This is a genomic window from Acidilobus saccharovorans 345-15, assembly GCF_000144915.1.
GTDB lineage: Archaea > Thermoproteota > Thermoprotei_A > Sulfolobales > Acidilobaceae > Acidilobus > Acidilobus saccharovorans.
In genome coordinates this window covers 115,344-170,924 of sequence record NC_014374.1, presented here as the reverse complement: position 1 = coordinate 170,924, position 55,581 = coordinate 115,344, and the positions used below count along the sequence as shown (strand labels likewise).

The 55,581-nt window shown below is 59.4% G+C and carries 62 protein-coding genes, 1 tRNA gene and 1 pseudogene (2 of these 64 running past the window's edge); 33 read left to right on the top strand and 31 right to left on the bottom strand.

Annotated features, from left to right (window positions below; genetic code table 11):
• The 3 genes in view from ASAC_RS00830 to ASAC_RS00820 are tightly spaced (at most 2 nt apart) and all read left to right on the top strand, a layout consistent with a single transcriptional unit that may run on beyond the window.
• On the top strand, positions 1-13 hold the 3' end of the coding sequence (locus ASAC_RS00830) for a hypothetical protein (protein ID WP_013266085.1). The gene continues 986 nt to the left of window position 1, outside the view; the window shows 13 of its 999 coding nt (coding positions 987-999); the start codon falls outside the window, past its left edge; it ends in the stop codon at positions 11-13.
• Positions 13-1,218: an aconitase X gene (locus tag ASAC_RS00825; protein ID WP_013266084.1), complete on the top strand. Its 1,206-nt coding sequence runs from the start codon at positions 13-15 to the stop codon at positions 1,216-1,218. Before ASAC_RS00830 ends, ASAC_RS00825 begins: the two co-directional genes overlap by 1 nt.
• Positions 1,219-1,220: 2 nt before the next feature.
• Entirely contained in the window at positions 1,221-1,607 is a 387-nt protein-coding gene (locus ASAC_RS00820; protein ID WP_048812697.1) for an aconitase X swivel domain-containing protein, read from the top strand.
• Here the strand turns inward: ASAC_RS00820 and ASAC_RS00815 are convergent.
• The gene (locus ASAC_RS00815) at positions 1,588-2,325 is read right to left on the bottom strand and encodes a nucleotidyltransferase family protein (RefSeq protein ID WP_202965455.1); all 738 of its coding nucleotides are present in this window, start codon (positions 2,323-2,325) and stop codon (positions 1,588-1,590) included. The two genes, ASAC_RS00820 and ASAC_RS00815, sit on opposite strands and share 20 nt — an antisense overlap.
• A gap of 153 nt (positions 2,326-2,478) precedes the next feature.
• Here ASAC_RS00815 and ASAC_RS00810 point away from each other — a divergent pair, with 153 nt between their 5' ends.
• Positions 2,479-3,690, top strand: coding sequence for an MFS transporter (locus ASAC_RS00810; RefSeq protein WP_013266081.1), 1,212 nt, complete (start codon positions 2,479-2,481; stop codon positions 3,688-3,690).
• Here the strand turns inward: ASAC_RS00810 and ASAC_RS00805 are convergent.
• The 3 genes from ASAC_RS00805 to ASAC_RS00795 form a co-directional block, all read right to left on the bottom strand.
• The gene (locus ASAC_RS00805) at positions 3,662-4,090 is read right to left on the bottom strand and encodes a universal stress protein (protein ID WP_148217076.1); all 429 of its coding nucleotides are present in this window, start codon (positions 4,088-4,090) and stop codon (positions 3,662-3,664) included. The genes ASAC_RS00810 and ASAC_RS00805 overlap by 29 nt on opposite strands.
• Before the next feature lie 197 nt (positions 4,091-4,287).
• Positions 4,288-4,875, bottom strand: a complete 588-nt coding sequence (locus ASAC_RS00800; RefSeq protein ID WP_013266079.1) for a MarC family protein — start codon at positions 4,873-4,875, stop codon at positions 4,288-4,290.
• A complete protein-coding gene (locus tag ASAC_RS00795; protein WP_238523633.1) occupies positions 4,875-5,336 on the bottom strand; it encodes a DUF2286 domain-containing protein in 462 nt (153 codons plus the stop codon). The genes ASAC_RS00800 and ASAC_RS00795 overlap by 1 nt, the downstream gene beginning before the upstream one ends.
• Positions 5,337-5,416: 80 nt before the next feature.
• Here ASAC_RS00795 and ASAC_RS00790 point away from each other — a divergent pair, with 80 nt between their 5' ends.
• Positions 5,417-6,259: a DMT family transporter gene (locus ASAC_RS00790; protein WP_013266077.1), complete on the top strand. Its 843-nt coding sequence runs from the start codon at positions 5,417-5,419 to the stop codon at positions 6,257-6,259.
• Positions 6,260-6,322: 63 nt separating this feature from the next.
• Here ASAC_RS00790 and ASAC_RS00785 read toward each other — a convergent pair whose 3' ends face one another.
• Positions 6,323-8,080: an APC family permease gene (locus ASAC_RS00785; protein WP_048812696.1), complete on the bottom strand. Its 1,758-nt coding sequence runs from the start codon at positions 8,078-8,080 to the stop codon at positions 6,323-6,325.
• Positions 8,081-8,395: 315 nt separating this feature from the next.
• Here ASAC_RS00785 and ASAC_RS00780 point away from each other — a divergent pair, with 315 nt between their 5' ends.
• Positions 8,396-9,595, top strand: a complete 1,200-nt coding sequence (locus tag ASAC_RS00780) for an acyl-CoA dehydrogenase family protein (protein ID WP_013266075.1) — start codon at positions 8,396-8,398, stop codon at positions 9,593-9,595.
• Here the strand turns inward: ASAC_RS00780 and ASAC_RS00775 are convergent.
• A pseudogene (locus ASAC_RS00775) lies at positions 9,596-10,309 on the bottom strand (DUF2192 domain-containing protein); the annotation flags it as partial.
• A 121-nt stretch (positions 10,310-10,430) separates the two neighbouring features.
• On the opposite strand from ASAC_RS00775, the gene ASAC_RS00770 reads away from it, so the two are divergent.
• The 5 genes from ASAC_RS00770 to ribC are packed head-to-tail and all read left to right on the top strand — an operon-like array spanning position 10,431 to position 13,063.
• Positions 10,431-10,616, top strand: coding sequence for a hypothetical protein (locus tag ASAC_RS00770; RefSeq protein ID WP_048812695.1), 186 nt, complete (start codon positions 10,431-10,433; stop codon positions 10,614-10,616).
• The gene (locus ASAC_RS00765; RefSeq protein WP_013266073.1) at positions 10,603-11,226 is read left to right on the top strand and encodes a stage II sporulation protein M; all 624 of its coding nucleotides are present in this window, start codon (positions 10,603-10,605) and stop codon (positions 11,224-11,226) included. The genes ASAC_RS00770 and ASAC_RS00765 overlap by 14 nt, the downstream gene beginning before the upstream one ends.
• Positions 11,223-11,951, top strand: a complete 729-nt coding sequence (locus tag ASAC_RS00760; protein ID WP_048812694.1) for a hypothetical protein — start codon at positions 11,223-11,225, stop codon at positions 11,949-11,951. Before ASAC_RS00765 ends, ASAC_RS00760 begins: the two co-directional genes overlap by 4 nt.
• Positions 11,938-12,624: a 3,4-dihydroxy-2-butanone-4-phosphate synthase gene (locus tag ASAC_RS00755; RefSeq protein ID WP_013266071.1), complete on the top strand. Its 687-nt coding sequence runs from the start codon at positions 11,938-11,940 to the stop codon at positions 12,622-12,624. Before ASAC_RS00760 ends, ASAC_RS00755 begins: the two co-directional genes overlap by 14 nt.
• A gap of 22 nt (positions 12,625-12,646) precedes the next feature.
• Positions 12,647-13,063 carry a riboflavin synthase gene (gene ribC / locus ASAC_RS00750; RefSeq protein ID WP_048812929.1) on the top strand — a complete coding sequence of 139 codons (417 nt, stop codon included), beginning with the start codon at positions 12,647-12,649 and terminating at the stop codon, positions 13,061-13,063.
• On the opposite strand, the gene ASAC_RS00745 is transcribed toward ribC, so the two are convergent.
• Positions 13,058-13,675, bottom strand: coding sequence for a DUF2250 domain-containing protein (locus tag ASAC_RS00745; RefSeq protein ID WP_013266069.1), 618 nt, complete (start codon positions 13,673-13,675; stop codon positions 13,058-13,060). The two genes, ribC and ASAC_RS00745, sit on opposite strands and share 6 nt — an antisense overlap.
• 99 nt (positions 13,676-13,774) lie before the next feature.
• Between ASAC_RS00745 and ASAC_RS00740 the strand changes: the two genes are divergently transcribed.
• Positions 13,775-14,485: a DUF72 domain-containing protein gene (locus ASAC_RS00740; protein WP_013266068.1), complete on the top strand. Its 711-nt coding sequence runs from the start codon at positions 13,775-13,777 to the stop codon at positions 14,483-14,485.
• Here ASAC_RS00740 and ASAC_RS00735 read toward each other — a convergent pair.
• The 8 genes from ASAC_RS00735 to yciH form a co-directional block, all read right to left on the bottom strand.
• Positions 14,465-15,487, bottom strand: a complete 1,023-nt coding sequence (locus ASAC_RS00735; protein ID WP_013266067.1) for an asparagine synthase C-terminal domain-containing protein — start codon at positions 15,485-15,487, stop codon at positions 14,465-14,467. The two genes, ASAC_RS00740 and ASAC_RS00735, sit on opposite strands and share 21 nt — an antisense overlap.
• 19 nt (positions 15,488-15,506) lie before the next feature.
• Positions 15,507-16,448, bottom strand: coding sequence for a cobalamin biosynthesis protein (locus tag ASAC_RS00730; protein ID WP_013266066.1), 942 nt, complete (start codon positions 16,446-16,448; stop codon positions 15,507-15,509).
• Positions 16,448-17,170, bottom strand: coding sequence for an adenosylcobinamide-GDP ribazoletransferase (cobS, locus tag ASAC_RS00725; protein ID WP_013266065.1), 723 nt, complete (start codon positions 17,168-17,170; stop codon positions 16,448-16,450). Before cobS ends, ASAC_RS00730 begins: the two co-directional genes overlap by 1 nt.
• Positions 17,161-18,237 carry a pyridoxal phosphate-dependent aminotransferase gene (locus ASAC_RS00720; protein WP_013266064.1) on the bottom strand — a complete coding sequence of 359 codons (1,077 nt, stop codon included), beginning with the start codon at positions 18,235-18,237 and terminating at the stop codon, positions 17,161-17,163. The genes cobS and ASAC_RS00720 overlap by 10 nt, the downstream gene beginning before the upstream one ends.
• Positions 18,209-18,724 carry an NTP transferase domain-containing protein gene (locus ASAC_RS00715; RefSeq protein ID WP_013266063.1) on the bottom strand — a complete coding sequence of 172 codons (516 nt, stop codon included), beginning with the start codon at positions 18,722-18,724 and terminating at the stop codon, positions 18,209-18,211. The genes ASAC_RS00720 and ASAC_RS00715 overlap by 29 nt, the downstream gene beginning before the upstream one ends.
• Positions 18,717-19,799 (bottom strand): bifunctional adenosylcobinamide hydrolase/alpha-ribazole phosphatase CbiS, encoded by a 1,083-nt coding sequence (cbiS, locus tag ASAC_RS00710; protein WP_013266062.1) that lies wholly within the window; start codon positions 19,797-19,799, stop codon positions 18,717-18,719. The genes ASAC_RS00715 and cbiS overlap by 8 nt, the downstream gene beginning before the upstream one ends.
• Positions 19,786-20,802, bottom strand: coding sequence for a nicotinate mononucleotide-dependent phosphoribosyltransferase CobT (cobT, locus tag ASAC_RS00705; RefSeq protein ID WP_148217074.1), 1,017 nt, complete (start codon positions 20,800-20,802; stop codon positions 19,786-19,788). The genes cbiS and cobT overlap by 14 nt, the downstream gene beginning before the upstream one ends.
• 73 nt (positions 20,803-20,875) lie before the next feature.
• Complete coding sequence (gene yciH / locus ASAC_RS00700; protein WP_013266060.1) at positions 20,876-21,181, bottom strand: translation initiation factor; 306 nt, start codon at positions 21,179-21,181, stop codon at positions 20,876-20,878.
• Positions 21,182-21,273: 92 nt separating this feature from the next.
• Between yciH and ASAC_RS00695 the strand changes: the two genes are divergently transcribed.
• The gene (locus tag ASAC_RS00695; protein WP_013266059.1) at positions 21,274-21,516 is read left to right on the top strand and encodes a TFIIB-type zinc ribbon-containing protein; all 243 of its coding nucleotides are present in this window, start codon (positions 21,274-21,276) and stop codon (positions 21,514-21,516) included.
• Here ASAC_RS00695 and speB read toward each other — a convergent pair.
• Positions 21,509-22,423: an agmatinase gene (speB, locus tag ASAC_RS00690; RefSeq protein WP_013266058.1), complete on the bottom strand. Its 915-nt coding sequence runs from the start codon at positions 22,421-22,423 to the stop codon at positions 21,509-21,511. The two genes, ASAC_RS00695 and speB, sit on opposite strands and share 8 nt — an antisense overlap.
• Positions 22,424-22,497: 74 nt before the next feature.
• Between speB and glyS the strand changes: the two genes are divergently transcribed.
• Genes glyS through ASAC_RS00675 form a run of 3 tightly spaced genes read left to right on the top strand, consistent with a single transcriptional unit; the run spans position 22,498 to position 25,051 of the window.
• Positions 22,498-24,249, top strand: a complete 1,752-nt coding sequence (glyS, locus tag ASAC_RS00685; RefSeq protein WP_013266057.1) for a glycine--tRNA ligase — start codon at positions 22,498-22,500, stop codon at positions 24,247-24,249.
• Positions 24,250-24,254: 5 nt separating this feature from the next.
• Positions 24,255-24,602 carry a hypothetical protein gene (locus ASAC_RS00680; RefSeq protein ID WP_013266056.1) on the top strand — a complete coding sequence of 116 codons (348 nt, stop codon included), beginning with the start codon at positions 24,255-24,257 and terminating at the stop codon, positions 24,600-24,602.
• On the top strand, positions 24,599-25,051 hold the full coding sequence (locus ASAC_RS00675) for a hypothetical protein (RefSeq protein ID WP_013266055.1): 453 nt from the start codon (positions 24,599-24,601) through the stop codon (positions 25,049-25,051). Before ASAC_RS00680 ends, ASAC_RS00675 begins: the two co-directional genes overlap by 4 nt.
• On the opposite strand, the gene ASAC_RS00670 is transcribed toward ASAC_RS00675, so the two are convergent.
• A complete protein-coding gene (locus tag ASAC_RS00670) occupies positions 25,048-25,269 on the bottom strand; it encodes a DUF2283 domain-containing protein (protein WP_013266054.1) in 222 nt (73 codons plus the stop codon). The genes ASAC_RS00675 and ASAC_RS00670 overlap by 4 nt on opposite strands.
• Before the next feature lie 170 nt (positions 25,270-25,439).
• Here ASAC_RS00670 and ASAC_RS00665 point away from each other — a divergent pair, with 170 nt between their 5' ends.
• The 3 genes from ASAC_RS00665 to ASAC_RS00655 all read left to right on the top strand — a co-directional run bounded on the left by ASAC_RS00665 (position 25,440) and on the right by ASAC_RS00655 (position 27,858).
• Positions 25,440-25,658, top strand: a complete 219-nt coding sequence (locus ASAC_RS00665; RefSeq protein WP_048812927.1) for a DUF3311 domain-containing protein — start codon at positions 25,440-25,442, stop codon at positions 25,656-25,658.
• 6 nt (positions 25,659-25,664) lie between these two features.
• On the top strand, positions 25,665-27,173 hold the full coding sequence (locus ASAC_RS00660) for a sodium:solute symporter family protein (protein WP_013266052.1): 1,509 nt from the start codon (positions 25,665-25,667) through the stop codon (positions 27,171-27,173).
• A gap of 166 nt (positions 27,174-27,339) precedes the next feature.
• Positions 27,340-27,858, top strand: coding sequence for a hypothetical protein (locus ASAC_RS00655; protein WP_013266051.1), 519 nt, complete (start codon positions 27,340-27,342; stop codon positions 27,856-27,858).
• Between the two features lie 199 nt (positions 27,859-28,057).
• Here ASAC_RS00655 and ASAC_RS00650 read toward each other — a convergent pair whose 3' ends face one another.
• Together ASAC_RS00650 and ASAC_RS00645 are read right to left on the bottom strand one after the other, a co-directional pair.
• Positions 28,058-30,985 (bottom strand): DNA-directed DNA polymerase I, encoded by a 2,928-nt coding sequence (locus ASAC_RS00650; protein WP_013266050.1) that lies wholly within the window; start codon positions 30,983-30,985, stop codon positions 28,058-28,060.
• Positions 30,986-31,249: 264 nt separating this feature from the next.
• On the bottom strand, positions 31,250-32,467 hold the full coding sequence (locus tag ASAC_RS00645) for a M48 family metalloprotease (protein WP_148217231.1): 1,218 nt from the start codon (positions 32,465-32,467) through the stop codon (positions 31,250-31,252).
• Between the two features lie 218 nt (positions 32,468-32,685).
• On the opposite strand from ASAC_RS00645, the gene albA reads away from it, so the two are divergent.
• The gene (gene albA, locus ASAC_RS00640; protein WP_013266048.1) at positions 32,686-32,985 is read left to right on the top strand and encodes a DNA-binding protein Alba; all 300 of its coding nucleotides are present in this window, start codon (positions 32,686-32,688) and stop codon (positions 32,983-32,985) included.
• 19 nt (positions 32,986-33,004) lie between these two features.
• Here albA and cmk read toward each other — a convergent pair whose 3' ends face one another.
• A complete protein-coding gene (gene cmk, locus ASAC_RS00635) occupies positions 33,005-33,562 on the bottom strand; it encodes a (d)CMP kinase (protein WP_013266047.1) in 558 nt (185 codons plus the stop codon).
• An 87-nt stretch (positions 33,563-33,649) separates the two neighbouring features.
• Here cmk and ASAC_RS00630 point away from each other — a divergent pair, with 87 nt between their 5' ends.
• Positions 33,650-34,324, top strand: coding sequence for a hypothetical protein (locus ASAC_RS00630; RefSeq protein ID WP_013266046.1), 675 nt, complete (start codon positions 33,650-33,652; stop codon positions 34,322-34,324).
• On the opposite strand, the gene ASAC_RS00625 is transcribed toward ASAC_RS00630, so the two are convergent.
• Positions 34,290-35,315 (bottom strand): AbrB/MazE/SpoVT family DNA-binding domain-containing protein, encoded by a 1,026-nt coding sequence (locus ASAC_RS00625; RefSeq protein ID WP_013266045.1) that lies wholly within the window; start codon positions 35,313-35,315, stop codon positions 34,290-34,292. The genes ASAC_RS00630 and ASAC_RS00625 overlap by 35 nt on opposite strands.
• 185 nt (positions 35,316-35,500) lie before the next feature.
• On the opposite strand from ASAC_RS00625, the gene glnA reads away from it, so the two are divergent.
• Positions 35,501-36,850 (top strand): type I glutamate--ammonia ligase, encoded by a 1,350-nt coding sequence (glnA, locus tag ASAC_RS00620; RefSeq protein WP_013266044.1) that lies wholly within the window; start codon positions 35,501-35,503, stop codon positions 36,848-36,850.
• A 51-nt stretch (positions 36,851-36,901) separates the two neighbouring features.
• Here glnA and ASAC_RS00615 read toward each other — a convergent pair whose 3' ends face one another.
• On the bottom strand, positions 36,902-37,141 hold the full coding sequence (locus ASAC_RS00615; protein WP_013266043.1) for a ferredoxin: 240 nt from the start codon (positions 37,139-37,141) through the stop codon (positions 36,902-36,904).
• 283 nt (positions 37,142-37,424) lie between these two features.
• On the opposite strand from ASAC_RS00615, the gene ASAC_RS00610 reads away from it, so the two are divergent.
• Both ASAC_RS00610 and ASAC_RS00605 read left to right on the top strand, forming a co-directional pair.
• Positions 37,425-38,201, top strand: coding sequence for a proteasome assembly chaperone family protein (locus tag ASAC_RS00610; protein ID WP_013266042.1), 777 nt, complete (start codon positions 37,425-37,427; stop codon positions 38,199-38,201).
• A 13-nt stretch (positions 38,202-38,214) separates the two neighbouring features.
• Complete coding sequence (locus ASAC_RS00605) at positions 38,215-38,688, top strand: Hsp20/alpha crystallin family protein (protein WP_013266041.1); 474 nt, start codon at positions 38,215-38,217, stop codon at positions 38,686-38,688.
• On the opposite strand, the gene ASAC_RS00600 is transcribed toward ASAC_RS00605, so the two are convergent.
• A complete protein-coding gene (locus ASAC_RS00600; protein ID WP_013266040.1) occupies positions 38,683-40,767 on the bottom strand; it encodes a (Fe-S)-binding protein in 2,085 nt (694 codons plus the stop codon). The two genes, ASAC_RS00605 and ASAC_RS00600, sit on opposite strands and share 6 nt — an antisense overlap.
• A 146-nt stretch (positions 40,768-40,913) precedes the next feature.
• Between ASAC_RS00600 and gyaR the strand changes: the two genes are divergently transcribed.
• The 6 genes from gyaR to ASAC_RS00570 all read left to right on the top strand — a co-directional run bounded on the left by gyaR (position 40,914) and on the right by ASAC_RS00570 (position 45,727).
• On the top strand, positions 40,914-41,921 hold the full coding sequence (gene gyaR, locus ASAC_RS00595) for a glyoxylate reductase (protein ID WP_013266039.1): 1,008 nt from the start codon (positions 40,914-40,916) through the stop codon (positions 41,919-41,921).
• 379 nt (positions 41,922-42,300) lie between these two features.
• The gene (locus ASAC_RS00590) at positions 42,301-43,239 is read left to right on the top strand and encodes a carbon-nitrogen hydrolase family protein (RefSeq protein WP_013266038.1); all 939 of its coding nucleotides are present in this window, start codon (positions 42,301-42,303) and stop codon (positions 43,237-43,239) included.
• A gap of 35 nt (positions 43,240-43,274) precedes the next feature.
• Positions 43,275-44,120 carry a uridine phosphorylase gene (udp, locus tag ASAC_RS00585; RefSeq protein WP_013266037.1) on the top strand — a complete coding sequence of 282 codons (846 nt, stop codon included), beginning with the start codon at positions 43,275-43,277 and terminating at the stop codon, positions 44,118-44,120.
• Between the two features lie 69 nt (positions 44,121-44,189).
• Entirely contained in the window at positions 44,190-45,074 is an 885-nt protein-coding gene (locus ASAC_RS00580; RefSeq protein ID WP_013266036.1) for a dimethylarginine dimethylaminohydrolase family protein, read from the top strand.
• 91 nt (positions 45,075-45,165) lie between these two features.
• A tRNA-Arg gene (locus tag ASAC_RS00575) sits at positions 45,166-45,243 on the top strand.
• Between the two features lie 163 nt (positions 45,244-45,406).
• On the top strand, positions 45,407-45,727 hold the full coding sequence (locus ASAC_RS00570) for a hypothetical protein (protein ID WP_013266035.1): 321 nt from the start codon (positions 45,407-45,409) through the stop codon (positions 45,725-45,727).
• On the opposite strand, the gene ASAC_RS00565 is transcribed toward ASAC_RS00570, so the two are convergent.
• The 7 genes from ASAC_RS00565 to ASAC_RS00535 form a co-directional block, all read right to left on the bottom strand.
• A complete protein-coding gene (locus tag ASAC_RS00565) occupies positions 45,724-46,395 on the bottom strand; it encodes a precorrin-2 dehydrogenase/sirohydrochlorin ferrochelatase family protein (protein ID WP_013266034.1) in 672 nt (223 codons plus the stop codon). The two genes, ASAC_RS00570 and ASAC_RS00565, sit on opposite strands and share 4 nt — an antisense overlap.
• Positions 46,392-47,564: a radical SAM/SPASM domain-containing protein gene (locus ASAC_RS00560; RefSeq protein WP_013266033.1), complete on the bottom strand. Its 1,173-nt coding sequence runs from the start codon at positions 47,562-47,564 to the stop codon at positions 46,392-46,394. The genes ASAC_RS00565 and ASAC_RS00560 overlap by 4 nt, the downstream gene beginning before the upstream one ends.
• Entirely contained in the window at positions 47,561-48,532 is a 972-nt protein-coding gene (locus ASAC_RS00555) for an Lrp/AsnC family transcriptional regulator (RefSeq protein ID WP_013266032.1), read from the bottom strand. The genes ASAC_RS00560 and ASAC_RS00555 overlap by 4 nt, the downstream gene beginning before the upstream one ends.
• Positions 48,529-49,692 (bottom strand): TIGR04053 family radical SAM/SPASM domain-containing protein, encoded by a 1,164-nt coding sequence (locus ASAC_RS00550; protein ID WP_013266031.1) that lies wholly within the window; start codon positions 49,690-49,692, stop codon positions 48,529-48,531. The genes ASAC_RS00555 and ASAC_RS00550 overlap by 4 nt, the downstream gene beginning before the upstream one ends.
• 65 nt (positions 49,693-49,757) lie before the next feature.
• Positions 49,758-50,048: a signal recognition particle subunit SRP19/SEC65 family protein gene (locus tag ASAC_RS00545; protein WP_013266030.1), complete on the bottom strand. Its 291-nt coding sequence runs from the start codon at positions 50,046-50,048 to the stop codon at positions 49,758-49,760.
• An 11-nt stretch (positions 50,049-50,059) separates the two neighbouring features.
• Positions 50,060-50,467, bottom strand: coding sequence for a helix-turn-helix transcriptional regulator (locus ASAC_RS00540; RefSeq protein ID WP_048812924.1), 408 nt, complete (start codon positions 50,465-50,467; stop codon positions 50,060-50,062).
• A 101-nt stretch (positions 50,468-50,568) separates the two neighbouring features.
• Positions 50,569-51,072: a YbhB/YbcL family Raf kinase inhibitor-like protein gene (locus tag ASAC_RS00535; protein WP_238523614.1), complete on the bottom strand. Its 504-nt coding sequence runs from the start codon at positions 51,070-51,072 to the stop codon at positions 50,569-50,571.
• 217 nt (positions 51,073-51,289) lie between these two features.
• Between ASAC_RS00535 and glmS the strand changes: the two genes are divergently transcribed.
• The 3 genes from glmS to ASAC_RS00520 are packed head-to-tail and all read left to right on the top strand — an operon-like array spanning position 51,290 to position 55,440.
• Complete coding sequence (glmS, locus tag ASAC_RS00530) at positions 51,290-53,134, top strand: glutamine--fructose-6-phosphate transaminase (isomerizing) (protein ID WP_013266027.1); 1,845 nt, start codon at positions 51,290-51,292, stop codon at positions 53,132-53,134.
• Positions 53,134-54,297 carry a nucleotidyltransferase family protein gene (locus ASAC_RS00525; protein ID WP_013266026.1) on the top strand — a complete coding sequence of 388 codons (1,164 nt, stop codon included), beginning with the start codon at positions 53,134-53,136 and terminating at the stop codon, positions 54,295-54,297. The genes glmS and ASAC_RS00525 overlap by 1 nt, the downstream gene beginning before the upstream one ends.
• A gap of 39 nt (positions 54,298-54,336) precedes the next feature.
• On the top strand, positions 54,337-55,440 hold the full coding sequence (locus tag ASAC_RS00520) for an MFS transporter (RefSeq protein ID WP_013266025.1): 1,104 nt from the start codon (positions 54,337-54,339) through the stop codon (positions 55,438-55,440).
• Here the strand turns inward: ASAC_RS00520 and hemB are convergent, their stop codons facing one another.
• Positions 55,441-55,581, bottom strand: partial view of a porphobilinogen synthase gene (gene hemB / locus ASAC_RS00515; protein WP_013266024.1) — the end only. 876 nt of this gene lie beyond the right edge of the window; only the last 141 of its 1,017 coding nucleotides appear in the window; the start codon falls outside the window, past its right edge; the stop codon is at positions 55,441-55,443. It lies immediately after the preceding gene.

Here is a 55,581-nt window from a genome sequence, read left to right as displayed (position 1 = left end):
GTGGTGGTACTGATGTACCTGACGGCCGAGGAGGAGAGGGTGCTGAGGGGCGAGGAGGGGGAGGCCAGGGCCAAAGCGCTGGAGGTCATAGTTAAGGTTGGCGAGGCCCTGGGAGCCGAGAGGCTCCAGCCCATAGTCCACGCCCACGTCTCGGGCGTCTCCTACAACAACATAGGCGAGCCCGGCAGGAAGTTCATAGAGGACCTGGCTAACATGGGCGCCAGGTTCTCGGTGCCCACGACCGTTAACCCCATAGGCTTTGACCTGGAGGCCCCCGAGGCCTTCGACCTCATATCGGCCGACAGGGAGGTCCTTGAGGGGCAGAGGGCCATAGTGAGCGCACTTCACAGGATGGGCGCGTCGCTGACGCTCACCTGCACCCCATACTACATACCATCCGTCAGGGGGCTGAGGCCGGGCCAGAGCGTGGCCTGGGGCGAGTCAAACGCGGTGGTCTACGCCAACAGCGTGCTCGGCCTGAGGACCAACAGGGAGGGAGGGCCTGTGGCCCTGATGGCGGCCATAGCAGGCAGGACCTACTACTACGGGATGCACGTGCCCGAGTTCAGGAGGCCGAGGGCGGCCTACAGGCTTGAGGCCCCCGGAGGCTACAGGCTTGACTACGCCAGGGCTGCAGTGCTCGGCAGGGTGCTTGTCAGGCTCCACCGCGGCGAGGGGCCGCCGCTGCTCGACGCCAGCGTGGACAGGGAGACGTTCAAGGAGCTCGGGGCGGCCGTGGGCGCTGAGGGCGACATAGCAATGGTCTTCGTCCCTGGCCTGACGCCCGAGGAGCCCCCCAGCAGGTTTGAGGAGGTGGTGACGATAGACTACAGGGACGTGGAGGCGGAGCTCGAGTCGATGAGGCTTGACGACGTGGACCTGGTGTACGTGGGGTGCCCTCACGCCTCAGCGGAGGAGGTGGAGGCCCTGGCCAGGGAGCTCTCAAGGCTTAAGCCGAAGGGAAACAGGCCCCAGCTGCTCATAACGACGTCAAGGGACGAGGAGAGGCGCATAAGCCCTGAGGCCATGGCTGTGCTCAGGGAGTACGGGGCCGTCGTGCTCAGGGACACGTGCCTCATAGTGTCGAAGCTGCGGAGGGAGGGCCTCAGGGTGGCGACCTACAGCTACAAGGCCATGTTCTACCTCTCGAGGCATGGCCTCAGGGTGGGCCTCGAGTCCATGGAGGAGCTGGCCAGGAGGCTGGGCTCGGAGGCGTGACCATGGAGCTCAGGGGAAGGCAGCTGGTGCCCGGCAGGGCGGCCGGCCAGGCCGTAGTAATGGATGCGCTGAGCTTCTACGGGGACGTGGACCCCCACACCGGCAGGACGCCTGACGGCAGGAGCGTCGCCTCGAGGGTCATAGTGGCTAGGAGGCCCAGGGGGAGCACCGTAGGCAGCTACGTAATTTACGCCCTTAAGGCCAACGGGGCGGCCCCGGCCGCCATAGTGATGTCGAGGGTCGACCCCATAATAGTGGCTGGGTGCGTGCTGGCTGGCATACCCCTGGTCGACTCCATACCGGAGGACCAGCTCTCCAAGGTTAGGGACGGGGACCTGGTGGAGCTTGACGGGAGCGGGGTCGTGAGGGTCAGGAGGGCAGCTCCGTGACCTTCCTGAGGAGGTCCTCGTCTATCTTCTTGTACCTCTCGAGGCTCCCAACGTCAACCCATGGGCCGTCGTATATGTAGGCCTTGACCTTCCTGCCCGAGCTTATCATGGCCGGTATCAGGTCCCCCATTATGTCAAAGGAGGTGCCCAGTTGCCCCTCGTACTCCTCAAGCAGGCCAGGCCTTATGGTGAGGACGCCTATGGTGACCTTCATGTCGACCCATGGCTTCTCCTTGAGGCTGACCACGTCATTCTTTTCGTTGACCTCGGCCACGCCCACCGGGACCTGGTAGCTGTTGGCAACCACCAAAAGCGCGTCGACGCCCTGCCTGACGTGTTCTTTGACCAGCCCGCTGGCGTTTATGGGAGCCAGTATGTCGCCGTACCACACAACTATGGGGTCGCTGTCGAGCAGGTGGTGCTTGTAGGCCTTGAGCAGCGAGCCCCCGGTGTTCTTGTACTTGTCGTCGTCTATGCTGTAGTCTATCTTTATGCCGAACCTGTCGCCGTAGCCGAAGTAGTTCCTCACGTACTTCCACTTGTAGTTGACGAGGAAGACTATGTGGCTCACGCCACCCTTTATCAGGACATTAACTATGTGGTCCGCTACGGGCTTCTCATCGGGGCCCAGCGGTATCATGGGCTTCGGTATGAGGTCCGTGTATGGCCTAAACCTCGTGCCCTCCCCTCCTGCCAGGATAGCTGCCGTGAGGGACAAGCGGTTCCCCCACGTCTCTGTGGTTAACTCCATTCTTTATAATTTCTTAGGCGGTCCTGGCCCTGGGTTTCAAATCTTGAATGCCCCAGAACTTCGCTAATTATTAGATAAATATTTATCTGTAGCTTGCCTCGGGCCCGTGAGGGGACCTGCATGAATATCAGGACCAGGTCGCTGCTGTTCACGTCCGTAGCCCACTTCTTAAATGACAGCTTTCTGGTCACGGTGTCGATACTGATAACTTACTATATAGACATGCACGTGTCGCCGGCCTTCCTGGGCGGCATGGCTGCCCTGGTCAACGTGCTCTCGGGCCTTGCCAGCCCCCTGATCAGCAACAGGGCCGACAGGGCGGGAAGCCACGTCACGCTCATGACGGTAGGCTTCATACTCATAGGGGCCTCCATGGCCTCCTTCGCTGGAACCTTCGTGTACGGGGGAGTTGCAAGGCTCGCGCTGATAGGACTTGGGTCTGTGCTGCTGGGCCTCGGGCTCTCCTTCTACCACCCGCTGGGGGGCTCAATACTTCAGTACTCATACGAGGGCCAGGCCGGGAGGGCCCTGGGCATAAACGGCTCCGCCGGCAGTGTGGGCAGGGCAATATTTCCCACTGTGATGACCATAGCCATAGCTTACCTTGGGGGCAGCGAGGCCCTGGCGATAATAGCCGCGTACGTCTTCATACTGACAGCCATCATAAGCCTGGGCCTTCACGGCCTCAGGATGCCGGCGACCAAGGAGAGCGCGGCCAGGTCGTTTTCAAGGCTCTCCCAGTACAGCTACCTTCTTGTGCCCCTGACGGCCATAGTGTTCATCAGGGCCATATTCATGACTGGGGTAATGACGTACGTGCCGACCTACGTTGAGCACCTCGTGAGGTCAAGGATACTCATGGGCGTAATAGTCACCACGTCATATGCTACAGCCATAGTCGGCCAGCCGCTGTTTGGGTGGATGGTCAGCAGGTACGGGGGCAGGAGCGTCATTATATTGACAACCCTGGCCTCCACGGCCCTCTACATAGCGTTCCTGTTCACGCGCGGCCCGATAATGATAACAACGCTGCTCGGCCTCTACAGCTTCTTCGCCATGAGCGGCTTCCCCGTGCTGCTGGGCTACGTCTCCGAGGTAGTGGACAGGAGCGTGAGGGCTCAGGCGAACTCGATAGTCTGGGGCATAGGCAACACGGTGGGAGGCTCCGTGGGCGCCCTGCTGGGAGGCTTCATACTTCAGGGGGATGGGCTCCTCGGGATGACTCCTCTTGAGGCGACCATGTGGGCCTTCGCGGCCTTCGCAGTCGCATCATCAATAATGCTTGTGATGCTGCCGAGGGGGCCTAAGGCACAACAAGCACGTCAGCCTTAGTTGACTTGCCCGCGACCTTGTGGGTCACGCTGCCGAGGACCAGCCTCTCAAGCTTCGAGAGCCTCCTCCTGCCGAGGACTATCAGGTCACAGCCATTGACCTCAGCATAGCTAACTATGGTGTCGCCTGGGTCGCCTGTAAGCACCTCAAACCTCACCTTGTAGCCCTCAGCTGAGAGCTTGGCGGCGAGGTCCGAGAGCCTCTTCCTGGAGGACTCTATTATGAGCGAGAGGTTGACAGCGTCTGGAACCACAATCTCTCCAAAGGCCATGGAGCTTGGAGGTATAACCGTCAGGAGGCAGAGCTCGCTGTTGAAGCTCTTGGCAAGCTCAAGCGCCCTGCTGAGCGCCTTCTCGCCGCCCTCGCTACCGTCATAGCCAACGAGTATCTTCTTATACACCTGGCCCACCACGTGCTTGTTATTGAAGTTTAGATTTTATAAACGTTAGGAGGCAAAGTGTCAGAGCGGCCCGATGAAGAGCGCTGCAAGCGTGACTACCGATGATCAAGGCCTGTGTTGCAGAGGGCCTTGGGCTTAACGCCGATGAGGAGGTCGATAGGCCTGAGCTGGTGAGGACGCTGTCCCCGGCTGAGGCGCTAAATTGAGGCCCTTATGAGGCTCACGGCGAAGCCTGCCAGTATGAGGCTCATGAACTTGTCTATGAGCAGGGCGCCGTGCTTTCCAAGGAGCCTCATGAGCCTCTCGCCAAAGTAAAGTATGACGTAGGCGAGGGCCGCGTTTATCAGCACGCTGGCTATGGCCACCGGGTAGCCGTAGATGTACCTGAAGTAGAGCGCCGTAGATATGCTTCCTGGCCCTGCCAGGAGGGGGGTGGCCAGGGGCACTATGGCCTGCTTCTCTATGGACTCGGGGCTGCTCGGGGCGCCTATCTCTATGTCGAAGAGGCTTGATATGGCGTACACGAGCAGTATTATGCCGGCGGCTATCCTGAAGTCGTTCAGCGTCACCCCCAGGAGCTCAAGCATGTAGACGCCAATTATTATGAACGCCAGCAACATGAAAATGGCCGAGTATATCAGCGTCCTGAGGAAGCCTCCCCTCTTCTCAGGGGGGAGCTTCTCGACAGTGCTCACGTAGAAGGGCACCACAGAGAACGGGTCGAGGACTATGAAGAGAGTTACGACCGCCTCGCCCAGGCCGAAGAGCTCCCTGCCGAGGCTCATCAACCTTCCTTCTCCCCTTCTTCTCCTTCGCCCTCCTCCTCTATGCCCTCGGGCCCCTGCTTCTCGGTAGTTATGTCTTGGGCCTCCGCCTCAAGCTCAGTTCTAACGTCCTCATTTATGTAGGGGGCCAGGAGGTAGATCTTGTACTCAACATACTTGTCCTCGCTCACCATGTGGTTCTCGAAGCTTATGGTGTACACCGGGAAGTGGGCCACAGCCTTGTCCTTGGTCCTCCCAAGGCCTCCAAGCTCGCCGAGGTCCCTGAAGAGGTCCACTATCTCAGGCTTAAGTGGCAGGGGGAACTCAAGCTCCCTATCGTCCTTAAGCACTATGAAGTCACTGGTGGCTGGGTCCCACTCATTCATGGCCTCGAGGGCCTTCCTCTTCACGACCTCCTTTAGGTCACCGTCAACTATCTCGCTCCGGACCACCTTGCCTCTCTCGGCCCTTATTGAAAGCACCTTCAATCCTTTCAGCCCACGGGTCTGGCTGCAGCGCTGCTTAAAAGCAAAGCTGGGGTGCCTAAGCCGAGGATATCCGCTTGGGCCCGAGGGCCTCAAGGAGGCTGGGCTACGCCTCACTGGCGGTGACAGTGGCGGTCTGGGGCACGGCCTACCCAATAATAGATGTGGCCGAGAGGTACGTCTCCCCGGTTGCCCTGGCAGCCCTCAGGACCCTGGTAGGGGGCGCCGTGCTGGCGGCCATATCAAGAAGGCTGGTCGCCAACAGGAGGACCTTGGTCGCCGGCTTCATAAACATAGGGGCCTTCCTGGTCCTCCTTAACCTCTCAATAGTCCTCTCCCCAAACCCATCCTTGGCGGCAGTTATGATCTACGCCCAGCCGCTCTTCACAGCTATAGCGACACCTTACGTTCTGCACAGGAAGATCAGCGGCCTTCAGTACGCAGGGGTTCTCATAGGCATGACCGGGATAGGGGTTCTGACAGCTGTTGATTCGCGGGGCCTAAACACGGGCTTACTTCTGGGCCTGCTGGGGGCAGTCCTTTGGTCGGCGGGCACCATGTACTTTGAGAAGTACGTTGCGGGCGACGCCATAGATCTGGTAGGGGCCACCGCCTTCATGTCGTTGGCCTCGACCCCCCTCGTGCTGGCCTTCTGGCCCCTGGGAATGTACATTAAATTGACGCTGGAGTCCATAGTGATGATCATTTACATAACCTTGGTTATTCAGGCCGTGGGCTGGCTCACCTGGTTCTACGGGGTCAGGAGCCTGGGAGGCGTCAGGGCTGGCGCTTTCTCAATGGTGACGCCAGTGATAGCCATAGCCTCAACGGCCCTCCTCCTCGGAAAGGTCCTCGCGCCCACAGAGGTGGCGGCCTCAGCGGCAGTGATATTAGGCGCCACCCTGGTTCAGCTGGCTTAGCGATAAAGGGGGAGGAAAGAAAGAAGGTGGGGCTTCGTTAACTCGTTGACACAAAGTTGGGGCTCACTCGATGGGTAGTCCCCTCTCCTTAACCTGCTTGAGGTCTTTGGTTTCGTAGGCAGTGTAGACCCCTATGAAGTAGACGGCCAGCGAGACCAGAGCCGCCAGGAGGTAGTCCCACGGGTAGGGCACTATGGGCTCCGGCAGGGGTCCCAGCGACCCTATAAATGATATTATACCCATCGCTATGTTGAATATCACTAGCCAGACTGCGCCCTTTATATCTGGGTGTCCCCTGCTGGCAGTCCACAGCGCCGCCAAGGAGCCCACCTGGATGAGCGAGATCACGGTCCAGTAGATCGCAAAGCCCACGAGCCCCATGTTATTAAGCTTCAAGTAATAGGCTGCTATTGCGGCGGCTGAAGAGGCCCAGACGACGCCCGCGAAGGACCACGCGAAGCTCCTTGAGAGCCTTAGCTCGCTCCTGTAGGGGCCCAGCACCAGCAGCGGAAGGCCCACTACCACGAGCTCTATGATGACGTTAACCAGGCTCCAGCCCGACCAGTAGACGAACATGGCGGCCACTATGAACGACGCCGGGTACACTATGTACCAGAGCGGCGGCCTGTAGGACCTCTTCAGGTCAGGGGCGAGCCTCCTCAGGGCGTGGTTGGTGACGCCAACAGTGAGGTAGTTATAGACCGTGGCCAGGGCCGAGACTGACATTATTTCATACCACGTGGGGAACGGAAGCAGGAAGACCACGGCTATTATGGTAGAGACTATCAGGGCTATCCAGGGAGTCCTGAAGCCCCTGTGTATGTCTGCGAAGAACTTGGGTATGTAGCCAACCCTTGACATGCCGTAGAGGTTCCTGCCGCTGGTGCCCACGTAGGCCGCCAGGGTGCCGGCTGGCGACACCACCGCGTCTATCAGCAGGAGCACGGAAAAGCCAACCAGTATTGGAACTCCCGTGGCCACCAGCTCAGAGTAGAAGGGGTGCGGCCCCCAGCTGCTCTGGCTTAAGGCCGTCCAGTTTCCAAAGGGCACGCCTGCCGCGGACCAGTTTATGCCGCCCAGGAAGGCCAGCTGCAGCAGCACATAGATTGCTATGGTAACCACGAGGGCCAGCAGCGTCCCGAGAGGCACGTCCCTCTGCGGGTTCTTGGCCTCGCCGGCGTACTCAAGGCCCTGCCTGAAGCCCTCGTAGGCGTAGACTATGCCAGTAGTTATCATGCCGCTGAACACAGCTGCAGTGCCGAAGGGGAAGAACCCCTTAGGCGCGCTGACTACGTTGGACGGGTGGAAGTAAAGGGCCAGGAGGAGCAGGAAGGTCAGCGTCGGTATTATGAGCTTCCACGCTGTAATCACCCTGTTAAACCAGCCGAAGACGTGGACACCGACAAGCTGAAGGGCGAAGAACAGGAGTATGAGGGCCGCGGCCAGCGCCACTCCTGCAGGCGTTAGCAGCCCTAGCTTAGAGTTCCAGGCCCATGGCATGTAATAGCTTCCATATTCCACCACGGCAACGGCCTCTGATGATACCGTGGTAACAGCGCCGACAAAGTAGGCCCACGCCAGCATGTAATTACTGATGGTGCCGTGGGTGTAGTGGTTGTACCTGGCCAGCGAGCCGCTGAAGGGGAAGAGGCCCCCGAGCTCGGCAAACCCAAACACCATGAGCGCAAAGAAGAGCCCGGCCAAAATCCATGAGAGCAGCGACGCGGGACCCATGACGCCAGAGGCGCCCAGGACGCTGAAGAGCCATGACGAGCCTATCATGCCCGTGATGCCTAACATGAAGATGTCCAGGAGGGTCAAGGACCTCCTGAGGGTGGGCTGGGCTACATCCTTTCCCTCAGGGCTTCCACCAGCGCTACTTCCTCCGCCTGACGCAAGCTACCACCACTTTTATAGCCAGCCCTCTGAGGTGTGAGAATTAAAAGGTTTCGAGGTTAGCGTACAGATTTTAAACAATAATATAGAAGTAATGTAGTGGGATTTAAGATACAGGCCTCCTGTCAAGGTCTAGAACTGTCGTAGGGCGGCTTAATAAGCTGTCCAGCTGAAGCCGTCAGAAGCCTGCACGGCATTCCGCATATTATTTTCCTTGGACCCCCTAGAATGGGACCCAGTATGGTGTTTCCATTCAAGAGCGTTGAAGACTTTAAGATAGGCCTGACCGAGGAGCACGAGCTCTTCAGGAAGTCCGTGAGGGAGTTCGTGGAGAGGGAAGTGATGCCAAGGTGGAGGGAGATAGAGGAGAGCAACAGGATACAGCCAGAGATATTCAAGGCAATGGCGGAGCAGGGCCTGACGGGCGTTGGCATACCTGAGGAGTACGGCGGCCAGGGCGGCGGCCAGCTGATGACAGCAATAGCCATGGAGGAGATAGCGAGGGCCGTGCCGAGCTTAGCGGTAGCTATTGGAGTCAACCACCTCTTCGCTGTCCCAGTGCTGGAGTTCGGCACGGAGGAGCTGAAGAAGAAGTACGTGACCCCCATTGCAAGGGGCGAGAGGAGGGGGGCCCACGCCAACACCGAGCCCAGCGGGGGCAGCGACGTGGCGGGCATACAGTCGAGGGCGGTTAAGGAGAATGACCACTACATAATAAACGGCAGGAAGGTCTTCATAAGCGCCGCTGGCGAGGCTGACTACCTCCTCGTGTCCGCCAGGACAAGCCCGCCGCAGGAGGGCAAGAGGTGGTGGGGCATAACCACTTTTGTGGTTGAGAGGGACTGGCCTGGGGTCAAGATAGGGCAGCAGTTCAGGGTAATAGGCATGAGGGGCGAGCAGCCCTATGAGGTGGTCCTAGATAACGTCAAGGTACCAGCGGAGAACGTAGTTGGTAAGGAGAACGAGGGCTTCAAGGTAGTGGTCACAACCTACGACCACACAAGGATAGGCATAGCCGCCCAGGCCGTCGGCATAGCCCAGGCGGCGTTTGAGAAGGCCGTCAACTACGCCCTCCAGAGGGAGCTGTTTGGGCAGAGGATAGTCAACTTTGAGATGATAGTTGAGAAGTTGGCAGACATGTACATAAGGCTCGAGGCCTCAAGGCTCCTGACCTACTGGGCAGCTAGCCTGGCCGACCAGGGGAGGCCTGAGTACACGATAGCGGCGAGCCTGGCCAAGACCTTTGCCTCGGAGTCCGCCGAGTGGATAGCCAGGCAGGCAGTGCAGATACACGGAGGCTACGGCGTCGACTTTGAGACAGGCCTCGAGAGGTACCTGCGCGATGCCATAATAACTACCATCTACGAGGGCACAAACGAGGTCCAGAGGCTGACCATAGTGAAGGAGATGCTGAGGCAGGCCTTCGGGCTGAGGATATGACTAGGGCCTCCCCGTCCCCTCCTTGATGCCCCCGAAGATCTGCCTCAGCACCTTCCCAGGCACCTTGAAAACCTCCGAGGCTATCTTCACTATGTACCTGTCGCTGGGCACCGCCTCCCTGCCCCTGCCCAGCTGTATTGCAACGGCCTCCTTGAGGGCCTCCTTCGTGAGCCTGTCCCTCACGGAGCCCTGCTCTATGGCCAGGGCTACCTTGAAGGCGGAGTAGAACTTGAGGAACCTGTTAACGTCATCAGCTCTCTCGGGGAACGCGGCCGATATGGCGTCGCTCAGCTGCTTCATGTGGGAGTCGTCAGCAAAGCCGAAGTAGACCTTGGTCAGGCCTATCCTGAGAATCCTTGCAACGGTGTTGCCGTCTACAGTGCCAAGCAACATGAGCACCTTATCCTTCGCGTTCACCCCCTCAGCGATCAGCATGGAAGCGGCCTGCTCCAACTTGATCTCAAGGTTGAAGAGGGAGTCGAACTGCTCGGGGTACTGCTCGTCAAGTCCCATGCCATATTTACCCATTACGTAGAGGCTGGTAAGCTCCTTGTCGTAGAGGTCAGACGGGTCAGCCGAGCCCTTGATGGGCGTGATCTTGAGGCTCTCGTACTCCCTTCGGAGCAGCTCTATAGCGCCCTGCCTGTCGACCTGCTGGCCTGAGTCCCACACGCTTATTATGTTGTTCCACACGTTCATCAAGGCCTCTGACCTAACCTTGTTGGTTCTGCCTTTCGTGGCCCATCACCGCCGGCGTTATCCTAGAACCCTGTGTTTGCTGAAAGCTATATTCATTTAACTTTTCACGGCCAGTCGCTCACTAGGCCGGGTCAGCTTGAGCGAAGCGCCTGAGTTTAAAGTGAACTTCGTTAGGTGCGGCAGCCCCGAGGAGTGCCTGAGGGCCTGCGAGAGCGTCCGCCTTATTGAGACGACCCCGGAGGTGCTTCTGAAGATAGCCGACAGGATAGCCAGGGACTGCGCCGTCCTGGTCGCATGGGGTGAGGGGGATGGGCCTGCTTGACGACGCGCTAGATGAGCTTGCCGGTGACAGCACCTACAGGAGGGCCTGGTACCTGTTCATTATCGCTTTTGGTGTAGTAGCCATCTTGGTGGCCACGTTTTACAAGGAGATAGTAAGCAGCTACGTAGGCCAGTACCTGCTGAACCAGACGCAGAGCATAAGGAGCATAGTAAGCTTTGTAAATACATCGTCGCCTTACTTTTACGCCGCCCTGCCTGGCATAATATTTGCCAAGAACTCCTTGACGGACATAATGGACTTCGTCCTCATGATAACCATGGTTTTTCCGATATTTGTGGTAGTGCTCAACGGGGGCCTCGTCGGTTTCGTCAGCGTCTACACGCTACCGATTCACGGCAGCTCGCTCGCAATATTCTACTTCCTGGCGCCGCACGGCGTTATAGAGATACCGGCGTTCTCGCTGGTGGCCTCCTCCATGGTTCTCATCTTTAAGCGGGGCCTAAGCAAGGCCTACTCCGTGGCGTTCTCCATGTTGGTGCTCTCAGTGCTCCTGCTGGTGGTCGCGGCACTAATGGAGTCAAGCGTAACAATATTGACAGGTTCCTTCGTGCAGGCCCTCACTAACGCCACCGTCGGTGCGATGCCTTGAGCTGGTGCCAGACGCTCCCGGCACTACTCCTGCTGACCATGTTGATACTGATAGGCAACAGCTCTGTAGCCGTTCAGAACTCCACGATAACGCTTGCATCGCCTCAGCTGGCAGCTCTAAGGGTTAACGGCGTTGACGTCACATATGTTAGCCTTCCAGCCGGCAGCTCCAAGATAACGACTTATTACCAGGCCAGAGGCCTAGTTCTCATAACCATCTCTAACGCGTCCCTCAAGCTCATCAACGTGAGCCCCACGTACGTTCAATCGCTTGGAGGCTGGACCGCTGATGTAACGCTATGCGTGAACAGCAGCAACGCCTCCCTGGCGGGGATCTGGCAGGGCAGCTCCTATGTAAATGCCAGCGGGATCCCTGGCCTTGAAAGCATTATAAATGGGTCTGAGGCGAGCTGCGGCCACATAGTTGAGTTTGAGGGTAACCTGCCGGAGTTTCAGCTCGTAACATACTTCACTAACTCAACGTGGCTCTCAGTACTACTGAGGGGCGACGGCTGGTATGCCAATATAGTGTTGGGAGGCTTAACGAACGGTCCTTCCGCTCATCATACACAGCCTCAGGGCCTGCCGCCGCCCATATATGTAAGTCCAGGCAGCGGAGGCGGGGAGGCCCTGGGCAAGGACCTGTTGGAGGGACCCTACGTTCTGCTAATAATCTCCCTACTGGCCCTAACTACCTCGTTGGTGGTTGAGCGTGGGCGTAGATGATGCCATAAAGGCCTTCAAGGACGGCAGGCCAGTGTTGATATACGACTCGGACTCCAGGGAGTCAGAGGTGGACCTTGTATATCACGCGTCCTCGGTGACGCCGGACGCCATATACACCTTAAGGACCATGGCCGGGGGCCTCATATGCTTTGCCACCAGGTGGTCAATAGCCAGTTACCTCGGGGTGCCCTGGGGCGACGACCTTATAGCCTCAGTTCCAGCCCTGAGGCCCCTGACCGAGAGGAAGCTGTTCTACGGCGACAGGCCGGCCTTCACCATATGGGTGAACCACATGTCAGTGAGGACGGGCATAAGCGACGTGGACAGGTCAAGGACCGTGAGGGAGCTCTACGAGGTCGTCAAGATGTTCGTCTCGGGCGACAGGGAGGGGGCGAGGAGGAAGTTCCTGGGCGAGTTCCAGGCCCCCGGGCATGTTCCGCTCCTCGCGTCCAGGGGGCTCAGGAGCAGGAGGGGGCACACGGAGCTCAGCATAGCGTTAGCGACGCTGGCAGGCCTTGAGCCCGCCACCACCTTTGCCGAGATGCTTGACCGCGGCCCCTCCCTGAGCCTTGAAAAGGCCAGGGCTATCGCTGAGAGGGAGGGCCTGGCGCTGGTGAGCGGCAGGGAGGTGATGGAGGCCTGTGAAGGGGTCGAACTGTGTTGGAGTGATTGACACGACGTTCTCAAGGGTCGACATGGGCTCCGTAGCCGAGGAGGTGCTGAGGGAGGAGCTCCCAGACTACAGGGTAGTGAGGTACACAGTGCCAGGCATAAAGGACCTCCCCGGGGCCGCCCGCAGGCTCATAGACATGGGGTGCGACGGCATTATAACTCTTGGCTGGGTCGGCGCCTCCCAGGTGGACAAGTACAGCTACATAGCCATGAGCGTCGGCCTCGTTATGCTCTCAGTGCTCACGGGGAAGGTCATAGTCGACGTGACGGTCCACGAGGACGAGTCGCAGGACCCAAGGGAGCTCAAGGAGATAGCTATAAACAGGGCGAGGGCCCACGCGGAGAACCTGGTGAAGCTCCTGACGGGAGGCCTTGACGCGCTCAGGCCGTGGGCCGGCCAGGGGGTTAGGCAGGGAAGGCCAAGCGTCGGCCCCTTATGAGGCCCTCCTGAGGCCGCTGTACCTTATGAGCATCTTCGTCAGCTCGCTCACCTTGTAATAGACGTGGTGTGTCCTCGTCTCAGGCTTTGGCTTCGCCTTCCTGTGGGAGGCCTTTATGACCTTCTCCTTTACCTTGGTCACGAGGCCCAGGGTCTCAAGCCTGTCCAGCAGGTCCACGGTGTTGCACGGGGTGTCGCCGACCACCTTGGCCAGCGTGCCCGCGTGCTCGTTCTCAACCTCAAAGAGGAAGAGGAGAAGCTTGAGCACGTTCTTGTGACCTGTCAGGTACTCAAAGTACTTGCAGAGCTCCTGGGGGTCGCGCATTAGGCTCCTCACCAGGCCCTCCCCCTCCCTGCTCAGCTCGTAGTAGACGTGGTGCTTGTGAACCTCGTCGGACAGCTTGAACCTTGCCTCGCTGCGCTTTATTGACGAGCCCCCCACCCTCCTCTGTATCAGGCCGGCCGCCTCAAGCCTGTCAAGCTCATCAACGACCTTATCTATCGGGACCTCTATTACCTTGGATATGGACCCCGCGTAGTCAACGTTGGCCTTCTTCAGGTGGAACAGTATGTAGAGCGAGAGGGGGCTCAGCGACATCAGCTTGCTCCCCACTTCATCGCCCTTGTTGGCGTCCCCCTGCGCGGCCCCGCACCTCCACGCGGTTAGATAGCAGGCCTAAGGGCCTTTAAGCTAGCTGACGGGGATAACATTGTGGAGGCTCAGGGCTTGGAGGTCTACGTCGGGACCTCTGGCTGGCTCTACGACTGGAACGAGGACGGCAGCCTTGACTGGTACGTGAGCAAAAGCGGCCTCAACGCCGTGGAGCTCAACGCCTCGTTCTACAGGTTCCCATTCCCATCGCAGGTCAAGGGCTGGGCCAGGAGGGGCTCAGGCCTCAGGTGGTCCATCAAGGTGAGCAGGCTGATAACCCACGTGCACAGGCTCAACGAGAGGGCCCAGGAGCTCTGGCTTAAGTTCAGGCAGCTCTTCTCTCCAATGGATAACGTAATAGACTTCTACCTCTTTCAGCTGCCCCCGAACTTCTCCTTTAACGAGCAGAACCTGGGGAGGCTGAGGGACTTCCTGGCCAGGGCAGGGCTCGGCCCGAGGGCAGCCCTTGAGTTCAGGCACAGCTCCTGGCTCAGCGAGGAAGCCATTGAGGAGGCCAGGGGGCTGGGGGCCACGTTCGTGTCGCTGGACTCGCCGCTCGGGGTGATAATAAGGAGCTTCAATGACATCGTCTACCTCAGGATGCACGGGAGGAGCGCCTGGTACGCTTACAACTACAGCGAGAGGGAGCTCATGGAGGACGTCAGCGCCATAAGGTCCCTCAGCCCAAGGAAGGTCTACGTCTTCTTTAACAACGACCACTGGATGTTGGGCAACGCCAGGTTCATGCTCTCAGCCCTTAGGGCCCTTTGAGAGGAGCCTGGAGGCCCCAGATATGTTGGACGCGTCGTCGGAGTAGACGGAGAGGCTCCCTGCCTCGTCGATGTAGGCGCCGCAGAACCTGCAGAAGCCGTCCCTAAGCTCGGACCCGCATATGGGACAGAGGTTCCTCGTCGCCTTGCCAGGCATAGGGAGCCTGAGGGACAGCCTCCTGCCCAGCAGGTAGGCGTGAGGCCTTGAGGGCACCAGCACGCCCGTAAGCGAGGTCAGACTCCTGACCTCTTCATCTCCCACCAGGGACGACATGAGGCCCAGCAGCCGCTCTGAGCCGCTGCCCCTGGTTATGGGGTCCTTCCTCCTCCAGGCCACCAGGCTGAGGCCCTTGAGCTCCAGGACCCTCCTCATGAGGTACTTGCCGTAGGTGGTTCCGTTAACATCCCTGACGTCGCACCCCTCATTAAAGGCCTCCCGCGAGATTGCCTTGGCATCATCGCTGTAGAGGGGCAGGAGCACGGTGACGCCGAGCTGGGCTGATATGGGAACTGAGTTGAAGAAGGCGCTGCTGGCCACCCTGCTGAGCCAGCCATCAAGGTAATTCCTGTCCCTGCCGAACAGGAAGTCATAGCCAATGAATAGCTCGTCCCCTCCGTCGCCGGTTGCCACGCACCTGCAGCCGAGCTCCCTGGCCTTCCTGAGCCCGAGACACACCGCGCTTCCCGAGACAGCCTCAATGGGGTCTATGGTAACCATCGACCTTAGGGCGACGTCGATGCACTCAAGGGCCTCCTCGGGGGTCGGCCTCACTTTAATTAGGTCAAGCCCAAGCACCTTGGAGACGTACTCAGCGTATGGCTCATCGGCGGACCCCTGAAAGAGGACTGTGATCAGCTTAGGCCTCAGGCCGGCCTCCACGGCTGCGAGGGTGACAAAGCTGGTGTCTATGCCGCCGCTGAAAAGCACGCAGTCGCAGGAGCTCCTCCTGAGCAGGTCGCCCACACGGCTAAGGAGCCTGAGGCCCAGGGCCTCGCAGCTCAAGCTGGCTTCACTTCCGCGATCAGGCGCGCAGCAGGGCTAAAATAATAGCCTCAAGGCCCACCATAAGCGACGCCGCCGCTAAGGCGACCCTGACAGACCCCCTTATGTCCTGAGCTCCTGGGAGCCTGCCGAACTCAGGGCAGAGGGTGTAGGAGCCCCTCTTCTCCAGGGTCACTCCAAGGCTTCCCGCCATGGCCGACATCGGTGCGCCGGCGTTCAGGCTCTCTGTCAGCCCTGAACACGAGGCCCACGCGGCTGCCGCCCTCCTGGCGGACCTCGCGGAGGCTATGACTATCAGCGCGGCCGTGAGCCTCGCGGGTATGTAGTTAACTATGGTATCAGCCCGGGCGCTCGCCCACCCCACCTTCAGGTGCTCGGGGTCCTTGAATCCCAGCGCCCCGTCCAACGTGTTGACGAGCCTCTGGGCCAGGGCCCCCAGGGGTCCAAGGACTGCATACCAGAAGAGGGGGGAGACGAAGCCGTCATTGAGGCTCTCGGCCAGGGACTCTATGGCCGCTGATGCCACGTGGCCCGCGTCCTCCACGCTTAGGTCCCTCCTCACGAGGCCCTGGGCTAGGGCCCTGGCCCTGCCCAGGTCGCCCTCCTCAAGCGCCCTGCCCGCGCCGTTGACCTCGTCTATGAGCAGCCTCAGGGAGGCCGACGTCTTAGTTATGTAGCCCGCCACAATAATCCACGCGATGGGGCTGAGCCTGTAGGCCAGGTAGAGCGCCGCTGCGTAAGCCACCAGGTGAGACGACATGACCGCAGCCCATATCATAGCTCCGCGGGCACGCGACGAGAACGGCCTGTAGAGCCTGAGCGCCATGAAGTAGGATGTGTGGACGGGGTGTACCATCAGCATGAAGCCGCTGTGGTAGGGGTAGACTATGTCAAGGACGAGCGCGAGGGCCAGGGCTGAGAGGAGCTCCAAGGGACCTGGGTAAAGGAAGCTGGGCAGCATCAAGCCAGGGCACCCAGGACCAGGGCCACCACTCCGCCGACCTCTATGGAAGCGCCCATCACGTCACCGTTGACGAAACCAAGCCTTGAGTTCGCGTCGGCCGCGAGCAGGAAGCCCGCCAGCAGCGCCGCTGCACCTATGAGGCTGAGCGGCCTTAAGACAGCTATAGCTGTCATTATTGCTATGTAGGTCAGCGCGTTTAGCAGCAGCTGTCGGCCGTCCCTGGCAGCCCTCTCGAAGCGGGAGGCCATGCCCTCGTAGGGCTCCTGGACACCTGCCCTGGCGGCCACAAAGGAGGCCTCCAGGGACGACGCGTACGCGGCAACTATGATTGCTGGGCACCTGTAGAGGTAGTAGAACGCCGAGAGCCTGGCCACCAGGGCCACCACGACTGCCATGATAGCGAACGAGCCCTTCCTGGGATCCTTGAGGACCCTAACTGCCTCCTCACCCCTGAGGCCTGAGCCCAGGACGTCGCTGTAGTCGGCCAGCCCGTCCAGGTGAAGCCCGCCGGTCACGGCAACGTGAGCTATTAGCATCAGCGCCGCTGCTAGCATAGGCGCTGGCTTAACAGCTGAAACCGCGAAGCCCACGAGCGACACTATGACGCCCTCCGCCAGGCCCACTATGGGCACCATGTAGAAGCTCGAGGCGGCCGCCTCCAGGTCCCCAGACCCCACGGGGAGCCTTGTGAACAGGGCCAGGAGGTCCCTCAGGCCCAACCCATGACCACCTCGAGGGCCTTTAAGATGGCGTCGTTCTCCGCAGGCGACCTTATCGATATCCTTGAGTAATGGCTGTCAAGGGAGTAGAACGTGGAGGCGTCCCTGACGTAAAAGCCGTGAGCCAGCAGGGACCTCTGGAACTGAGGGTTTGGCAGCGTATGTCTTACCAAAACATATGGGGCCGAGGAGTCAAAGGCCTTGAGCCCCATGGACCTCAGGGCCGATGTAACCCTGGGCAGCTCCTGCCTAACTATCTCCTTCCCCCGTTCCACGTGAAGCGCCGTTGACTTAAGGGCAAGGACCTTGGAGAGCGAGCAGGCCGTTATAGAGTCCACGGGCCAGGCCTGCATGGAGCCCGCTATAGCCTCAAGGGCCCTCCTGTCTGCGGTCACCATGACCCCCAGCCTGAGGCCCGGCGACGCGAGGCTCTTAGTAAAGGACCTGAGCACTACTATGTCGTCGCGATCACCTAGGCTGCGGCAGCTGGGGCAGAGGTCCACGAAGGCCTCATCAACGACCATCCAGGCGTGCCTGGGCAGGGATGATGCTATGCGATCTATGGCCTTCTCATCAACAGTAAGGCCCGTGGGGTTGTTAGGCCTGGAGAGCACCAGCACGGCAGGCCCCCTCGCAGCCTTAGCGGCTCTGATGACGCCGTCTTCGTCTAGGGAGAAGGCGTTGTCCGAGGGCCTCATCACGACCCTGACCAGCTCCAGGGACGTCGCCCTCGCAAGGAGCTCGTGGTCGCCGAAGTTGGGCTCCACCACTATAAGGCTCCTGGCCCTGAGCGAGAGCGGTATTAGGGACAGCAGCTCGGCCGAGCCGTTGGAGAGCACTATGTGGTCCTCGTCAACGTCCAGGAACTCGGAGACCGCTCCCAGGAGGTTCAAGTAGTCACTTGGGGAGGGGTACCTGAGGTAGGAGCCCAGGGCGGCGCACTCGCTGACGGCCTCCCTCAGCCCAGGCGGAGGCCCCAGGGGGTTCGCTGGGGCGCTGAAGTCCAGGGCCCCAGGGGGAGCCGCTCCCCCATGGGCTCTATTTACACCTGCCGCGGGCCTCCTCAAGCGACTCACCGTCGTTAACATTTATCACGTCCATGTCAATATCTACGTCAGCCCACTCATCGTAGCTGTAGCCCTTGAAGATGGAAATGCCGACGTACTCTCCGCGCGCCCTCACAGTCACCACGGGCTCCGCGACCCTAAGGCTCACGCGGCAGGCCTCCTCCAGGTCCCTGGCCCTCAGGCCATAAAGGTCCGCCGGAAGCACCAGCAGGGGCCTCGGCCTCACGACGTTAAGCAGCCTTCCAAGGTCATAGCCGTAGCCGCTGCCATCCAGCATAAGTTCAGCGAAGCTGGGCGGCAGCGAGAGCCCCCTCAGGTAGCTCGAGGACGCGGGTGAAGTCACTATTAGCGCGAGCCTTGACACTGGCGAGACGGCATCAATAACGTAGCTTATGAGGGGCCTCCCGCAGACGTTAACCGTGGGCTTCCAGGGGCCTCCAAGCCTTGACCCAAGGCCTCCGGCCATTATGGCCGCCACCTCAATCATGGCCCTCGCCCAGGAGCCTGTCGTAGACCCTCGAGAGGGCTGAGGCCGCCAGGGACGCAGCTATGTCGTCCTCGAACATCGGCAGCGAGGCCAGTTTAAGGCCGAGCCTGTCCTTCATGGCGTCAGCCCAGTACGTGGCGGTCAGAGCCTTGAAGCCGTTTATGTAGAGGCTGAGCGCTGTGGCCAGCAGCTCATCGGCTATAACCTTCTTGGTGTCGGCTGCGAACTCATCGGAACCGAGGCCAGGCAGCAGGCCCTCCTGTCCCCTGATGTCGTTCTCCCTGGCGGCCACTATGAAGGCCCAGACGTTCGGGTCCTGAAGTATTCGGCTGAGCTCTCGTGCGACCATTTCTTTAACCTTGCCCTCAGCCACGCCGGGCACTGGGGCTGACCTGTAGAGCTTCATGGCGTCATCGACTAGCTCCTCGAGGCTGAGGCCCAGCGCCCACGAGAGCACCTGCTCGCGGGAGGGCTTCTCTGACACGAGAGCCCTGTAGACAAGGGACGCCACCTTGGAGCCTACAGTGGTTGCCTGCCCAGCCCACAGGGCTCCTGAGGGATCTAGGGTGGCGGCCACAGCTATGGCGTCGCTCACGGTGCCCGTGGCCCTCCCGCCGTCGCACCTGAGCATCAGGTCCGCCGAGGCTGCAGCCTTCGTCTCCGCCACGACCCTGAGGAGGTCTACCATGGCTGACGCCGTCAGCCTGTCGGGCACCCAGGCAACTATGTTTATAGTTGATGGCATAAGGGGGACGTACGTCGACCTCATGTCGTGGCATGAGGGGTGAGAGAGGCCCACTGTGGCAACGACCCCATAGTTGCCCTCGACGGCGCTCCTATACTTGCTAACGTCGGCCGCGGTGAGCATCACCGGGTCGCTCCCGCCGAGGCCCAGGGCCCTCCTGACCTCCTCCTTGAACCTCTCAGGCCTTGAAAGGTCGTCGGAGTCTGTTACCTGGTAAATTGCAACCTTCGAGGCCATCACCAGGCCTTCGGGGTGGGCCGTGGTAAGTATGTGCCTGGGGGCGCCGAAGTTCACTATAAGGTACCTGTCGCCCAGCTCAAGCGCTGCCAAGGTTCCTTAGCCTCTTGTACTCGGAGTATATGGCCGACTTGACGCTGTTCGCGTCAAATCCCATCTTGGCGGCCAAAACCATGGTGCCCCCAGCGCCGACGCCCTCCTTAACGAAGCCCCTCTCAAACATCCTCAGCCCCTCAAACGGCGAGTCGGAAAAGTCTACCTCGGATCCCTCCAGGTCCCTGACGTCAAAGGCCTCGGCTATGGCCCTTATGTTTGACGTCTCGTCGTTAAGGATCCACTTGGTCGTCCACAGCGAGACCTTACTGGTGTCCGCGCCAACTCCCTTGAGGATTGCAAGGACCGCCCCCATCTGGGTGCCCCCGGCCAACACAGCCATGGCCCCCTCCTCCATAGCCCCGAGGGCCACGCCTGCCATGGTCACGTGAACAGGGTCGCCAACGGCGTCAACTATGCTGAATATGTCTGACCCCTCGCTGACCCTGCTGAGCGCCTTAGAGACCACCTGGCGCTTCAGGTCCTTGGGGTTGTCAGGGGAGGCGCTGCTCACGTAGCTCACGCCGTCCAGGCCGGCCGCGCTCATTATTGCCGCGGCCACCGTGGTCCCGCCAGGTATGGTCTCACCTATGAGGACGAGGTCGTGGCCCCTTGATATGAGCCTCCCCAAGGTCCTCGCCTCCTCAAAGAGGGACCTGGCGGTGCCCCTCGGCATCGCAGGCCCCTCGGCTATATTTCCCCCATGTCTAGCGCTGGGAAGCCTCACGTGCGGCGCCTTTATTCCATAGTAGGTGCCGGCGTCAACGACAAGGTAAGGGACCTTGATGAGCTCAAGCGCGGCCCTGGTTATGAGTGCTGGCGTCGGCAGGCCGTCAGGAGTCATGGGAATCACATTCATGGTCCTGGGAAGCCCGAGCGTCAGGTACTCAAGGTCGAGCGTGGGGGTGTAGAGGGTCCCCTCTGGGGAGGGGCCGGCTATGCTGAGGCCTGGGATTGTGGAGGTAAGAGTTGAGCCGCCCACGTAGACGGCTATCGGCCTCAACGCTGTCCCTGGCTGGCTAGGGTAGCCAGCCATTTAAAAAAGAGCCTTAGGGTGAGTGCAAAACGAGAGGTACTTACTCTATTATCATTATGTTCTCCTCAGGGAAGCCCATCCTGACGAGGATCTCTTTGACCCTTCTCCTGTGGTCGCCCTGTATCTCTATTCTTCCATCCTTATAGGTGCCGCCGGCCGCCAGCTCGCTCTTCAGCTTTGAAGCTATCTCCTTGAGGTTGAACTGCTTGCTGTCTATGCCCTCGATTACTGTGACCTGCTTGTTGAACTTCCTTACCTCAAGTCTTATCTTAATAATCTGCTGCTCTGCGTTAAGCTGCTCACAGATCTCAGGAGGCAGTCCCCCACACTCTATGTTCTCAGACATGGGTTTTTGCAGCCACCCCTCCCTCTCTTGCTGATAGGCTGTAGCTAAGGATATATACGTTTGCCGGGCCGCTACCTTTAGGGTAGCCTAAGGTGTCAGAGGAGCCTGTGGACGAGGGCGAGGCCCAGGGGACGGGCGAGTCTGGGGAGGTGGAGCTTTACGGCATTAAGCCTAGGGAGGTCTACTACATGTGCCTCAGGTGCGGCTACAAGGCCAGCAAGAGCGAGCTGAGCCAATACTACAGCATGGTGTGCCCAAAGTGCGGCTACAGGATATTCGTTAAGGTGAGGGCGCCTTCAACCATAGTTGCCCCGAGGAGGGTCTACGCTATCTAGAGGCCTTAGCCCGCGATACGTAGTGCTTAAGCATGGCCTCTATTAATACCTTGGCGGCTAGCGCCGCCGTCCCACCTCCTGGGTCATAGTGGGGCGAGACCTCGACCACATCCATGCCGATAAGCCTCTCGTCAACTATACGGGACACCAGGTAGAGCCCTTCGTACGGCGCTAGCCCCAGGGGCTCCGGGTTGCCGACGCCTGGGGCGTAGGCAGGGTCGAAGGCGTCCATGTCTACAGTCAGGTATGTGCTCTCGCAACTCTTGAGGGCTGACAGCACGTTGGAGGCCACGTTGATGGGGCCCAAGGTGATGAGGTCAGAGGGCCCAAAGATGGTTATTATGTTATCCTTGGACCTGGCGAACTCTAGCTCTTCCCTTGAGAACGCCCTGGCGCCTATGTAAATTAGCCTGGGTATGTTGACCTGTTCCAGGGCCCTCCTCATGAAGGTCGCGTGCCCCACCTTGAGGCCAAGGTACTCGTTCCTGAGGTCCAGGTGCGCGTCAAACATGACAACGCAGGGCTTCCTGTCAGCCAGGGCCCTGAGGGCGCCGAGCGTAACTGTGTGCTCGCCGCCTATCATAACTGGGAGGCCCGCCGAGGCCAGCTCCCTCACCACGGCCTCGACCCTAGCAAGGGTCTCGCCGGTGTCCCCAATAGAGACAGCGACGTCGCCTTCATCGAGGGGAGACAGGTCCTCGAGGTAGACGTCCTTTATGAAGGCGCTGTTGCTCTCGAGCCCAGCAGCGGCGAGCCTGACGGCGTCAGGGCCAAACCTGGTGCCGGGCCGGAAGCTCGTCGTCGAGTCGTAGGGGACCCCTATTATCCTATACTTAGACTTCGGGTTACCCTCTATGCCGGCGAACTGCCTGTTAGCCGTGGTTATGTAAAGCCTTCCGAGCCCCATCCCAGTCCCCTTGGTCATGTCGCTTCAATAGATTAAAACCTCATGCACAGAGGGAGCGCGGGAAGTGAACAGGATTGACGGAGGACATCTATGACAAGATAGTCGACCTTGCTAAGAGAAGGGGGTTCTTCTGGCCCAGCTACGAGATCTACGGCGGACTCGCGGGGTTCTATGACATAGGTCCATACGGACTGACTGTGAAGCGCAAGATAATAGAGGCCTGGAGGAGGCTCTTTGTGTTCAACCACCAGGACTACGTTGTAGAGATAGAGACCCCCGCAGTGGGGCCCTCCATAGTCTACGAGGCGAGCGGCCACGTGGAGAGCTTCACCGACCCCGTTGTCAGATGTACTAAGTGTGGCAGGATATACAGGGCTGACCACCTGGTCGAGGACGCCCTTAAGGTCAGCGCTGAGGGGCTCAGCCCGGAGGAGCTGACCAGGAAGATAAGGGAGAACAACATAAGGTGCCCCGTCTGCGGGGGCGAGCTCTCGGAGGTGAGCACGTTCAATCTCCTCTTCAAGACCCAGATAGGCCCCTACGAGGGGAGCGTGGGCTACATAAGGCCAGAGCTGGCCCAGGGCATGTTCGTCAGCTTCAGGAGGGTCCTCGAGACCATGAGGAACAGGATGCCGCTCGGCATAGCCCAGGTTGGCAGGGTCGGCAGGAACGAGATAAGCCCAAGGCAGGGCATGATAAGGCTGAGGGACTTCACGATAATGGAAATGGAGTTCTTCTTCGACCCCCAGAGCGGCCAGTGCCCAAACCTAGACAGGGTGATGGACCGCAAGCTCAGGGTCAGGCAGTACAAGGTCCGCCTTGAGGGCGGGGGGCCGCAGGAGTTCACGGTGAGGGAGCTCATAGAGAAGAAGGTCGTGGCGCACCCATGCATGGCCTACTGGATGACCGTGGGCCTCGACCTCGTTAAGTACATAGGTGTGACCGAGGACGAGACCTTCTTCGAGGAGAAGGGGCCCAAGGAGAAGGCCCACTACGCCACGCAGGTCTTCGACCAGCTCGTCAGGACCTCAAGGTGGGGCTGGGTGGAGGTGGCCGGCTACGCCTACAGGGGTGACTACGACCTCAGCAGGCACATGAAGTACAGCGGCCAGGACCTGAAGGTGTTTGAGCCCTACAAGGAGCCCCGCGTTGAGAAGGTGAAGAAGGTGCTCGTGGACCTAGCGTACGCGGGCCGCACCTACAGGTCAAGGGCCTCCGAGGCTGTCAAGCTGGCTGAGTCGCTGCCCGCGGAGGAGGCCGAGAGGCAGCTCAGGGAGATGGGCAAGCTCAGGGTGGGGGACTTCGAGTTCCCCGCCTCGGCAGTTAAGATAGTGGAGGTTGAGCAGAAGGTCAGCGGCAGGAGCTACACACCCCACGTGGTCGAGCCCTCCTTTGGCACCGACAGGCTGCTCTACGTGGCACTTGAGAGGGCCTACAGGGAGAAGGAGGGCAGGGTAGTGCTCTCCCTGCCGAGGTACCTGGCGCCCGTGGACGCCGCTGTGTTCCCGCTAATAGAGGGCGAGGAGAAGCTCGAGGCCAGGGCCAGGCAGCTCAGGGACCTGCTGGTCTCCGCGGGCTTCACTGTGCTCTACGACGACTCGGGCAGCATTGGCAAGAGGTACGCGAGGGCGGACGAGATAGGCGTGCCGGCGGCCTTCACGGTTGACTACCAGACCCTTGAGGATGGCACTGTGACCCTGAGGGACAGGGACACGTGGCGCCAGGTCAGGCTCAGGCTTGAGGACGCGCCCGAGGCCTTGAAGAAATTTATTTATAACTTGGTGGACATAGCTCAGCTCGGGAAGCCTGTAGAGCCTGAAGGGTAGAGACCATGAGCTCGGGTGACGAGGGTAAAGTGGACATCGGCAAGATGCTGTCTTTCATACCTCCCGCGTCTACCCTCTACTCGAAGCAGTCCAAGATACAGGAGAAGAGGGTGAAGCTCATACATGACGCTGCGGTCGAGCAGGGGACCCTAAGGATCTCCAAGAAGTTGGCCACGGAGCTCGGCATAACTGATGAGGCTGAGATAGCCGTGGGAGGCAAGATAAGGCTCAGGCTCAAGGCAGCCATAGATGAGTCCACGGACGACGACACCTCGGTGTGGGCCAACCCTGACGAAATGAGGGAGCACGGAATAGCCGACAGGAGCACCGTGTCAGTGAGGTCCCCGAAGTGAGCGACTGCAAGGTGAACTGCGGTAACATAACTGAACTTATTCAGTTCAACGTTACTAGGGCGGCCCAGGCCCTCCAGGAGCACGCAGATCTCCTGGAGAGGATGAGGGGGCAGCTTAACCAGTACATGTCGCTGAGGGATGAAGAGAGGGAGGGCATGGTAGAGCAGATAGAGGACACAATCAGGTCCATCAGGAGCGCCAGGGAGGGAATAGAGAAGGCCACCAGGGAGTACGAGATGCTCGTCGGGTGCTGCCTTGCAAGGGACGACTACATGGAGGCCCTCCTGGGCTACTACCTCATGGCAGGCTCAAGGAGGGAGAGGGAGCTCCTGTCGGCGGCGAGCAGGGTAGTTGACGTAAGTGAGGACATTGACGGCATTGGAAGGGTGACGGGGCTGATACAGGAAGTTCTCGTCAGCGTGTCCTCAAAGGTAAGGAGGAGCGGCTAGAGGTTAAGCCTGCTGCTGGCGTTCTGTATAACTATGCTTATCAGCTCGTCGCCGCTGACGTTAACTATCGTCCCATCGTCGAGCATGAAGCTCTCCTCGGCCTCCTTGTCGCTGAACCCTATATATAGTGTGTCGCTCTGTTTGTCATACTCTATCCACATGTTGTTGATATCCCCTATTACTAACTTCCTTGGATAGCCCTCGCCGGCCCCCTGCAATGCCTGACCCTGCCTCTCCTGCTCTCAGGCTTAGTTAAATAACGTTCAGGCCGCGATGGAAACCCAAGGCCTTTTAGTTAGAGTCTTAAATAATAAAAAGATAAAACATATATGAGCTAAGAAAAAAGCATAAAAAATGTATACAAGTCTAGGTATTCCTAGTGATAGAGATGAGCGGAGGGCTTACCGTAGGACAGAAGGTAGTGATCGCAATACTCCTTATAATACCTCTCATAGCCTACATGGCATATACAACCTATGACTTTGTCAGCCCGTCCCTTGGGGGCGTTCCGTTCTTCTACTGGTACCAGACGCTCTGGCTGGTGATATCGTCGCTACTGTTCATCGTAGCTGCAGTCCTGTGGGAAAGGTGGCTCAGCGGGAGGTGAGAAGGCATGCTGGGCATCGCCGGCTGGGTTACGTTCTGGGCCTTCTTTGTGGTCTTCGTGTTCCTGGGCTTCTACGGGGCCAGGTGGAGGAGGGGCAACCTAGCCCAGTTGCACGAGTGGGCCCTGGCCGGCAGGAGGCTTGGAGTGTTCCTTGCATGGTTCCTCATAGGCGCCGACCTTTACACGGCGTATACCTTTGTGGCCGTCCCATCGCTCGAGTATGCCCAGGGCGCCATAGCCTTCTTTGCGGTGCCCTACGTAGCCATAACCTTCGCCGTCGCCATGCTGTTTATGACTATGCTCTGGGACAAGTCCAGGGAGAAGGGGTACATAACGGCCGCTGACTTCGTCCAGGACCAGTTCAACTCCGTGACGCTAGCTATACTTGTTGCTGTAACGGGCATAGTGGCGGAGCTGCCCTACATAGCCCTTCAGATAGACGGCATGAGGGCCGTGCTGGAGGTCATGATGACCGGCCTCTCAAGCGCCACAAGGATCTCTGAGATAGCGCTGGTGGTGGCATTCATAATACTGGCCGCCTTCACCTACACGAGCGGCCTCAGGGGCTCGGCCCTCGGGGCCGTGTTCAAGGACGTGCTGGTGTGGCTTGGGGTCATATCGCTCATTATTATAGTGCCGCTCTCGATAAATGGCGGCTTCTCCGCGGCCTTCAGCGCAGCTGCCAAGCACAACCTTATCAGCGGCACTGAGTACCTCAAGCCCGCGTTCGCCTCAGCCTATGAGAGCCTCTTCATAGGGAGCGCGCTGGCACTCTATCTTTACCCACACGCGGTTAACGGCTCCCTCAGCTCGGAGTCCAGGAAGGCGCTCAGGTACAGCACGGCGCTCCTGCCCCTTTACGGCATAGGGCTTGCGATACTCGCGCTGCTGGGCATACTGGTTTACGCCTCCCCGGGCGCCGAGAGCCTGCTCTCCCAGTTCCCGGCCGCCGAGAGGGGCCTGTTAGCTGTTCCAGCCCTCGCGGTGGCCACCTTGCCGTCGTGGTTCGCCGGCTTAGTGCTCCTGGGCATATTCGTTGGCGGCATGGTGCCAGCTGCTATAATGGCCATAGCTCAGGCCAACCTGCTGGTCAGGAACTTAATAAAGCCATTCTTCAGGCTCAGCGAGAGGGGGGAGACCAGGGCCGCGCAGTGGGCCTCGGTGTTCTTCAAGTTCCTCGCCCTGGGCTTCGTGTTCGTGACCCCGCTGACGTATGCAATTCAGCTTCAGCTCACTGGAGGGATCATAATACTGCAGACCCTTCCACCGGTGTTCCTGGGCCTCCTGACGAGGAAGCTGAACAAGCACTCCCTAATTGCAGGGTGGGTTGCTGGTATGTTATCAGGAATATACCTGCTGCTCCTGGCCAATCACTTCGGCCCGCTGACAAAGTCAGCCTACCCTGTGTTTGGGCATTCGATATACATAGGCATCATATCGCTTGCAATAAACATAGCTGTAGTGCTCCTGGGCACGGCTATAGCCTACGCTGCCGGCTGGAGGCCCAGTAAGTGACCATTTAGTCAGCTACAGGTCATTGTTTCACCTTTTTTAATTATGACGTCTCACGTGGCGGTATTTCCAGACAATGCTCGCAGAAGCTGATAGCCCCCGTTTCGCGGAGGAAAACTATAATTTAGCTGGCTGTCACTAACTCTGTGAGTCGTAGAGGTGAGCTAGGTTGGCGGCAGAGGAGAGCTCTAAGCCCGTGCTGTACAGGCTCGTGCTCAGGAAGACAGCTAGGGGGCTAATCATACAGTTCAGGGGGCCAGGATCTCAGGGAAGGGAGGCCACCCTGGTAAGGATAGGCGGCAGGAAGGCGCAGCAGCTCTTTGACATGCTTTCCACGGCACTTAAGAACGGCAACTACATAGAGGAGGAGGCCAGCACCGGCAACTACACGTCATACAAGATAAAGCCTGAGGTCGGCGCCGCGGTTGGAGGCTTCCTGGTGATAACTAGGAGGAGCAGGGACCCAACCGCGTGGGCGCCCTACTTCGCCGACCTCATAGGGGGCACCAAGTACCCAGGCTCGCGCGAGGTGCTGAGCTCAGTGCTGAGCCTGGGCCTGCAGCTGAGCAAGATATCACCGCCCCCAGCGAGGGCCAGGATGCAGCTGAACCCCAAGATACTTGACGCCATAAGTGCGGGCCTCAAGGTCACCGCCAGGAAGCTGTGGGGCATAAGGAGCCCCAAGTGATGACGAAAGCCTATAGCCCTTTTTCCTGATTTTCTTTAACTTTAGTGTTCTTCGCTATGTTTTCCTTTGCGCGAAGGCCTTTCAATTCTTAGCAGTGGAGCTCAGAGCACTTAAACTTCTTCCACAGCTGAGGAGGCGGCGGATGAAGAGCGACTTCGGCCCGACCCATGGGATGAGGAACCGTGTGAGGGCTGACGCTTCAGAGGAGCTTCTTGACGCCAGTCATCTCATCCCATCTGACCCCGAAGGCCAGCAGGAACTGCTCAAAGGCTGACCTCACGTACTCCAGGTACTTAGTAGTGTCAACGTCGGCCAGCCTTGCAAGCCTCACGGGCTTAACGCCCACCTTATCCTTCGTCTTCACGAACGATATTATGTCCCCCCTGGTGACGGGGACGCCCTCGTTTATGAGGAGCAGGGCTGCCTTGACGTGCTGTGGGGTGTTCTTCTTGTACTCCATCGGGTCCTTGCTCATCATCACTGATATGGCGAGCTGGTCCAGCGTGTACTCCCTCCTCCTGAGCTTAGTGTATATCTCCTGCACCTTCTCCCTGAGCAGGTCCAGGGTCTTCTCCAGGTCCTCCGGGCGCTGCAGGCCGCTCAATATCTTCATGACGTCGGCCGTCTCAAACTTTATGAACTCGGGCGTGTTGCTCTTCTTAGCTACCATGCCCTTTATTATGTAGCTGTCGCCGTCAAAGCCTACATAGTTCTTCTTGAGGCCGCTGAAGAGCACCAGCCTGAAGGTCTTATCTATGTCCAGGTCCATGCCCAGCTTCTCCTGCACGTACTTTATTATTTCGTTGAGGGCGTCCTTCGGCGGGTCCCAGACGAAGAGGCTGTCAGTGTCGCCATAGAGTATGTGCAGGTTCAGCTCCGAGGCCCTGCGCAGCGTCTCAAGCAGCGTTGCCCTACCTATCGCTGTGACGCTCTCGGCCACCGGGAGGCTGTAGAGCGCGAACGCCTCGTTTCCGAAGACGCCGTAGCTAGCGTTTATGTACACCTTCATAGCCGCCTGGACGGTCTCGTACCAGATCCTCTCCTCCTCGCTTAGGTCCTTGCTCTTGGCCTTCTTCTTGTACACCTTAACCCTGAAGTCCCTCAGCAGTCCCACGAGCTGGCTTGAGATCCCCCTCCTGTCCATGCATATCCTGTGCCCAACCTCAGGGGCCTCGACGTACTTCTGGCAGTACGGGTTGTCGACAGTCTCATAGCTCAGGTTCCAGTTCCTTATAACGGACGGGTACAGGCTTGCGAAGTCAAGGACTATTACGTTGAAGAACACGCCCTGAGGCGGCTGGAGCACTATGGCGCCCCTGTACTTCTTGTCCTTTATTATGGCGGCGCTCCTCGGGGCCTGCTTGCCTATCATCCTCTCTATGTCCTCCCTGCTCGGTATCAGCAGGCCCCTCCTCCTGTGCTCCCAGTAAAGGGTGCTCTTTATCCAGGCCGAGACCTGGGACCTGGAGACCTCCTCAAGGCCTGACTTGCTTATTCTCATCAGGAGGACCAGCAGGTTCCAGGTGAGCTCGTTGTTGAAGATGACGAGGCCCATGGTCAGCACTGAGTCCTGAAGGTTATAGGCCGCCAGCTCGTCAAGGCTCACGTCGTTAAGGAACGTGCTGATCTCACGCTTCGTCTGGCCGAGGAGCGCCTCGGAAACCGCCTCAAGGCTCTTCTCCCTGTACTTATTGCCGAAGGCGTAGCTCTGCAGGGCCTTTATGTCAAAGACCCTGTGAAGGTCCACGTGCAGCCTTCCCTTGAAGGTCACGTAGTCCTGGAGGAACACTATTGGTATGTCCTCCGGCCTCACGCCTAGGTTTACCAGCCTGTTGTAGATATATGGCACGTCAAAGTTGTCGCCGTTGAACGTGAAGACCACGGCGTAGCGGCTCAGCCTCCTCAGCAGCTCGAGCAGCATGGCCCTCTCGCTGTCGAAGAGCTCAACCTCGCCTTCGAGCTTCTGCCTGCCGCTGAACCGGCTCGCAGGCCTGGCCAGCAGGAGCACGGACTTGTTGCCCTTGTCATCTACTATGGAGACGCTCATTACCGGCATGTCAGCCTCCTTGGGCTCAGGGAAGCGGCCCTCGCCAGGGGCCACGACCTCTATGTCGAAGGCGACCTTAGGGACCTTGGGTGACGGCTCCTCAAATATGTACTGCCAGTCAAGCGCCATGTCCCTCAGGTCCTCGGTGAAGGACTCCTTTATGAGCTTCTCCAACTCCTCGCTGCGCTTCCACTCCTTCTGCCTCCAGCTGTCAGACACGTCGTACGGCATGCCAGGTATGAGCTGGCTGTCATAGATGTAGTTCAGGAAGTACTTTATGTCCGCCTCCCACACCCTGTAGCCCTTCTCTGTAAGCACAGCCCTCAGCGTCTTGACGGCCAGGGGATCGTTGGTTATTATCTTAGTCAGCTTCACGTCGCGGTTGGTTATAGGGTCCCTCTTGGTCACCACTGCGAGGTTGCTGAAGGACTTGTACTTGGTCAAATCTATAGGGGGTCTGCCGTCCTCCCCGAGCTCCATGTTTGTCAGGAAGTAGGGCTTATGCCCGGTCCTGTCCACCCACTTAACCACTTTACTTGTTGAGGGGTCATATATGAAGGCGACGGCCTTGCCAAGGTCGCCGTCATACCTTACCTCAAGCAGGTAGCCTGACGCCTGGGCCGCGTAGGTCTCCTCCTGGAAGAGCCACCACTGGCCTGGGACCCTCTGGCCCTGCTGGGCCTCAACCAGGTAATCATTGGAGCTGGCGTACCACGCGTAGGTCTCGGGAAGTCTAACTTCCTTAACCTCAGGCTCGCTTCTTGGCGGCTCCTCCGGCTCCTGCTGAACCTTAGTAGGGACCTCGCTGGCCTCTTGCTTATCGATCCGCTCTGCCTTTGGCCTCTGGGCTGTCTGGGGCGGCTCCTGGGCGCTGGGCTCGCTCATGAAGTCTAGTATGCTTCTGGCCGCCCTCTTACCCGTGGCAGGCTCCGGCTGCTTCTGGCTCTGGGGCTGTTTTGCTGGGGCCCTATCATTGCCGCCGCCCTTCCCTTCTGATTTTGCTGAGGCCGCTGAGCTGCGTCCTTCGTTGGCCCTGCCCTGCCCTCCTGCCTGGGGGGACCCGTCGTTACGCAGGGCCATCTCGAGCTGCTTCAGGAACTCGTCCAGGTTTGGCCCCTTCTTCTTGGCGGCCGGTTCAGGCGTCAGGCTTCAACCCCAGCTGTTGGAGCTGCGCTGGCACCTATTAATGAAAGGGCCCCAGGCTGGCCCGAACCCGCCTAGGGGGCTTAGCCCTCCACCAGCGACGGTATTATCTATTTTTATTTATTATTAATTTATATGGTGACTTGACGGGGCAGCCCCAGGTGGAGAAAGCCTTCACTTAGAGCAAGAAAAGACTTCGAATTAAGGCTCAACAGGATTCACGGAGTACCTTATGTTGTCAATGAACCTGAGCCTCTTTGGTATAGGCGGGTGCGTTGCAAACATCTCAGCCACTGGATCCGTCTTCTCATTCTTTATCTTCTCTATCAGCTGGTCGACGTCGTAGTCCCTGTACCTGCTCAGGTCAGGCTCCTTTCTCCTCCTCCAGGGCCATGCGCCCTCATCGGGCTCGTACAGGAAGCCCCCACTTATTTCAACGAAGGGCGCCACTATGAAGAGCGCCTTAAGCATGGAACCGCTGCTGGAGTTGACCTGGTGCTTAAAGTAGTTGTTGCCCTCTACCGCTATGTGGAGCCTCGCCAGGGCCCTCTGTATCTTCCTTGGGGAGGTCACCATGGCGCTGTTAGCGTCTGCATAATATTCCCTTAGCCTGTTGAAGTTGCCGACCAGGAACCTGAACACGACGCCTACCACCACCAGCAGCATTCCAACAAGCATCAGCAGTATGCCGCCGTTTGCCCCGCTGCCCCTGCCCCTCCCCTCGCCGCCACCGCCTCCAAAGAAGCCGCTCCAGATGAGCATCTGACCTAGGTAGTAGACTGCCAGGGGTATGACGCTTAGTGCCAAGATCCATGAGACGTCCCTGTGCCTGAGGTGACCTACTTCATGGCCTAGCACAGCCTCAACCTCGTCGTCGGGCATCAGGTTGAGGAGCCCCCTCGTAACGGCCACGTAACTGCCAGACAGTGGGCTGCCGTAGGAGAAGGCGTTTGGCACGTTGGTCTCTGCTATCCTGAGCTTAGGCGTCCTTATGCGACTCCTTCTGGCGACCTCCTCTAGCATCGCCTGGTACTTCTTCTCTTCGTCAGTCCTGGGCGGGTGGGTCCTGTACACCAGGTTTATGAAGAGCGGCGAGAGGAGCCACTGTATCAATATTATGAAGAACGTGAATATGACGGCAGTCATTACTAGGTAGGAGCCCGCGAGCGAGTACCCAAAGATGTAGCCAATGAGCTCGGCCACCCCTATGAAGACGCCGACCCCAGCTAGGACTATTGCCACTGCTGTTATAGCCATTGAAGTCCTTAGCCTCGCCAGGCTCTTAGGCTCGCCCTTGATCGCCTTAGGCGCTATTGCCGCCATTAATGCCACCGCGCCCCCAGCGGCTATAGAAGTTAGGATCAGCAGCCACCAGTAGGCCATCATAAACGCGAAAAGCCCAAAGAGCGGATCGTACATTACCACGCTGCACACCTCCTCCTGTCACTTTTTATTATCTCTTCTCATAGTTCATTTCCAGCCCAGAGAAGTTAAAAGCGCTAGCTTCAATTAGGCAGGCCACCGCCAGGCTCCGACAAAACGCCTGCCCAAACAGCGCGGGAGGCTCCAAAAAGCTTTTATATGGGCTATAGTCCTACTGCAAATCAGTCCATAGGTCTAGGTCTGAGGTGTCCGAAATGGTCTGTGAGGGCGCACCTGAGGTAAGGATCGGTAAGAAGCCTGTAATGAACTATGTTTTGGCAGTCCTGACAACCCTAATGGAGCAGAACGTCAGCCAGGTGGTGATAAAGGCCAGGGGAAGGAACATAACTAAGGCCGTAGACACCGTCGAGATAGTGAGGAGCAGGTTTGCCAAGAACGTCACAATAAAGGGCATTGACATAGGCAGTCACGACATAACTGTCACCGACCCGCAGACGAACCAGCAGAAGACAAGGAGGGTAAGCAGCATAGAGATCTGCATAGCTAAGGCCTAAGCGCAGGCCTTCAGCGAAGTCAAACAGAAAGGGCCTTTTTGACGAAGGTAAGGATCACCTGATAGGTCTCTTCGATGCCCATCCTCGTGGTGTCAACCACTAGGTCATAGCTTGACAGGTCCCTCAGGTCTATGCCGTAGTACTTGGCGAACCTCTCCCAGTGGCTTATCTCCCTCTGGGATGCCTCGAACAGCGCCTCGCTCTCAGGCTTGGAGTCCCTTAAGGCTATCCTCCTTGTCCTCTCTGGCAGCGAGGCCTTGACGTATATCGTGACGTCCGCCAGGTCCCTCAGGAGCCACCCGGCCAGGTGGCTGTCTATCACGACGCAGCCCCTCCTGGCCTCGTTAAGAGACTCAGCGTCTATGGCGAGGTCTATGGATGGGTCCCTCTCAGCGAGCCTGTTAAGCTCCATGAGGCTGACCCCCATCCTCTCCGCGAGGCTCCTGAAGGCCTGACCTGTGGTGTAATACCTCAGGCCGAGCTCGGCCGCGAGCCTCCTTGCATAGGTTGACTTGCCCGAGCCCGGCTGGCCTGAGACTACTATGACAGGCCTACGACCGTCGCATATGGAGCTCAAGCCCCTAAGCCTCCTTAAGGCTCTTAAGTTAGGCGGTTCAGATCAGCTTAATAGGCTCTTAGGCGTGCGCCTGCCCGGGTTTAAGACTTGTCCCAGCAGGGGGGTCCTAAGTCCAAGGCGGCAGCGTTCATAGTGTTAATCGCGCTTGCCGTGGTCCTGATCTCCACCAACGTGGCTTGGTACTTTAACTACACTTCCCTGCAGTCCAGGTATAACAGGGTCTACTCAAGTCTTCAGAACGTCACGGGCTACGCCCTGAGCACGGCCAAGCTGCTGAATGAGAGCGTCAAGCTGCTCAAGGACTACGAGAACCTGACGAAGTACCTTAACACCACAATAGACGTGCTGAACGCCGAGAGGTCGCTCCTAATTACTAACGTGTCCCTGGAGCTTAACCTGATAGCCGTAAAGAGCTTTGACGCAGCCGTGAACCTCACAATAGAGGCGAACCAGACTCCTAGCGTCTACTACAGGTATGAGCTGGTCACTGCCGCCTCCGAGGCCGCCAACCTGAGCGTGGAGGCCATAAAGTCCCTGCAGCTGGTGGGGGCTGAGGCGGGGGCCAACTCTACCCTTACTGGCTACCTGTCGCAGGCGGAGCAGGCGGCCCAGAACCTCTCTGTTATAGCAAAGTCTTTGGTCAATGGGCCTGACCCCCAGCTGCAGGGGAAGCTTACGTCGGTGACTGACAGCTTCCTCTCATCGCTGCTCAGGGCCGAGAGCTACATCATATCTCTTGCTCGGACTCAGAGTACTTCTTGAAGAGCGCGTGGCAGAGCAGGGTCTCCTCTATGTTCTTTATAATCCTCGCTATGTCAAGCGTCTTAGCCAGTATGTAGGCGTAGGCAGCCGTTGAGTTGCGCACTATGTCGCTGAGCTCCCCTTCAAGGTCGAGCAGGCTCCTGAGCTTGAAGTACGCGTCCTCCTCCTTCTTTATGCTAGGCGGCTCCACCCCAAGCGAGGCGGCCACCAGGGAGACCTCAAGCACCTGGAACAGGAACTTGACCCTGTCCCTCTCGTCCTGCGTGAGCTGGCTGTCCAGGGTCAGGAGGTCCTTGCCCAGCTTGTAGAAGGAGTCGTTGACCAGCACCATTAGGCCTACCCCAGCCATGAGGAGCCTGTTCAGGTGCTCCTGAGATATCCCGTATCCCACGCCTTTGGCCCCCGACCTGAGGGTCCTGAAGGCCAGGCCCCTCAGGTCGCTGTATATGCTCTCGAGCTCCTCCTCGGTCATCCTTATGCCGGCCACGTGCTGGGAGAGCCTCGAGAAGGCCGAGGCGAGGCTCCTGCCGTAGTTGGCCAGCGCGTTTGCTATGTCGTCCCTGTACTCCTCTATGGCGACGTTGACCTCATACATGTTGTTCAGGTATACCTTGACGCTGTCATTGTTTATAGTCTCCGAGACCCTGCTTATCTTCTCCACGAGGTCGGCCCTTATGGGCCTGTTGGAGTAAAATGTCAGGCCGTCAAGGCCTGACAGGTAGGCGCAGAAGACCACGCGGCCCAGGTGCTTGCATATGTTGAGGTGCTTGAGCGAGAAGGACGCAGTAAGAGGCCTGCCCTTGACGTATGGTATAACCACGAGCCTGTCGCCGTCCTCAACTATGGTTACCATGCTGCCTGCCTTGAGGCCGTGCGACCTCGCCCAGTCGCGCGGCAGCGTTATTATGAGCGACGAGGTGCCCAGCTTCTGGACTTTGCGGGGAAGGACGCGGCCCTCCAGGGAACCTTCATCGGAGGTGAGGGCTTTCAAACTGCTCCCTATTAAGGTATACAGAGTGGGACAAATAAATGTACAGCGGTTAAAAGCACTCCACCATAATTCTACAAGTATTTGTATATGTCTATCATAAAAATTAAAGCGCCTGTTTTATCTGAAAAGGCTTAGAAAAATTTATAACCTAGTGTGCTACAGGTTACCTTGCCTGTGAGGCCGACATGGGCGAGGCCGAGGCAGGTAAGGATCCTGATTTCCTGGAGGTACAGTATATAGACCTGCCAGGAATTGTAAGGTCCGTGACCATACCTTACGAGAGCTACCTCAAGAAGTCTGACGGCTTTATTGCGGCCTTTGACGGCAGCAGCGTTGAGGGCTTCGAGCCGATAAACAGGAGCGACCTCCTTTTGGCAGCCGACAAGTCAACGTTCTCGAGGATACCGTGGAGGCCCGAGAGGGCCAGGGTACTGGGCAAAATATACGAGCCGAGCGGCCAGAGGTACCGGAAGGATCCCAGGTACGTGGCGGAGGCCACAATAAAGTACCTTGCCGACAGCGGTTACGGCCCCCTCGCGGGCGCTGAGGTGGAGTTCTTCCTCTTCAAGTCACTTAAGATAGACGTCCTCAACCCGCTGAGGGGCGTAGGCTACTCAGTAGTGAGCCAGGAGCAGCCGTGGGACACCGAGGCGCCGCACAGCGTGGTTAAGAGGGCCTACCACCTTCCTGAGCCCATGGACACCCTCGAGCCCATAAGGGAGAAGATGTTGAAGTACTTCAGGGCGTTCGGGTATGACTTCAACGCCACCCACCACGAGGTCGCGGTGTCCCAGTCGGAGGTGAGCGTGAAGGCTGGCGACCCGCTGTTCGTCGCTGACGAGATAGTAACATTCAAACAGGTCGCCAGGCAGGTCGCCAGGGAGAACGGCATGGTTGCCGTCTTCCTTCCTAAGCCGCTCTACGGGGACAACGGCAGCGGCCTTCACTTTCACTTGAGCCTCTGGGACTCCAAGGGAAACAACCTCTTCGCTGACGACAGCGACGGGCTGAGCCAGACGGCCAGGTACTTCATAGGTGGCATACTGGAGCACGGCAGGAGCCTTGCCGCCTTCGTTGCGCCAACCGTTAACAGCTACAGGAGGCTGGTGCCGGGCTACGAGGCCCCGGTGTACCTGGTCTGGGGCTACTCTAACAGGAGCGCCGCCGTTAGGGTGCCGGCCACCGGAGGCAACAAGGGCCTGACGAGGGTGGAGTTCAGGAGCCCGGACCCCCTCTGCAACCCATACCTGGCCCTGGCGGCTACGTTCCTCGCTGGCTACGATGGCATAGTTAGGAAGATAGACCCCGGCGACCCCGTCAGCGACAACGTCTATGAGATGGAGGGCAGAAGCCTCAAGACTTTGCCCAAGAGCCTCGACGAGGCCCTTGACGCCCTGGAGAGCGACTACCAGTACTTGCTGCCAGTCATGAGCAAGGAGCTGGTGGAGTCCTACATAGAGGTTAAGAGGAGGGAGTCGGACGCCATAAGGATGTACCCGTCGCCTGTGGAGCTCTACATGTACATGAGCTATTGAACCTGCCAAAAAGGGGCCTCTCGGTTCTTTTTTATAAGGGTTTCGCGAACTTTATGCGGGCTCGACGTGGATTATGCTGGTCGGGCAGCTCTGCTGGGCGGCCTCGGCGCAGTCCTTCATGTCGTCTGGCACCTGGCCAACATTTATTGTGTTGGGGTCGGTCCTCCACTTGGCTATTATCTGGCTCTTGCCGTCCACGTCACTCATCTCAAAGACGTCTCCGCACAGGCTCACGCAGACCATGTCAGCTATGCAGTTGTCCCTGGGGTCTATCGAAACCTTCAGGGTCACTCTAGGTCACCACCCTTGCCGACTCACACGTTCTGGGTGAACAGATACAAAAATCTTATCACTAGTTAGACAAGGACTGTTATTGAATGGCTCTGCCCCGCTCTTTCTCCTATATATCACTGAGATTCATTATGATGAAGAGATCGCTGCACCGGATTAGCCTCCTGCGTCAGGCTGGGCCTGCTAGACCTTGACGCGGGAAATTGCGCGCTCGGTGCGGTCTGTTTCCGCCATCATTCTTTTTTATTATTGTTTGTAACCAGCTGTGAGACGGTGCTGCAGGGTGCCTCTGGCAGCTTATGAGGAGGAGATCCTAGGCTATAACTTCATAGAGTACGGCGAGCTCGGCAAGCCTAAGTACCTGGTGCTGGGGATACCGGACGCTGGCCTCGTGGGACCCATAGCTTCTGGCCACATAGTAGGGAGCCTCAAGTTAAGTGACGCTGTGGGCATAGAGAGCTACGGCTACCTGCCCCCAGCGGCGGTGGTGGTCAACGGCTCGGTGAAGTACCCAATAAGGATATACTCGGGCGGCAACATGGCCGTTCTCGTCACCGAGGTCATGCCTGTGGCCAGCGGCATAGTGCCCTTGGCCATTGCGATAGTGGAGTTCGCCAGGAAGAGGGGCATAGAGTACATAGTGGGGATCTCCGGCCTCGGCAACCCGGCCAGGGCTGAGGCCCAGCCCTCGCTCTACTGGCTCGCAACCACCCCTGAGGCCGAGGCACTGGCGGCCCCGCTGAAGGACATGGGGAAGCCGTTCCCCGACGGCCTCATAGTCGGCCCCTACGCTACCATACTTAAGGAGTCCGTGAAGAGGGGCGTGAACACGCTGCTGCTGTTGACGGACTCATTTGTTGACATACCGGACCCGGAGGCGGCGGCCCTCGCTGTCCAGGGGCTGTCGAGGGTCACCGGCGTAAGCGTTGACGTGAGCCAGCTGCTCCAGGAGGCGGAGACCCTGAGGCTGAGGCTCCAGGGCATGGCAAGGGAGGCCAAGGACGCCCTGGCCAAGGTAGGTAAGGGCTATGAGTACAGGGCGCCACTAATATACAGCTGAGGGCTGACCCGACATGTCATATGATGACGTCTTCGAGCGCATGAGGAAGAGGGCGCTGAGGATAATGCGCGATATCATGTCTGACTTCGACGAGATGGAGGCCTGGATGAGGTCAATGGTGGACGACCTCGAGGAGGAGATGAGGCCTGAGCAGCTGTTTGAGGAGAGGCTCAAGGAGCTCAGGAGCGGCGTGCTGAGCCCACTCATAAGCGTGCATGACAGGGGCGACCACCTAGTGATAGTGGTTGACCTGTCTGGGTCGGACCCTCGCACAGTTGACGTCAGGCTGACTCGCGACAGGATAGCCGTGAGGGCCCAGATAAGGAGCGAGGCCCTGAGGAAGGCCTACGGCCAGGTGTCCTGGGCCAGAAAGGTCAGCTACTACAGCGGGGAACAGGTGCTGCCCGAGCCCGTGGACCCAAGGACAGCCAAGTCTGAGCTGAAGGGAGGGGTCCTCATAATAACGGTCAGGAAGGCCTCCTCATGAGCTTCCCTTGTCCTCCTTGACTGACGCCTTAAGTATCTCGGCTATATCCATAACTTCAAAGTTGAACTTCCCCGACTCGGCCCTGAACATTGTGTTGCAGAAGGGGCAGGCCACGGCCACGACCTTCCTGCCGCCCTCGCCCAGGGTCTTTGAGGCCTCCTCGGCCCTAAGGGTCGATATGCGCTCCCCCTTCTTCACCTCATAGAACAGCTGCCCGCCGCCGCCCCCGCAGCAGAAGCTCCTGGACCTGTTCCTCGGCATCTCCCTTATCCTGAGGCCCGTGGACTCTATGACGCTCCTGGGCTCCTCGTAGAGGCCGTTCCACCTGCCGAGGTAGCACGGGTCGTGGTACGTGACCACGGCATCTATCCCCTTGCCGGGCCTTATCCTGCCCTCCTTGATAAGCCTTGCGAGCACGACTGAGTGGTGCTCAACCTCTAGCTTATCTAGGACCTCCGCCAGCTTTGCGGTGTCCTCCCTCTTGGCCAGGTAGTCCCTGTAGAGCCTGTAGTTGTTCTTGAAGTTATTGAACCCGTGGGGGCAGCTGACAAGCAGTTTCTTGAACTTGTACCTGCTGAGGACCTCCAGAGCCTGCTTCATGAGCTCAACGTAGAGGGCCTCGTCACCTATGGCCCTCGCGGGCTCGCCGCAGCACCCCTGCTCAGCTGGTATAGCAACCTTGACGCCCGCGGACCTCAGGAGCGATACTATGGCCTCGGCCACGGGCCTTATCCTTGGGTCGTAGGAGGTTATGCAGCCCACCCAGTAGAGGTAGTCGTACTCCTCCCCCTCCTTGGCTATTATGTCATCGCCATACTTCTGGGCGAGCTCGTTCAGCCACTGCTCCTTGTCATATGGGTTCGCCCCAAGCGGGTTGCCGTTCTGCTGCAGCCTGTAGAGCGCGTCGAGGGCGTCCTTGGGGACGTCCTCGGAGCCCACGCTGACCATGCCCCTCCTCAAGTCTATTATGGTGTCAACGTGGTGGATTGTGACGGGGCACTCGTAGACGCAGGCGCCGCAGGTGACGCAGCTCCAGAGCGCCTCAGGGTTAACCTGCAGCCTGCCGCTGCCCCAGGCCTGCTGGTCCCAGAGGCCCTCCCTCATGGCGTCACGCATGGTAACTATGACGTCCCTCGGGCTCAGTGGCTTTCCCGCGGTGAACGCTGGGCAGGCGTTGGTGCACCTCATGCACGATGTGCATGCGTCGAAGTCCAGGCGCTGCTTCCAGGTGGTGTCGGAGAGCTTCACCACGCCGAGGGGCCTGCCCTGCTCTATCCTCTCGTCAAGGTCCGTCACGGGCTTGACCCCCTGAGGGGCGGCGCCCTGCCTCTGGAAGGCCACGTTGAGCGACGCGGCGTAGATGTGCCAGAGGTTGGTGAACGGAATTATTGCCAGGGCGGCCATTGCTATGCTCATGTGGAAGAGCCACAGGCCTCTGTAAATCTCCTGCAGCTCTGGCACGGGCACCGTCCTAGCCCACGTGAACACTAGGTAGCCAACTGGGTCAAACCACGGCCTCTCCCACGTGTACCTGTAGGCAACGCCAGCTATGCCGTCAACGAGGAAGCCGGTTACGACAATGACCAGGAGGAGGCCAAGCACTAGGTAGTAGTATGGGTCCTGGGGCAGGTTAGGGGTGAGCCTGAGCCTCCTCCTTACAATGGCTATGGAGGCGCCCACTATAACCATTAGGCCGGCCACGTTGTTGAGCAGCTTGTAAGCGTAGAACACGTCACCGGTCAGGAAGACAACTACGTGCATGTTTATGGCCCTCAGTATGGTCGCTATGAAGAGCCACCCTATGCCGTAGAATATCAGCGCGTGCATGGTCCCTGGGAAGCGCTGCCTCAGGGTCTTCCACTGCAGCAGCGCGAACTGGGCGAAGTTCCTCAGCGCCTTGGACACGGGGTAGCCTGGCGGCCAGAACATGAGCCTCCACTTGGGCAGGCCGTGGGTCCACCTCCTGTAGCCGTCGTATGCCGCGTAGAGAAGCCACAGGAAGACCACGAAGCCTATCGCATATACTAGGGCCTCGTACTGCTTGACCCAGGCGAAGTTGACTATGCCTATGTAGGTCAAGCTAAACGCCGAGACGTTCGAGGCCAGATTGATATAAAAGCCTTGAACTATGGCCTGTACCTTTGCAGTCTAGCCGGTCACAATTTAGCTCGCGTCAGGCAGCTCACCGTTTTAATTCAAGCGTCCACGGCTCCCTGGGCGAGAGCTTGGAGCTCAGGCTCTTCGTGACTAGGGAGATACCGTTCCCCGCCTTTGAGTCCATAAAGGGGCTTTTCCAGAAGGTCGACGTGTGGCCCGAGTACAGGCCCCCGACCAAGGAGGAGCTCATATCTAGGGCCAAGGGTGCGCAGGCCCTGGTGACCATGCTTGAGGACAAGGTAACGTGTGACGTGATAGAGGCGCTGAGCCCCGAGCTCAGGATAATAGCACAGTACGCCGTGGGCTTTGACAACATAGACCTCGAGTGCGCCACGAAGCACGGCGTCTACGTCACTAACACCCCCGACGTGCTCACCGACGCCACGGCTGACCTGACCTGGGCCCTCATACTTGCCGTGGCCCGCCGGATAGTGGAGTCGGACGCCTACGTCAGGAGCGGGGGCTGGAAGAGCTCCGGCACCGCCTGGCACCCTACTATGATGTTAGGCTTCGACCTCGTCGGCAAGACCCTGGGCATAGTGGGAGGGGGCAGGATAGGCCAGGCGGTCGCCAGGAGGGCCAAGGGCTTTGACATGAGGATAATATACAACAGCAGGAGGAGGCACCCGGAGATGGAGGCCCTGGGGGCAACTTACGTTGACCTTGACGAGCTCTTCAGGGAGAGTGACATAGTGACCCTGCACGTGCCCCTCACGCCCGAGACCCAGAACCTGGTCAACGAGTCCAGGCTGAGGCTCATGAAGAGGACGGCCATAGTGGTTAACACTGCCAGGGGAAAGGTAGTAGACATCGATGCCCTCTACAGGGCCCTCAAGGAGGGCTGGATAGCCGGGGCGGGCCTCGACGTGTACCCCACCGAGCCCCTCGACCCCTCGCACCCGATAACTAAGCTGAGCAACGTGGTTTTGACCCCCCACATAGGCAGCGCCACCAGGGAGACCAGGGCAAAGATGGCGGAGCTAGTGTACAGGAACCTTGAGGCGTTCAGCAGGGGGGAGAGGCCTCCGACGCTGGTGAACGAGGAAGTCCTTAGGGTCAGGCCGCCCGGCTTCTGAGCCGCCATGGGCGTACTCCTATGGAGTATAACGCCAAAGATAGGAACCTGAATCGGCCTCCCCGCTCTCAGGAGTATAAACTCTTAAGAGTGCGGGCAAGTACAAAGTATCCCCGGCCCGTAAGGGCCGGTGACCTGAATTGGCAAAGAAGAAGAAGACCGCTGAGCAGCAGGGTGAGCAGAAGAAGTAAGCTGCTGATAGTCGCTTTAGGTTCTTATCATTCTGAAAGCTAACCTTTTTGTTTCACCCTTAGGTTAGCCTTCAGCTGAAGTTCATAATACTCATAGAGAAGGTCGTTCCCCTAATGATATGGGCTAAAAGCCTGTATAGGCTTTAAGTCCACTTCGCCTAACTGAATCAAGAGCCACAGGTGCCGGCGATGCCACTGAGGATAGCAGTGCTGCACACCCGCATAAGGCTTGGCGCTAGGAGGACCAACACTAAGAGGTTCCTTGAGCTCGCGGCTAAGGCTGTGAGCGATCATCCTGTTGACATTCTAGTGCTTCCGGCCTACCCGGTCACAGGCCCAATAGTGGGCTACTACCCTGACCAGAAGGTCCCCTCAATACTCAAGGGCTTTGCGGAGAGGATCTCGGAGTCAGAGATGCAGCTGAGCCCCACGCTAACCATGGTGTCTAAGGTCAGCGAGGAGTATGGAGTCTATGTAATAGCTGGCCCCCTTGTCGAGAGGGCCGGGCCCAGGCTCTACCTGACCACAATAGTGGTGGGCCCCAACGGGAGACTCATAGGCAAGTACAGAAAGGTGGCGCTTACAAGGAAGGAGAGGGAGAGCGGGCTCACGCCAGGCAAGGATGTCCTGGTGTTTGAGGTCGGGCGCACTAACGTGAGGGTCGGGGTCTTTGTTGACGAGGACATAAACTACCCCGAGGTCCTCAGGTCCCTGTCGTATAACGGGGCTGACGTAGTGATAGGCGCTATGCTGCCGTTCCAGTCTAACTTCATAAGGATGAGGTCCGAGCCCAGCAACGGCATACTCACGCTGGACTATGAGCAGGTAATGGAGCTCCTGGACGTGAGGACCCGCGAGAACGGCTTCTCTGCGGTGCTGGTGGGGGGCGCTGTCGAGGGATCCAACGGCCTTGGCTATGTGGCCTTTATGCCCACAATAATGGCCGAGCCGGAGAACGGCGTGATAAAGGACAGGATCAGGCTCTTTGACGACCTCGACCTCCCGGTCTACGTTGAGGTTGACAAGGCCGCCTCGAGGGAGCCGAAGGACTTCCTCTACCCCCTCCTCAGGTCGCTCTGCAGGAACAGCGGCGCTAAGGGAGGGGAGCCCGAGGAGGAAGAGCTTTAGTTCTAGGCGAGGCCTCGCCTTACGCAGGGGCCAAAGTGGAGGAGCGCATGTCTTCAGCTTCAAGGCCCTTCGACTCGGAGGGCAGGGCCTACCACCTGGGCCTCAGGAAGGGCGACGTGCCAAAGTACGTGCTTATGCCAGGCGAGGTTGAGAGGGCCTCAAGGATAGCCTCCTCCTGGGACAGGAGCTGGAGGCTGGCCCAGAGGAGGGAGTACTCAAGCTTCAGGGGCGTTTACAGGGGCGTTGACGTGGCGGTGGTCTCCACGGGCATAGGGGGACCTGCCACCGCCATAGCAGTTGAGGAGCTGCTGGAGCTCGGCGCTGACACGCTGATAAGGGTTGGAAGCACCGGCGCCATACAGGATGACATAGAAGTTGGGGATATAATAATAACCACCGCCGCGGTCAGGATGGACGGCACGAGCTACCAGTACGCCCCGGCCGGCTACCCGGCCTCGGCCAGCTACGAGGTAATCATGGCCCTGGTCGAGGCCGCCGAGAGCCTCGGGGTGAGGTACCACCTTGGCATCACGGCCTCTACTGACAGCTTCTACGTGGGCCAGGGGAGGCCGGGCTACGGGGGTTACATGCCGAGCTGGTCAAGGAACCTCGTGCCTGACCTGAGGCAGATGAGGGTGCTGAACTTTGAGATGGAGAGCGCCACCCTCCTTACCTTAGCAAATATATACGGCTTCAGGGCGGGGGCAGTGCACGCCGTCTACGCCCAGAGGGTTAAGGATGAGTTCGTTGCCCACGCTGGCGAGGAGAACCTGATAAAGGTGGCTGACGAGGCCGTGAGGATACTTCACGAGTGGGACGAGGTTAAGGGGAGGGCCGGGAAGAGGTACTTCTACCCCTCGCTCCTGAGGCCTGGCCCCTGAGCGCCTTTCGGTGCGTTCAAGTTAACAGAAATTTAATGTTTGGAAGTTAAGCCTAGCCTGGGACCTAGCATGGGAGGCCTTCTTGTGAGCTCTGAGGTGGGCAGGCTAAGGGAGGTCTTAATGCACGTGCCCGGCCAGGAGGTGTCTATAGTTAATGAGAGCAACTACCGCCGTTACCTCTTCCGTTCCCCAGTGAACCTGGAGGAGGCCAGGAGGGAGGTAGAGGGCTTAATAGAGGTCTACCGCAAGGAGGGGGTTCAGATTCACACCGTTGAGGGCCTCACAGACAAGCCAAACGCTATGTACGCCAGGGACCCGTTCTTCATGGGGCCCTCGGGCGCGATAATATCGAGGTTCATGTACGAGGTCCGCAGGGGCGAGGAGAGGGCCTTCAAGGATAAGATAGAGGGCCTCGGCTACCCCATAGTGAAGGTTATGGAGGACGACGAGGTCTTCGAGGGGGGCAACGCCATGATGCTCTCGCCAAAGGTTGCAATAGCCGGCGTGGGCGAGAGGACCAACAGGAAGGGCCTCTGGTCCTTCATAGAGACTGTGAAGTCCATGGGGGTCGAGGAGGTGGTCGAGGTGCAGGTACCTATAAACGTCATTCACATAGACGAGTACATAGCCCAGGTTGACGTGAGGACGATAGTTACAGTGAGGCAGATGTTCCCGTGGGAGGCCATGGACAGGCTGCAGAGGCTTGGGTTTAACGTGCTGCCAATGGAGTACTCCCAGCTGCCCGGCGGCGTGAGCGCGAGGCTGTGCCTTAACATGGTCGCCCTCAGGCCCCTCAAGGTGGTCATGGGCTCTGGGTGCGACCCCGTCAGGAAGGCCCTGGAGTCAGAGGGCGTTGATGTGATAGAGGTCAAGATTGACGAGGTTCTCAAGGGAGGCGGAGGGGTGCACTGCCTAACTGGGGTGCTGAGGAGGGACCAGGTGAGCGAGAGCTGAGCTGCAAGGCAACTCCAGGCGGCTCCTTGGTTCCAAGGATCCAGTAAAGTTAAAATAAGGTGGTGGGCTACCCCTCTGCGAGGAGGCCGGTGGACCCGTAGCTCAGCCAGGACAGAGCGCCGGCCTCCTAAGCCGGTGGTCGGGGGTTCAAATCCCCCCGGGTCCGCCACATCGCTGGGCTCCAGCTGGGTTCTCTATCCTAATATTCCAGGTCCGAAGAGTAATACCAACACTTCATGGTTGTTGCAGGGTAACGCTATGCGGCCCACGTCTGAGAACTAATATATTCAGTGGCTTCATAAAATATACTGTAGGCTTCGTGGTCGGTCGCCTTGGTCTCAAAGGAGCAGGCCGTTAAGCTGATAGATGCAGCGCTCAGGAAGGTGGCCCTGGGTATGGTGGTTAACCTGGACAGCCACTTTTATATGACGCACGGTCGCTCCTTTGCGGAGTCCCTGGTGGAGGACCCCGTTGGCACCTACAGGGAGATGCTGCAGGTGGTGCCGGAGAGCATGGCAAGGACCATGATAAGGATCGCCATAAGGTCCCTCGGCAGCTTCTCGGTAGTTGACATAGAGAAGGCGCTAGAGGCCCTGAAGGAGGGGAACCCAGGGCCCTTTCAGAGCCTTATCGGGGGGGGGGGGGTAGGCTAAGCTCTGTTAAGCGACGCGCGGGCTATCTCGAGGGCCCTCCTGAGGGCGCCGTCCTCGTCCCCCTGCTCCACGAGCCTGTTGAACACCTCGTCCTCGGACACCTTGAAGTAGAGCGGCACCCTGACCTTGGGGTCGCTTACTGACTCCTTGAGCTCCTCCTTAAACTTGCTCATAACGGAGAGGAGCGTCCTGAGGTACCTGTCAGAGCTGAGGCACTCAACTATCCTGTCCCTGGCCCTCCTGGCCGCGACCCCAGAGAGCCCCAGGGAGGTGACGGCAACCTTGAGGCCCTCTATGGGCTCGGCCGTGAACGGGTAGACCACGTTTCCCCTCCTCGCCTCAGTCGCGTTGTTCACGAGGACTCCAAGGCTTAGCGCCCTTGAGGCAAGGTAGTCGTTGAGCTCCATGTCGGAGGTGGCTATAACTACTATGTGGGCCCCCCTTATGAACCTGTCCACGTTGTCGCCGGGCCTCACCTCAGCCTTAACGAGCTCCACCTGGCCTGCCTTGGCGGCAACCTCAAGCTCATGGGAGAACTGGGAGGCGACGACCGTTACCTTGGCCCCCGCTGACGAGAACTCCAGGGCCCTCCTGGTCCCCACGGAGCCCCCGCCAAAGACCACTACCCTGAGGCCGCTGACGTCTATGAAGAGGGGTATGAAGGTCAACCCTGGCCCCTCCTGCGCCACACGTCCAGTGGGTCTATGAAGCAGAGGGGGTCGTCGCCCCAGAAGTCGCCGCTCGCTGCCTCAGCTCTCCCCCTGCTCCCGCCCCCGCATACCAGCTTGAAGGGGCAGGGGCCGCACCTGGGCCCCCTGAGGTTCTCGTAGAGCTTTATGAACTTGACCAGCTCCGGGTTGTTATAGCTCAGTATCTCCCTGAGGCTCTGCCTCCTCAGGTCCCCTATGACGTATTCGTCTATGAACTGGCACGGCCTGACCGTGCCGTCCGGGTATATGCTTATGGTCTTCCTCCCGCAGTCCCCCTGCGCACTTATGAGCTTCAGGTAGTCCATGAACTCGTTCCCATCCTTGGCCAGGAGGTCGGCTATGTAAATTCCCGCGAAGTTAGCCCTGACCAGCTCCACCTCCACCTTGCCGGCGTACTCCTTGGCCTTGTCAACTATGGCGTCAACGAACTCCTTGACCTGCTGCGGGCTCGGCAGCTCCGACACTATGTTCCTGGCCCTGCCTATGGAGTCAAGGAGGTAGTAGCTCACCCTGCTGGCCCTCAGCTGGGCCGCGAGGTCAACTACCTTGGGCGCCTCTGAGTAGTTCCACCTGGTGACGGTGGTCCTTATGCCGACGTCAAGGCCCTCCTCTACAGCGTTATGGATCCCCCTCACGGTCATGTTGAAGGCCCCCTGGACCCCCCTGAACTTGTCGTGGGCGTCGGGCCTGAGGCTGTCGAGGGACACCCCCACGTAGCTGAAGTTGAGCTCCTTGAGCCTCCTGGCTACCTCCCTGGTTATCAGGGTGCCGTTGGAGCTCAGGGCCATCTTGGGCCTCCCCCTCTCTGACAGCAGCCTGGCCACGTCCCAGAACTCCGGCTTCAGCAGCGGCTCCCCTCCGCTGAAGATGACCAGGGGTATGCCCAACTCGGCCATCTCCTCGGCCACCTCGAGGAGCCTCCCCCTGCCGAGCTCGTCCTGCCTCGGCGTCGGGCCGGCGTCTATGTAGCAGTGCTCGCACCTCAGGTTGCAGGCGTAAGTTATGTTCCAGAAGACCACGGGCCTGAGCTCCTCGCTGAACCTCGAGGGCGAGCCCTTGCCGTAGTGGCCCTTAATCTTGGTTGAGACGGTCCCCTTCCCAGCGACCATGACGCTTACGGGTATCACCTTACCACACCCGGCTTCAGGTCCCTTAGGCTGTAGATTATCCTGTACGACTTAGCCCCGGCGTCCCTGGCTATTATCCTGGCCACCTCCTCCACCAGGTCCCTCCTGACCGCGTGGATCATGGCGTAGCAGGGGTACCTCCAGGCCCCCTCAGGTATCGACGACCTCAGCACCACGTGCGTTGAGTACTCGCTCCTGGCCGCCGCCTCGCAGAGCTCCTCCGGCGAGCCCGAGGGCTCCATGACTACCATGCCGTTCTCCTTGAAGCCGAGGGACTCGCCGTCGACAGCTGCCCCTGGGTCCAGGAGGACCCCTGCCTCAAGCAGCCTCGGGATCAGCCTTACAACTTCCTCCTCGCTGAGCCCGCTGAGCTTGGCCGCCGCCGAGTAGGGCCTCGGCTCGAGCGGGAGCGACCTCAAGGCCTCAGGGAGCTTGGGCGAGACGCCCAGCGCCTCAGGCCTTGGGGCCCTGGGAGGCACGACCGCGTACCTGCCGGCCCTCGAGACTCCCCTCACCAGGTCGTACTTGACGCTGAGCTTGTAGGTCCTCACCGAGGTCAGGACTACGTGTCTCGAGGCCCTGCCCACCCGCGCCAGCTCCTCCGCGGCCTTAATTATCTCGTCCATGTTGTCGCGCTTCACCACTATCCACACGTTGTAGTCCGGGTCATCCCTTAGGTACGAGTGGGTGACCAGGGGGTCGACCGCCGTGGCCTTGGCTACGGCGTCCACGTCCTCGGCACTCAGCGCTACCAGCGCGGCGTCCTTGCCCTGCGACCTGAAGTTGTAGTAGAAGCCGACCCTCTTCAGGACCCCCCTGGACCTCAGCAGCCTGAGCTCCTGAAGTAGGGTTCCCTCGTCGACCCCAAGCGATGACGCCACGTCGGCGTAGGGGTCCGCTGAGGTCAGGGGGAAGTTATACTCGAGCTCCATTAAGGCCTTAACCTGGAGGTCCGTGAGGCCGCTCAAGGCGCCATCACCTCCTTGACGTTAACCCCAAGGCTCCCGGGCACGTAGGGGCAGGCGGGGTCCTCGCCGAGCGGGTCGCCGCTGTAGGCGAAGGCCCTGGCCCTGCTGCCCCCACATATCTCCTTGAACTCACAAGAGCCGCACCTTCCCCTGAACGAGGCCTCCCTGAGGCTGACCATCAGCCTTGAGCGCCTGTATATGTCAACAAGCCTCTCCCTTCTAACGTTGCCAACGGGCACCGGCAGGAAGCCGCTGGGGTAAACCATGCCGTCATGTGAGATGAACGCTATGCCCTTGCCGTCCCTCGTGCCGGAGGTCTCAAACCTGGCCTCCTCGCCGGGCTCGCCGAGGAGGGCCCTGAGCTGACCGGTCAGCCTCAGGTAGAGGTCGCCAAGCTTGACGAGCTTCGAGGGCTCCAGGTTCCTTGAGCGGGCGTAGTTAAGGAGCAGCGAGACCCTCCTAAACATGGGCCCCTCGGACGTCCTGACGTTTATGCCGTACCTGCTGGCCTCGTAGAGGAACGCGCTCACGTCCTCCCACTCCTGCGGCGTCAGGTCCTCCCTGGCCTCAGCCCTGCCAACCGGCACCAGGTAGAAGACCTCCCAGACGTCAACCCCGAGGTCCTTAAGGAGCTTTACCATGCCCGGCAGCCCGTCAACCGTGGACCTCATGACTGCCGTGTTGACCTGAACCTTGACGCCCCTCCTTATGAGCTCCCTTATAGCGGTCACGCCGGCCTCCCACGAGCCCTGGTAGCGCCTGACCTTGTCGTGGACCTCCGGGCTCGGGTGGTCTATGCTTATTGAGACTGCCGACACCTTGCCGCTGGCTATCCTGTCCAGGTTATCTAGCAGCGCCCTTGAAGGGCTGGGAGCCATGGCAACCGGTACCCCAAGGCTATGGGCCTCGTCCACGAGCTCCCATATGTCCTCCCTTGAGAGCGGGTCGCCCCCGGTGAACACAAGTATTGGGTAGGGCCTTCCAAACTCCGCCACCTGCCTTACGAGCTCAAGGCCCTCTGCGTGGCTCAGCTCGCCCGGCAGGGGCCTAGTTATGGCCTCTGCCCTGCAGTGTATGCACGCCAGAGGGCAAGCCTTGGTGGTCTCCCAGAAGACCAGCAGAGGCTTCTCCTCGAACGGCCACCTGCCCCTCCTGCTCAAGCGTCGAGTCCCACGGCTGCGGATGCGTATAGGCTATTGATAATTAGTATATGCACGCAAGGACCTCAGGACCTCATGGACTTAATCCTCGACGCTATGGCTTTGAGGGTCTCCTGCCTCCCCATTTTCTTGTCAACTATGACCCTTCCCCTGATCTCATACCACAGCCTGGGGTAGCTGGCCTCGTCAAAGGCCGGGTTGAGGCCCAGGTCCCTCGCGGCCTTAACGATCTCCTGCACGCTGGGGGACTTGACGCAGGCGTCGAGCGACAGCCTCCTGCCCAGCGACCTGGGGTAGTTGCAGTCAAGGAACACGGGCCATATTACCATCTTTCCCTCGAAGTCCTCCTTTGGCATGAGTCGCACCGTCAGCTGGCCGTCTGGACCCTCTGGACCCTGAGCTTTGCTATCTCCTTCTTAAGCCAGGCCTCGAGGAGGGGACACGTGGACGGGTCGTAGTAGCCCCCAGCGCCGCACTCGCTGAGGCGAGGGCACGCGGCGCAGGGTATGTCTAGGATGCTGCTCACGTCAACCTTTATTGAGAACGTTGGGGCGCCGGCCTTCACGGCGTAAAGCTTGTACGTCCTCCTGCCGTTTACAGTGACCTCCTCGCGCCTCACGACACCCCTGCGAATAAGCCTCAGGACGAGCCTTGAGCCCTCCCTGCTTGAAATGCCCAGGGTCTTCCAGAGCTCGCTCTGAAGGACGCCGTCCTTGTACTGACGTAGTATGTCAATGGCCCTCTCCTCTAGGTCGCCGTTCTCCTTGTCAGACATAGCTATCACCCTGTTAGTAGCTGTTCGGTGAAGTCCACTAATTTTAAGTAAGCTTGAGAGAGCTTAATAAGTTTCTTGACAGAAAAGTAAGCCTTCAAGGCTCACTGCCTCGAGTACCTGCCCATGAGCAGGGAGTAGCCGAGCACCTTGCCCCTCATGGCGTTCAGAAGGGACGACGCGGTCACAGGCGATCTTAACGTGAGCTGCGCCGACAGCGCGTGGAGGGCGAAGTAATACCTGTGAGGCCCGTGCCCCCTGGGAGGGCATGGGCCGCCGTAGCCCACGTCGCCAAAGTCGTTAAGGCCCTGGACCCCCACCCCTGGGATCTCCCTCGCGCCGCTTGAGCCTACGCCCTCCTCCAGCCTTGCCAGCGTTGGAGGCATGTTGTAGATGACCCAGTGTATGAAGGTGTTGGCGGGGGCGTCCGGGTCATACATTATTAGGGCAAGGCTTTTGGTGCCCTGCGGCGGCGAGGACCAGCTGAGCGGCGGGCTTATATCCTCACCGTCACAGGTGTACTTGACGGGTATGACTTCACCCTCCTTAAAGGCCTCACTGAAGAGCCGGAACTGGGCTCCTTCACGGAGCACGTATTCCTTAGCCAACCAGGTGCACACCTTTTAAACTGTAGGCCCTGGGAGGGCTTTAACTGTTAGCCAGTTGAGCTTCTCGGAGGTCGGCTGAGACAGGTTACATCATCGCCCAGCTCAGCCCCGTGGTGTCCTCATCCCAACGGTCCAGTGACCCCAGCGTTTATATGCGGTCCTCGCAGAGGAGGAGAACTTATTAGTCCACGTCATTTTTAAGGAGCAGGGCTAGCCCTTGTGCGGCATAATAGGCGCCACGGCCAACTGCTCTGATGTCGTGCCTCTCATAATAAGGGGCCTCCAGAGGCTTGAGTACAGGGGCTACGACAGCGTCGGCATAGCGGTTGTCGGCAACAACGAACTGGCCGTGAGGAAGGGGGCCGGCGAGCTGGAGGTCGTTAGGAGGAGGCTCTCCCTTGATGAGATGAGGGGGCTCACGGGCATAGGCCACACGAGGTGGGCAACCCATGGACCGCCAAACGACGTCAACGCTCACCCCCACACTGACTGCACAGGAACTATAGCGATAGTTCACAACGGCGTCATAAGGAACTACGCCTCCCTCAAGGAGGAGCTCCTGGCGAGGGGGCACAGGATAAGGAGCGACACCGACACGGAGCTGGTGGCGCACCTTATAGAGGAGGGGGTGAAGGAGGGCAAGGACTTCGTCTCAGCGCTGGCCCAGGCCCTGAGCAGGGTTGAGGGCACCTACGCCTTTGCCATAGTGAACTCAAGGGAGCCCGACAGGGTCTACTTCGCCAAGAACAGGAGCCCCCTCTTGGTGGGGGTGGGCGATAAGGTGAAGGCCGTGGCAAGCGACGTGCCTGCGCTGCTGGACATCACCAGGGACATAGTCTTCCTCGAGGACGGCGAGTTCGGCTACGTCACGCCGAGGGAGGTCGTCATCTACAGGCTAACGCCTTCAGGCTACGAGAGGCTCAGCGACGAGGAGGTAAGGTCAAGGGTTAGACACGTTGACATAAGCCCTGAGGCGGCCAGCAAGGGAGGGTATCCGCACTTCATGATAAAGGAGATTTACGAGCAGCCCCAGGCCGTCAGGGACACCTACGAGGGGAACGTTGAGGACCCAGCGCTCGGGAGGGTGAGCTCCGCCATATTGAGCGCCAACAAGGTGATAGTGGTTGCCGCCGGGACGAGCTATCACGCAGGGCTCGTGTTCTCCTCCCTGCTGGCAAGGAGGGCTGGAATTCTGGCCCACACCATAATCTCCTCAGAGCTGCCCTACCTGGTTGACAGCATAGACGGCGGGGACCTGGTCATAGCCGTGAGCCAGAGCGGCGAGACTTACGACACTCTTGAGGCGGTGAGGAAGGCCAAGGAGAGGGGGGCCGCGGTGGTTGGCGTGACCAACGTGCTCGGCAGCGCCCTTGACAGGGAGTCCCAGCTCAGGCTCTACACCAGGGCTGGCCCGGAGATAGGCGTAGCGGCCACCAAGACGTTCCTGTCGCAGGTGATGTTACTCGAGCTCCTCTCAATAAGGGCCGGGGAGGCCTCGGGGAGGCTCAGGCCCTCCGAGGCTAACGAGCTGCTCAGGGCCCTCAGGGAGGTGCCGCAGGTCTTGGCTAACACGCTCGAGGCCTCAGACCCCGTCGCCACGGCCCTCTCCAAGGGGCTCTCGGGGAGCGCCTACATACTGGGCAGGGGGCTCGGGGCCGCCATAGCCAGGGAGGGCGCGCTCAAGGTAAAGGAGATAGCCTACGTGCACGCCGAGGCCTACCCGGCGGGCGAGAGCAAGCACGGCCCCATAGCCTTGGTGGAGAGGGGCTTCCCCGTATTCATAGTTGCCACCTCAGACGCCAGGGAGGTGGCGGGCAACGCCGTTGAGATGGCGGCCAGGGGGGCGAGGGTCTACGTCGTGAAGCCGGCGGACCTTGGACTTGAGCTCGAGGGGCGCGAGTCCATAACTAGGATTGACATGCCTCCATCGTCTGGGGTGCTGGAGCTGGAGCCCTTCATACTGACCCCGCTGTTCCAGCTGCTCTCCTACAGGGTAGCGGTCAGCAGGGGCTACAACCCTGACAAGCCGAGGAACCTGGCCAAGACCGTCACGGTGGAGTGATGGCCATGATAGGGTTTGTCCTAGCCGGGGGCTACGGCAAGAGGCTCCTGCCCTTAACTTCCAGGACTCCGAAGCCCTTCATGCAGCTGCTGGGGAGGCAGCTGATAGACTACAGCCTAGACATGCTGAGGGAGGCGGGCGTAGACGACGTTGTAATAATTGCAACCCAGGGCTTCTCTGGCATGGCCTCCGCGGGCCGCGAGGGCGTCAGGGTAGTTGAGCAGAGGGGCCTTGACATTCAGGGGGCCCTGAGGACTGCCTACGAGGAGGCGGTCTCCTCAAAGGAGAGGGAGGCCATAGTCGTCTACACCGGCTTCCTGGCGAGCCCAAACACCATAGCAAAGCTCGCGGTGGAGTATTACCAGACCAGCGGCTTCCCGGTAGTCCTTGCGCTGGCCTCGGCTGCCACGGGGCTAGAGACCTACGGCTTCGTGACAGTTGACTACAGGGGCGCCGTGAGGGACTTCATGTGGGAGTCGCAGGAGGCCAACAGGTGGGGCATGGGGAGGGGATACGTCTTCGGCGGCGTCATGGTCAGCGGCGTGGAGGAGCTGGAGGAAGCTTCAAGGAGGCCCTTCGCTGAGTCCATGAAGTCCATGGCAAAGCAGGGCGTGCTGGGAGGGGTCCAGTGGCCCGGCAGGTGGGTTGAGATAGGCTACCCCTGGGACATACTTGAGGCTATAAACATGCTGCTCGACGGCGCTGGGACCAGGATAGCCAGAGGCGCCAGGGTTTCAAGGTCGGCCGTAGTGGGCGATAACGTGATAGTTGACGAGGGCGCCGTGATAGAGGACGGGGCAGTGGTGAAGGGGCCCGCCTACATAGGCAGGGACGTGAGGGTCATGAGCGGCGCCGTGGTGGAGGGCTTCTCCTCTATAGAGCAGGGCTCGGTGATAGAAGAGAACGCCATTGTTGACAGGAGCTATGTTGGCGTCGGCGTGAGGGTAGGGGCCCTGTCCGAGGTCAGGGGCTCCGTGGTCGGCGAGGGCGCGGTGGTAGGCCCTGGGGCCCACCTGGTCGACGGCTACCCTGAGAGGCTGCCGGAGAGGCTCAGGTGGCTCGCAGAGTACCTGGGCGAGAAGGTCAAGCTGGGCGCAGTAGTGTCGCCAGGCCACGAGGTCCAGTGCTGTACCGTCAGCGGCAAGGGGGCGGTGCTGCCCTGAGCTAAGGCTAAATTCCTACTCAAGGCCCAGGCAGTGGGATTGCGCCTGCGCCTGCCAAGGCTCACGCACGAGGAGCTGCTCCTGGTGCTCACCGGCTCACTCTCGGGCATAATATTTGGGTCAACGACGCTGGCCCTCCCCCTCTACCTGAAGTCGCTCGGGCTTGACTCGTTTCAGGTGGGCCTCCTGGTCGGTGGCTACGTCCTGGTGGGCTCCACGACGGGCCTCCTGGTGTCCGCCCTGGCGGACGCCTACGGCAGGAAGAGGTTCTTCATAGTTGGGAGGCTCGTGTCGGCTGCCGCATACCTTCTGCTGTTCCTTGGCGTGCCGGCGGCCGCCCTCCTCATCTTTGGCCTCGGGGGAGGCTCCCTTCAGGCCCTCATGGCAGAGAAGTCAAGGGATATAGACAGAAACATGAGCCTGCTGTCGTCACTGTCAACGGCCTTCGCTATCGTGGGGGCCTCCATGCCTTGGGCCGTCGGCCTCAGGAACACTATGCTCGCGGACTCGCTAACTGTGATGGCAACGGCCGCGCTGGTGGCCCCGGTGAGGGAGGGCTACAGGGGCACGGGCAGGATCACCCTCAGGCTCGGCTCAATAAGGAACATAGCCAGGCTCTCAACGGACGCCCTGATAGGGCTTGGGGCGGGCCTCATACTCCCCCTCATGTCCCTCTGGTTTAACCTAAGGTTTCACGCCACGGCTGCAACGCTCTCCCCCGTCTACATGATGGCCGACGCGACGCTGGCCCTAGCGTCAATAGGGGCCCCCGCCCTGGCCAAGACCATGGGCAGGGTGAGGGCCATAGTTTTAACTCACGCCATAGGAATAGCGCTCCTGATAGCCCTGCCCTTCTCGAGCTCCCTCTACGAGGCCGCGGCAATATTTGTGGCCCGCAACGCCGCTATGAACATGGCTAACCCCCTCTTCATGTCGCTCGTGGTCACCATGGTTCCGGAGGAGGAGAGGGCCAGGGGCTCGAGCCTGATCAACCTGATAGATGGGCTTCCGAGGTCCATGGGTCCATGGCTTACCGGCTACATATACTCTGTGGGAAACCTGACGCTGCCGTTCTTCATAACTGCAGCGCTTTACAGCGCTGCGACGGCGGCCTTTTACGTGCTGTTCAGGAACGTGAGGTGATCAGAAGGGGGACTTGCCAGAGGCTATGGCCCTGGCGGCGTCAAGGGCGAAGTAAGTTATTATCATGTCGGCCCCCGCCCTCCTTATGGCGTAGAGCGCCTCCATCATGGCAGCAACGCCGTCTATGAGGCCCTGCCTCGC

Coding starts and splice junctions, on each gene's coding strand:
- ASAC_RS00665 (WP_048812927.1), top strand. CDS start 25,440: ATGAGCGGAGGGCTTACCGTAGGACAGAAGGTAGTGATCGCAATACTC.
- ribC (WP_048812929.1), top strand. CDS start 12,647: ATGGGCTCCGTAGCCGAGGAGGTGCTGAGGGAGGAGCTCCCAGACTAC.
- albA (WP_013266048.1), top strand. CDS start 32,686: ATGGTCTGTGAGGGCGCACCTGAGGTAAGGATCGGTAAGAAGCCTGTA.
- ASAC_RS00810 (WP_013266081.1), top strand. CDS start 2,479: ATGAATATCAGGACCAGGTCGCTGCTGTTCACGTCCGTAGCCCACTTC.
- ASAC_RS00545 (WP_013266030.1), bottom strand. CDS start 50,048: ATGCCAAAGGAGGACTTCGAGGGAAAGATGGTAATATGGCCCGTGTTC.
- ASAC_RS00730 (WP_013266066.1), bottom strand. CDS start 16,448: ATGCTGCCCAGCTTCCTTTACCCAGGTCCCTTGGAGCTCCTCTCAGCC.
- ASAC_RS00580 (WP_013266036.1), top strand. CDS start 44,190: ATGGGAGGCCTTCTTGTGAGCTCTGAGGTGGGCAGGCTAAGGGAGGTC.
- ASAC_RS00765 (WP_013266073.1), top strand. CDS start 10,603: ATGGGCCTGCTTGACGACGCGCTAGATGAGCTTGCCGGTGACAGCACC.
- ASAC_RS00820 (WP_048812697.1), top strand. CDS start 1,221: ATGGAGCTCAGGGGAAGGCAGCTGGTGCCCGGCAGGGCGGCCGGCCAG.
- ASAC_RS00800 (WP_013266079.1), bottom strand. CDS start 4,875: ATGAGCCTCGGCAGGGAGCTCTTCGGCCTGGGCGAGGCGGTCGTAACT.
- ASAC_RS00590 (WP_013266038.1), top strand. CDS start 42,301: ATGCCACTGAGGATAGCAGTGCTGCACACCCGCATAAGGCTTGGCGCT.
- ASAC_RS00525 (WP_013266026.1), top strand. CDS start 53,134: ATGGCCATGATAGGGTTTGTCCTAGCCGGGGGCTACGGCAAGAGGCTC.
- ASAC_RS00660 (WP_013266052.1), top strand. CDS start 25,665: ATGCTGGGCATCGCCGGCTGGGTTACGTTCTGGGCCTTCTTTGTGGTC.
- ASAC_RS00605 (WP_013266041.1), top strand. CDS start 38,215: ATGTCATATGATGACGTCTTCGAGCGCATGAGGAAGAGGGCGCTGAGG.
- ASAC_RS00780 (WP_013266075.1), top strand. CDS start 8,396: ATGGTGTTTCCATTCAAGAGCGTTGAAGACTTTAAGATAGGCCTGACC.
- ASAC_RS00645 (WP_148217231.1), bottom strand. CDS start 32,467: ATGTACGATCCGCTCTTTGGGCTTTTCGCGTTTATGATGGCCTACTGG.
- ASAC_RS00715 (WP_013266063.1), bottom strand. CDS start 18,724: ATGATTGAGGTGGCGGCCATAATGGCCGGAGGCCTTGGGTCAAGGCTT.
- ASAC_RS00650 (WP_013266050.1), bottom strand. CDS start 30,985: ATGGCCCTGCGTAACGACGGGTCCCCCCAGGCAGGAGGGCAGGGCAGG.
- speB (WP_013266058.1), bottom strand. CDS start 22,423: ATGGGGCTCGGAAGGCTTTACATAACCACGGCTAACAGGCAGTTCGCC.
- glnA (WP_013266044.1), top strand. CDS start 35,501: ATGGGCGAGGCCGAGGCAGGTAAGGATCCTGATTTCCTGGAGGTACAG.
- ASAC_RS00540 (WP_048812924.1), bottom strand. CDS start 50,467: ATGTCTGACAAGGAGAACGGCGACCTAGAGGAGAGGGCCATTGACATA.
- yciH (WP_013266060.1), bottom strand. CDS start 21,181: ATGTCTGAGAACATAGAGTGTGGGGGACTGCCTCCTGAGATCTGTGAG.
- ASAC_RS00680 (WP_013266056.1), top strand. CDS start 24,255: ATGAGCTCGGGTGACGAGGGTAAAGTGGACATCGGCAAGATGCTGTCT.
- ASAC_RS00825 (WP_013266084.1), top strand. CDS start 13: ATGTACCTGACGGCCGAGGAGGAGAGGGTGCTGAGGGGCGAGGAGGGG.